Source organism: Undibacterium sp. (assembly GCF_030683615.1).
In the GTDB taxonomy this organism is placed as follows: Bacteria; Pseudomonadota; Gammaproteobacteria; order Burkholderiales; family Burkholderiaceae_D; genus Undibacterium; species Undibacterium umbellatum.
Genome location: NZ_JAUXQE010000037.1, coordinates 1 through 57,671, shown reverse-complemented (window position 1 = coordinate 57,671; position 57,671 = coordinate 1). Strand labels below are relative to the sequence as shown.

General features: G+C 51.4%; 52 protein-coding genes and 1 tRNA gene (1 of these 53 running past the window's edge). 32 read left to right on the top strand and 21 right to left on the bottom strand.

The features are described from left to right. Positions 1–693: the 3' portion of a twin-arginine translocase subunit TatC gene (gene tatC, locus Q8K39_RS19825; RefSeq protein ID WP_186955602.1), read on the top strand. Its footprint begins 84 nt before the window's first position; only the last 693 of its 777 coding nucleotides appear in the window; its start codon lies off the left edge, out of view; it ends in the stop codon at positions 691–693. Here the strand turns inward: tatC and Q8K39_RS19820 are convergent, their stop codons facing one another. Next, the gene (locus Q8K39_RS19820) at positions 694–1,362 is read right to left on the bottom strand and encodes a DUF2461 domain-containing protein (protein ID WP_305262874.1); all 669 of its coding nucleotides are present in this window, start codon (positions 1,360–1,362) and stop codon (positions 694–696) included. 8 nt (positions 1,363–1,370) lie between these two features. Next, the gene (locus tag Q8K39_RS19815) at positions 1,371–2,546 is read right to left on the bottom strand and encodes a Do family serine endopeptidase (RefSeq protein WP_305262872.1); all 1,176 of its coding nucleotides are present in this window, start codon (positions 2,544–2,546) and stop codon (positions 1,371–1,373) included. Between the two features lie 7 nt (positions 2,547–2,553). Between Q8K39_RS19815 and Q8K39_RS19810 the strand changes: the two genes are divergently transcribed. Further along, on the top strand, positions 2,554–3,321 hold the full coding sequence (locus tag Q8K39_RS19810; protein ID WP_305262870.1) for a Nif3-like dinuclear metal center hexameric protein: 768 nt from the start codon (positions 2,554–2,556) through the stop codon (positions 3,319–3,321). Between the two features lie 88 nt (positions 3,322–3,409). Here Q8K39_RS19810 and mscL read toward each other — a convergent pair whose 3' ends face one another. After that, complete coding sequence (gene mscL / locus Q8K39_RS19805; RefSeq protein WP_305262868.1) at positions 3,410–3,829, bottom strand: large conductance mechanosensitive channel protein MscL; 420 nt, start codon at positions 3,827–3,829, stop codon at positions 3,410–3,412. A gap of 378 nt (positions 3,830–4,207) precedes the next feature. On the opposite strand from mscL, the gene petA reads away from it, so the two are divergent. The 14 genes from petA (at position 4,208) to Q8K39_RS19735 (ending at position 19,151) form a co-directional block, all read left to right on the top strand. Continuing rightward, the gene (petA, locus tag Q8K39_RS19800) at positions 4,208–4,822 is read left to right on the top strand and encodes a ubiquinol-cytochrome c reductase iron-sulfur subunit (RefSeq protein WP_186955606.1); all 615 of its coding nucleotides are present in this window, start codon (positions 4,208–4,210) and stop codon (positions 4,820–4,822) included. Further along, positions 4,822–6,234, top strand: coding sequence for a cytochrome bc complex cytochrome b subunit (locus tag Q8K39_RS19795; protein ID WP_186955707.1), 1,413 nt, complete (start codon positions 4,822–4,824; stop codon positions 6,232–6,234). The genes petA and Q8K39_RS19795 overlap by 1 nt, the downstream gene beginning before the upstream one ends. Before the next feature lie 22 nt (positions 6,235–6,256). Continuing rightward, on the top strand, positions 6,257–7,021 hold the full coding sequence (locus Q8K39_RS19790; protein WP_186955607.1) for a cytochrome c1: 765 nt from the start codon (positions 6,257–6,259) through the stop codon (positions 7,019–7,021). Positions 7,022–7,172: 151 nt separating this feature from the next. Beyond that, complete coding sequence (locus Q8K39_RS19785; RefSeq protein WP_110256517.1) at positions 7,173–7,784, top strand: glutathione S-transferase N-terminal domain-containing protein; 612 nt, start codon at positions 7,173–7,175, stop codon at positions 7,782–7,784. Between the two features lie 175 nt (positions 7,785–7,959). Then, a complete protein-coding gene (locus tag Q8K39_RS19780) occupies positions 7,960–8,451 on the top strand; it encodes a ClpXP protease specificity-enhancing factor (RefSeq protein WP_186955608.1) in 492 nt (163 codons plus the stop codon). A 58-nt stretch (positions 8,452–8,509) separates the two neighbouring features. Next, a tRNA-Thr gene (locus Q8K39_RS19775) sits at positions 8,510–8,585 on the top strand. Positions 8,586–8,822: 237 nt separating this feature from the next. Next, positions 8,823–10,403, top strand: coding sequence for an AAA family ATPase (locus Q8K39_RS19770; protein ID WP_186955609.1), 1,581 nt, complete (start codon positions 8,823–8,825; stop codon positions 10,401–10,403). Beyond that, a complete protein-coding gene (locus Q8K39_RS19765; protein WP_305262863.1) occupies positions 10,400–11,398 on the top strand; it encodes a hypothetical protein in 999 nt (332 codons plus the stop codon). Before Q8K39_RS19770 ends, Q8K39_RS19765 begins: the two co-directional genes overlap by 4 nt. Beyond that, positions 11,398–13,191 carry a VWA domain-containing protein gene (locus Q8K39_RS19760; RefSeq protein WP_305262861.1) on the top strand — a complete coding sequence of 598 codons (1,794 nt, stop codon included), beginning with the start codon at positions 11,398–11,400 and terminating at the stop codon, positions 13,189–13,191. The genes Q8K39_RS19765 and Q8K39_RS19760 overlap by 1 nt, the downstream gene beginning before the upstream one ends. 11 nt (positions 13,192–13,202) lie before the next feature. Further along, positions 13,203–13,790: a hypothetical protein gene (locus Q8K39_RS19755; RefSeq protein WP_186955612.1), complete on the top strand. Its 588-nt coding sequence runs from the start codon at positions 13,203–13,205 to the stop codon at positions 13,788–13,790. Positions 13,791–13,800: 10 nt separating this feature from the next. Further along, positions 13,801–15,153 carry an AMP-binding protein gene (locus Q8K39_RS19750; protein WP_305262858.1) on the top strand — a complete coding sequence of 451 codons (1,353 nt, stop codon included), beginning with the start codon at positions 13,801–13,803 and terminating at the stop codon, positions 15,151–15,153. Further along, positions 15,150–15,740 (top strand): nicotinamide riboside transporter PnuC, encoded by a 591-nt coding sequence (pnuC, locus tag Q8K39_RS19745; protein WP_186955614.1) that lies wholly within the window; start codon positions 15,150–15,152, stop codon positions 15,738–15,740. The genes Q8K39_RS19750 and pnuC overlap by 4 nt, the downstream gene beginning before the upstream one ends. Beyond that, on the top strand, positions 15,737–16,792 hold the full coding sequence (locus tag Q8K39_RS19740; RefSeq protein WP_305262857.1) for an AAA family ATPase: 1,056 nt from the start codon (positions 15,737–15,739) through the stop codon (positions 16,790–16,792). The genes pnuC and Q8K39_RS19740 overlap by 4 nt, the downstream gene beginning before the upstream one ends. 178 nt (positions 16,793–16,970) lie before the next feature. Then, positions 16,971–19,151, top strand: a complete 2,181-nt coding sequence (locus tag Q8K39_RS19735) for a S9 family peptidase (protein WP_305262855.1) — start codon at positions 16,971–16,973, stop codon at positions 19,149–19,151. Positions 19,152–19,213: 62 nt separating this feature from the next. Here Q8K39_RS19735 and Q8K39_RS19730 read toward each other — a convergent pair whose 3' ends face one another. Both Q8K39_RS19730 and Q8K39_RS19725 read right to left on the bottom strand, forming a co-directional pair. Then, positions 19,214–19,876, bottom strand: coding sequence for a glutathione S-transferase family protein (locus Q8K39_RS19730; protein ID WP_186955617.1), 663 nt, complete (start codon positions 19,874–19,876; stop codon positions 19,214–19,216). Positions 19,877–19,890: 14 nt separating this feature from the next. After that, positions 19,891–20,319, bottom strand: a complete 429-nt coding sequence (locus Q8K39_RS19725) for a DoxX family protein (protein ID WP_186955618.1) — start codon at positions 20,317–20,319, stop codon at positions 19,891–19,893. Positions 20,320–20,396: 77 nt separating this feature from the next. On the opposite strand from Q8K39_RS19725, the gene Q8K39_RS19720 reads away from it, so the two are divergent. Then, positions 20,397–21,293, top strand: coding sequence for a LysR family transcriptional regulator (locus tag Q8K39_RS19720; RefSeq protein ID WP_305262853.1), 897 nt, complete (start codon positions 20,397–20,399; stop codon positions 21,291–21,293). 55 nt (positions 21,294–21,348) lie between these two features. Here Q8K39_RS19720 and Q8K39_RS19715 read toward each other — a convergent pair whose 3' ends face one another. Further along, entirely contained in the window at positions 21,349–23,418 is a 2,070-nt protein-coding gene (locus Q8K39_RS19715; protein WP_305262851.1) for an esterase-like activity of phytase family protein, read from the bottom strand. A 147-nt stretch (positions 23,419–23,565) separates the two neighbouring features. On the opposite strand from Q8K39_RS19715, the gene Q8K39_RS19710 reads away from it, so the two are divergent. Then, positions 23,566–24,420, top strand: coding sequence for a hypothetical protein (locus Q8K39_RS19710; protein WP_305262850.1), 855 nt, complete (start codon positions 23,566–23,568; stop codon positions 24,418–24,420). On the opposite strand, the gene Q8K39_RS19705 is transcribed toward Q8K39_RS19710, so the two are convergent. Then, complete coding sequence (locus Q8K39_RS19705; RefSeq protein ID WP_305262848.1) at positions 24,417–25,007, bottom strand: UbiX family flavin prenyltransferase; 591 nt, start codon at positions 25,005–25,007, stop codon at positions 24,417–24,419. The genes Q8K39_RS19710 and Q8K39_RS19705 overlap by 4 nt on opposite strands. A gap of 7 nt (positions 25,008–25,014) precedes the next feature. Next, positions 25,015–25,326 carry a Grx4 family monothiol glutaredoxin gene (gene grxD / locus Q8K39_RS19700; protein ID WP_186955623.1) on the bottom strand — a complete coding sequence of 104 codons (312 nt, stop codon included), beginning with the start codon at positions 25,324–25,326 and terminating at the stop codon, positions 25,015–25,017. Positions 25,327–25,607: 281 nt separating this feature from the next. On the opposite strand from grxD, the gene Q8K39_RS19695 reads away from it, so the two are divergent. Then, complete coding sequence (locus Q8K39_RS19695) at positions 25,608–27,455, top strand: sigma-54-dependent Fis family transcriptional regulator (RefSeq protein WP_305263157.1); 1,848 nt, start codon at positions 25,608–25,610, stop codon at positions 27,453–27,455. Here the strand turns inward: Q8K39_RS19695 and Q8K39_RS19690 are convergent, their stop codons facing one another. The 3 genes from Q8K39_RS19690 to Q8K39_RS19680 form a co-directional block, all read right to left on the bottom strand. After that, positions 27,456–27,845, bottom strand: a complete 390-nt coding sequence (locus Q8K39_RS19690; protein WP_305262846.1) for a DUF779 domain-containing protein — start codon at positions 27,843–27,845, stop codon at positions 27,456–27,458. It abuts the gene before it with no gap. 217 nt (positions 27,846–28,062) lie between these two features. Next, positions 28,063–29,583, bottom strand: coding sequence for an aldehyde dehydrogenase (gene adh, locus Q8K39_RS19685; RefSeq protein ID WP_305262845.1), 1,521 nt, complete (start codon positions 29,581–29,583; stop codon positions 28,063–28,065). A gap of 276 nt (positions 29,584–29,859) precedes the next feature. Beyond that, positions 29,860–32,208, bottom strand: a complete 2,349-nt coding sequence (locus tag Q8K39_RS19680; RefSeq protein ID WP_305262844.1) for a Tex family protein — start codon at positions 32,206–32,208, stop codon at positions 29,860–29,862. Positions 32,209–32,503: 295 nt separating this feature from the next. Between Q8K39_RS19680 and Q8K39_RS19675 the strand changes: the two genes are divergently transcribed. The 8 genes from Q8K39_RS19675 to Q8K39_RS19640 all read left to right on the top strand — a co-directional run bounded on the left by Q8K39_RS19675 (position 32,504) and on the right by Q8K39_RS19640 (position 40,333). Further along, positions 32,504–33,706, top strand: coding sequence for a toxin-antitoxin system YwqK family antitoxin (locus tag Q8K39_RS19675; protein WP_305262842.1), 1,203 nt, complete (start codon positions 32,504–32,506; stop codon positions 33,704–33,706). Positions 33,707–33,740: 34 nt separating this feature from the next. Continuing rightward, complete coding sequence (locus Q8K39_RS19670; RefSeq protein ID WP_305262840.1) at positions 33,741–34,127, top strand: hypothetical protein; 387 nt, start codon at positions 33,741–33,743, stop codon at positions 34,125–34,127. Positions 34,128–34,180: 53 nt separating this feature from the next. Then, on the top strand, positions 34,181–35,104 hold the full coding sequence (locus Q8K39_RS19665) for a S9 family peptidase (protein ID WP_305262838.1): 924 nt from the start codon (positions 34,181–34,183) through the stop codon (positions 35,102–35,104). A gap of 225 nt (positions 35,105–35,329) precedes the next feature. Beyond that, positions 35,330–36,841: a COG3014 family protein gene (locus Q8K39_RS19660; protein WP_186955631.1), complete on the top strand. Its 1,512-nt coding sequence runs from the start codon at positions 35,330–35,332 to the stop codon at positions 36,839–36,841. Positions 36,842–36,879: 38 nt separating this feature from the next. After that, entirely contained in the window at positions 36,880–37,281 is a 402-nt protein-coding gene (locus Q8K39_RS19655) for a YcfL family protein (RefSeq protein WP_186955632.1), read from the top strand. 82 nt (positions 37,282–37,363) lie between these two features. Next, positions 37,364–37,936: a penicillin-binding protein activator LpoB gene (gene lpoB, locus Q8K39_RS19650; RefSeq protein ID WP_370868657.1), complete on the top strand. Its 573-nt coding sequence runs from the start codon at positions 37,364–37,366 to the stop codon at positions 37,934–37,936. A 19-nt stretch (positions 37,937–37,955) separates the two neighbouring features. After that, the gene (locus Q8K39_RS19645; RefSeq protein ID WP_186955634.1) at positions 37,956–38,777 is read left to right on the top strand and encodes a penicillin-binding protein activator LpoB; all 822 of its coding nucleotides are present in this window, start codon (positions 37,956–37,958) and stop codon (positions 38,775–38,777) included. A 416-nt stretch (positions 38,778–39,193) separates the two neighbouring features. Beyond that, entirely contained in the window at positions 39,194–40,333 is a 1,140-nt protein-coding gene (locus tag Q8K39_RS19640; RefSeq protein ID WP_305262837.1) for an ATP-grasp domain-containing protein, read from the top strand. Here Q8K39_RS19640 and Q8K39_RS19635 read toward each other — a convergent pair whose 3' ends face one another. The 3 genes from Q8K39_RS19635 to Q8K39_RS19625 form a co-directional block, all read right to left on the bottom strand. After that, positions 40,334–41,962: an alkaline phosphatase gene (locus Q8K39_RS19635; protein WP_305262835.1), complete on the bottom strand. Its 1,629-nt coding sequence runs from the start codon at positions 41,960–41,962 to the stop codon at positions 40,334–40,336. A gap of 198 nt (positions 41,963–42,160) precedes the next feature. Continuing rightward, complete coding sequence (locus tag Q8K39_RS19630) at positions 42,161–42,430, bottom strand: hypothetical protein (RefSeq protein WP_305262833.1); 270 nt, start codon at positions 42,428–42,430, stop codon at positions 42,161–42,163. Between the two features lie 209 nt (positions 42,431–42,639). After that, positions 42,640–43,305 (bottom strand): energy transducer TonB, encoded by a 666-nt coding sequence (locus Q8K39_RS19625; RefSeq protein WP_186955638.1) that lies wholly within the window; start codon positions 43,303–43,305, stop codon positions 42,640–42,642. Positions 43,306–43,734: 429 nt separating this feature from the next. On the opposite strand from Q8K39_RS19625, the gene Q8K39_RS19620 reads away from it, so the two are divergent. The 3 genes from Q8K39_RS19620 (at position 43,735) to Q8K39_RS19610 (ending at position 46,310) form a co-directional block, all read left to right on the top strand. Next, positions 43,735–44,379 carry a response regulator transcription factor gene (locus tag Q8K39_RS19620; RefSeq protein ID WP_186955639.1) on the top strand — a complete coding sequence of 215 codons (645 nt, stop codon included), beginning with the start codon at positions 43,735–43,737 and terminating at the stop codon, positions 44,377–44,379. Positions 44,380–44,431: 52 nt separating this feature from the next. Next, positions 44,432–45,958 carry an ATP-binding protein gene (locus Q8K39_RS19615; RefSeq protein WP_305262831.1) on the top strand — a complete coding sequence of 509 codons (1,527 nt, stop codon included), beginning with the start codon at positions 44,432–44,434 and terminating at the stop codon, positions 45,956–45,958. A gap of 79 nt (positions 45,959–46,037) precedes the next feature. Beyond that, positions 46,038–46,310 carry a hypothetical protein gene (locus Q8K39_RS19610; RefSeq protein ID WP_305262829.1) on the top strand — a complete coding sequence of 91 codons (273 nt, stop codon included), beginning with the start codon at positions 46,038–46,040 and terminating at the stop codon, positions 46,308–46,310. Positions 46,311–46,412: 102 nt separating this feature from the next. On the opposite strand, the gene Q8K39_RS19605 is transcribed toward Q8K39_RS19610, so the two are convergent. Both Q8K39_RS19605 and Q8K39_RS19600 read right to left on the bottom strand, forming a co-directional pair. Further along, positions 46,413–48,158: an ATP-binding cassette domain-containing protein gene (locus tag Q8K39_RS19605; protein WP_305262826.1), complete on the bottom strand. Its 1,746-nt coding sequence runs from the start codon at positions 48,156–48,158 to the stop codon at positions 46,413–46,415. A 325-nt stretch (positions 48,159–48,483) separates the two neighbouring features. After that, a complete protein-coding gene (locus Q8K39_RS19600) occupies positions 48,484–49,350 on the bottom strand; it encodes an intradiol ring-cleavage dioxygenase (protein WP_305262824.1) in 867 nt (288 codons plus the stop codon). Positions 49,351–49,542: 192 nt separating this feature from the next. On the opposite strand from Q8K39_RS19600, the gene Q8K39_RS19595 reads away from it, so the two are divergent. Both Q8K39_RS19595 and Q8K39_RS19590 read left to right on the top strand, forming a co-directional pair. Next, positions 49,543–50,232 carry a response regulator gene (locus Q8K39_RS19595; protein ID WP_305262822.1) on the top strand — a complete coding sequence of 230 codons (690 nt, stop codon included), beginning with the start codon at positions 49,543–49,545 and terminating at the stop codon, positions 50,230–50,232. Positions 50,233–50,234: 2 nt separating this feature from the next. Then, positions 50,235–51,428, top strand: coding sequence for an ATP-binding protein (locus Q8K39_RS19590; protein WP_305262818.1), 1,194 nt, complete (start codon positions 50,235–50,237; stop codon positions 51,426–51,428). Here the strand turns inward: Q8K39_RS19590 and Q8K39_RS19585 are convergent. From Q8K39_RS19585 to Q8K39_RS19565, 5 genes are read right to left on the bottom strand one after another with little or no spacing between them, the layout of a single operon-like run. Then, positions 51,425–52,795, bottom strand: a complete 1,371-nt coding sequence (locus Q8K39_RS19585; protein ID WP_305262817.1) for a PAS domain-containing sensor histidine kinase — start codon at positions 52,793–52,795, stop codon at positions 51,425–51,427. The two genes, Q8K39_RS19590 and Q8K39_RS19585, sit on opposite strands and share 4 nt — an antisense overlap. Continuing rightward, a complete protein-coding gene (locus tag Q8K39_RS19580; RefSeq protein WP_305262815.1) occupies positions 52,792–54,126 on the bottom strand; it encodes a sigma-54 dependent transcriptional regulator in 1,335 nt (444 codons plus the stop codon). The genes Q8K39_RS19585 and Q8K39_RS19580 overlap by 4 nt, the downstream gene beginning before the upstream one ends. A 39-nt stretch (positions 54,127–54,165) precedes the next feature. After that, the gene (locus Q8K39_RS19575) at positions 54,166–55,413 is read right to left on the bottom strand and encodes an ABC transporter permease (protein ID WP_305262813.1); all 1,248 of its coding nucleotides are present in this window, start codon (positions 55,411–55,413) and stop codon (positions 54,166–54,168) included. A gap of 7 nt (positions 55,414–55,420) precedes the next feature. Further along, the gene (locus Q8K39_RS19570; protein ID WP_305262812.1) at positions 55,421–56,725 is read right to left on the bottom strand and encodes an ABC transporter permease; all 1,305 of its coding nucleotides are present in this window, start codon (positions 56,723–56,725) and stop codon (positions 55,421–55,423) included. 11 nt (positions 56,726–56,736) lie between these two features. Beyond that, a complete protein-coding gene (locus Q8K39_RS19565) occupies positions 56,737–57,492 on the bottom strand; it encodes an ABC transporter ATP-binding protein (protein ID WP_186955648.1) in 756 nt (251 codons plus the stop codon). Positions 57,493–57,671: the final 179 nt, after the last annotated feature.

Genomic DNA, 57,671 nt, shown 5'->3' with positions numbered 1-57,671 from the left:
GGGGGGCTGATTCTGGCCTGTGCCGCATTGATGATATGGCCCGGGCCGTCGGCGATTTACGACTTTCTGGCACAACCCATGCTGGCGTCTTTACCAGCGGGATCGAAAATGATCGCGACTGGTGTTATTTCGCCATTTTTGGTGCCAATGAAAGTGACTTTGCTGCTGGCTTTCATGGTGGCCCTGCCATGGATCTTGTACCAGGTCTGGGCCTTCATCGCGCCTGGCCTTTACACCCATGAAAAGCGACTGGTAGCACCGCTGGTGATTTCTTCATCCCTGCTGTTTCTTAGTGGCGTGGCATTTTGTTATTTCCTGGTGTTTGGCCGTGTTTTCAAATTCATCAATGAATTTGCGCCTACCTCGATTAGCATTGCGCCGGACATAGAAAATTACCTGGATTTCATTATCTCCATGTGCCTGGCGTTTGGCGTGACCTTTGAGGTGCCAGTAGTGGTGGTTGTGCTGGTGCGCGTGGGCCTGGTGTCGCTGGAAAAACTCAAAGCCATCCGCCCTTATGTCATCGTAGGTGCTTTCGTGATTGCCGCCATCGTGACACCACCAGATATCGTCAGCCAGTTTTCACTGGCCGTACCGATGATACTGTTATATGAATTAGGTTTGCTGATTGCCCCGCTGTTTGTCAGGGCAACCCAGGCGCCACCTGCGGCCGATGAATCCAGCGGCAGTTAATCAGGCTGAGCGCAACCAGCTTACCAGTGGCATCGCGCTGCGGTAAGCTGTCAGCAGGGTGGTTTTCAATTCATCCGTATCCATGCCCTTGAGTGGGCATTCTGTCCATACCATAAAGTTCTTCAGCTTGATCTGCTCTATATGCGGTAGGTCGGCATCGAAGCCTTTGGGCGGGCGCTGCAGCTTGCCTTCATCTTGCAGGGTGCCAAAATACTGTTTCAGCTTCTTGTCTTTCAAGACCTTGGCAAAACCATCCGGGTCAGCCACGATGTGATTGCGTATCGCTTTCAGCCGGTCTGATGGTGGCATGTATTCGCCGCAGGCATAGAACAGGCGACCCGTTCCATCCATCTGGAAATAATAGGCAGGACCACCACCTTCGCTAGGCTTCTTGCGTCCACTGGGCAGAATGGAAGAAGAGAAGGTGGTTTTATATGGTGATTTGTCATGCGCAAAGCGCACATCGCGATTGATGCGGAATAGCGCTTTCTTCGGTTCCAGACCAGTGATGGCAGGATCAAACTTGCTGATGTCGGCAATCAGCTCAGTCACCAGTTGCAAAAATTCTGCCCGCAAAATGTCATAGCGTGGCTTGTTCATGACAAACCAAGCGCGGTTATTGTTCTCGCCCAGTTCGGACAAATACGCTTGTAAATCTATTAGATGCATGAATTTCTCTATTCCCTGGCTTCTTCTTTGCGCACTGAAGGGCGTTTGCCGATCAAGACTTCCAGTGTCGGTTCCTTGGTATCACGCAGGACGGTGATCTTGGCTTTGTTGCCAGGCTTCAGTTGGGCCACCAGGTTTAGCATCTGGGTGGTGTCACCGACCGGCTTGCCTTCGATCGCGATCAGGATGTCACCGGGCTTCATCCCCGCCTTGTCAGCCGGGCCGCCACGGATCACACCTGCGATAATGGCGCCGGACTTTTGTTTCAAACCAAAGCTGTCGGCCAGTTCCGGCGTGATGTCTTGCGGCTCCACGCCTATCCAGCCGCGCACGACGTGACCATTGTTGATAATGGATTCCATCACCAGTTTGACGGTAGATACCGGGATGGCAAAACCTATGCCTACCGAACCGCCAGTTTGCGAATAAATTGCCGTATTGACACCCAACAGATTGCCATTCACATCCACCAGCGCGCCACCTGAGTTGCCAGGGTTGACCGCGGCATCAGTTTGTATGAAGTTTTCAAAGGCATTCTCGGTCAAATTATTGCGGCCCAAAGCCGAGATAATGCCCATGGTGACAGTCTGGCCTACACCAAAAGGGTTGCCGATAGCGAGGACGACATCGCCGACACTTGCCTGGTCAGCGCGCCCCAGGGTAATTGCTGGCAAATTTGGTAAATCAATCTTGATGACCGCCAGATCGGTCTCCGGGTCTGTACCGACCAGCTTGGCGCGGGCCTTGCGGCCATCTGCCAGGGCAACTTCGATATCGTCGGCAGTTTCCACGACATGGTTGTTGGTCAGGATATAGCCTTCTGAACTGACGATCACGCCCGAGCCAAGACTGGACAAGCGCTCGGCCTGTGGGTTTTGCTGATCACCAAAGAAGCGCCTGAGGAAGGGGTCGTTCAAGAGTGGGTTGCGGCGCTGGCGTACTTCTTTCGATGTGAAAATATTCACCACTGACGGCATGGCACGTTTGGCAGCAGTGCCATACGAACTTTGCGCGGGCACGCTATTGGCAGGCGCTTCCTTGATCGGGGCACCTGCATTCAGCGTCTGGGTTTGCCTGGTGTTATAAGCAGCTTTCACCCAATCGGGTTGCAAGGTGGTTACAATAAACCAGATCGCCAGACCTACAGTAACAGTTTGGGCAAACAATAACCAAAGACGACGCATAGTGAGTATGAGTATGAAATCAGTGAATCGGGAAGACTTGGCGCAATTTCTTGCAAAAGAACTGCAAGTGAATTACTTTCGTGATTATTGCCCAAACGGCGTGCAGGTGGAAGGGCGCAACACGATTAAGCATATAGTCAGCGGCGTGACCGCCAGTTTAGCATTATTGGAAAAAGCCGTGGAAATGCAGGCCGATGCCATCCTTGTGCATCATGGTTATTTCTGGCGCGGTGAAGATATGCGCGTCATCGGGCAGAAACAACGGCGCCTGAAACTCTTGCTGGAACATGATATTTCCCTGTTCGCCTACCATTTGCCGCTGGATAATCATGCCGAGCTGGGCAATAACATCGGTCTGGGCCGCCGCCTGGGCTTTACTGCTGACGGTCGCTTTGGTGAAAATGATCTGGCCTGGCTGGGTACTGTGGATGATCAGGCAGTCGCTACACTGGCTGACCTGGCCCTGCATATAGAGTTGAAACTGGAGCGCAAACCCTTACTGATCGGCGACCCTGCTGCTCCAGTTGGCCGCGTCGCCTGGTGTACTGGCGCTGCCCAGAATATGCTGGATCAGGCGATTGCTGCCGGGGCGTCGGTGTATCTGAGTGGTGAAATTTCCGAACCTACTGTTCACCTGGCACGCGAATCAGGTGTCGCTTACATCGCCTGTGGCCATCATGCAACCGAGCGTTTTGGGGTACAGAGTCTGGGGGACTTTATCGCTGCTCAGTTTGGAATCAAACACAGCTTTGTGGATATTGATAATCCGGTGTGAGTGCCAAGTCTGGTGGTCTCCTGCTGATCAGGCAGGAGCTACACTCATTATTCGTGTGTTGAAAGACTGAGAACTGCCAGCTTTCAGCTTACTTCTTCAGCGAATCCCTGATCTCACGTAACAGCAAGATATCTTCCGCAGTGACTTCAGGTGCCTGTTCCGCTGCAGGCTCAGGCTTTTTCAGTGCATTGACTAGTTTCACCATCTGGAAAATAACAAATGCCAGGATAACGAAGCCCACGCTGACAGTGATAAAATTACCATAGGCTATCACACCGCCCGCTTTTTTCGCTTCCACCAGCACCAGATGCGTGCCCTGGCCATTCAGCGGGATGTAGTAATTGGAAAAGTCCAGGCCACCGACAATGCGACCGATGACAGGCATGACGATATCACCCACCAGAGAGTCAACGATCTTGCCAAAGGCAGCGCCGATGATGACGCCGACAGCCAGGTCAACCACATTGCCGCGGCTGATAAAGGTTTTGAATTCTTGCAACATAGCCATAGAAATTCTCCTGTTGAGAGGCTGATAAAAAGCTGAAAAAGAGTGTGTTTTGGTGCAAAATAAGCTACAAAAATGCATGTCCAAAATTTAAGTTGCACGATTTTAATGTGCAAAGTACAGGAAAAGCTCGCAGATTTTTGTCAATTTTCTTTTCTCACAGATTTTAAATATTGAGTACCTCTCGTGATTTTGTGCTGAAAGCACAATTTCAACCAGCCCGAACAAGCAAATGGGGCTTGAATTGTTGAAAAATGCCAGCAAGTTGGCGTTTCGGATATCTTTTTCTTTAAAACCATATCCGGGTCATTTATAATTTAAGGTTGCTAGAAGTTGGGTTTTGCTTCATCAAGTTTTGATTATTGACAGATTGGGGTTGGTATGAGTATCGAAAAGCAGGTCGATTCCGGCCGTCGCGGTTTACTCGTCGCCACTTGCGCGGCGGGTGGTGTGGCTGGCTTGGCAACGGCAGGTGCGCTGGTAAGCACTTTCCAGCCATCCGAGCGCGCTAAGGCTGCAGGTGCGCCGGTGGAAGTGGACATTTCGTCCTTGAAACCGGGCGAAATGCAAACAACAGAATGGCGCGGTAAGCCAGTATGGATTCTGAAACGCACACCAGAAATGATGGACAGTCTGAAAAAGACTGAAGACAAGGTTGCCGATCCAAAGTCGGAAAAGCCTTACACCATGGATATGCCAGAGTATTGCGACAAGCAAAGCCGCGCCCGCAAAGAGCATAGCGACATTCTGATCGCCGTCGGTATCTGCTCACATCTGGGTTGCTCCCCAATCTCCAAATTCCAGGAAGGCATACAGCCATCCCTGCCGGATGACTGGAAAGGCGGCTTTCTTTGCCCATGCCACGGATCGACTTTCGATCTGGCGGGTCGTGTATATAAAAACAAGCCAGCTCCACAAAATCTGGATGTGCCTCGTCACATGTTTTTATCGGACACCAAAATCATCATCGGTAAAGATGAGAAAGGCGAGGCTTAATCATGGCATTTGTTGAGAAAAAACTCCCGGCAGACGCACCTGTCGTGGACAAGGCCTTGAACTGGGTCGATTCCCGTTTTCCGCTAACTAAATTGTGGAATGATCAATGGGGCAAGTATTACGCTCCAAAGAACTTCAATTTCTGGTACATCTTTGGTTCCCTGGCGATGCTGGTGCTGGTTATCCAGATCGTCACAGGTATATTCCTGGTTATGCATTACAAACCAGATGCAACGCTGGCGTTTGCGTCGGTTGAATACATTATGCGTGATGTGCCCTGGGGCTGGCTGGTGCGCTACATGCACTCTACTGGCGCGTCGGCATTCTTCATCGTCGTGTACCTGCACATGACACGTGCCTTCCTGTACGGTTCTTACCGCAAGCCACGTGAACTGATCTGGTTGTTCGGTTTCGCGATTTTCCTGTGCCTGATGGCCGAAGCTTTCTTCGGTTACCTGCTGCCATGGGGTCAGATGTCTTACTGGGGGGCTCAGGTGATTGTTAACCTGTTTGGTGCCATTCCTTTCATCGGCCCTGATCTGTCTTTGTGGATTCGTGGTGACTATGTAGTGTCTGACGCAACATTGAACCGCTTCTTCTCTTTCCACGTGATCGCGATTCCTCTGGTCTTGCTGGGCCTGGTGGCTGCTCACTTGATCGCCTTGCATGAAGTGGGTTCCAACAATCCCGACGGTATCGAAATCAAGGACAATATCGGCCCTGATGGTCATCCTGTTGATGGCATACCTTCTCACCCCTACTACACTTTCCACGATATCTTTGGCGTGACTGTGTTCCTGACTATTTTCAGTGCAGTCGTGTTCTTTGCACCGGAAATGGGTGGTTACTTCCTTGAGTACAACAACTTCATTCCAGCGGATTCTTTGAAAACGCCTCCGCATATTGCACCAACCTGGTATTTCACACCTTTCTATTCGATCCTGCGTGCAACGACTTCCGAGTTCCTGTTCGTAGTGCAAGCTGGTGCTGTTGCTTATGTCGCACTGATCTGGCTGACCACCAAGTTGCCACAAATGCTGAAGATAGCAATTGCAGCAATTGCATTGATCGCCATTGCTGGCATGATGCCAGGTGCACTGGATGCAAAATTCTGGGGTGTGGTATTGTTCGGCGGTTCTGTCATGATACTGGCACTGTTGCCATGGCTGGATGTGTCCCCGGTCAAATCGATACGTTACCGTCCTGACTGGCACAAGTATGTCTACATCGTGTTCGGTATTGCCTTCGTTACCCTGGGTTACCTCGGTGTGCAGGCGCCATCGCCGGCGGGTGAGCGTGTTTCCCAGGTTTGCGCAGTCATCTACTTCGGCTTCTTCATGCTGATGCCATGGTGGAGTGCGATGGGAACATTTAAGCCCGTGCCCAAGCGCGTTACATTTGCAGCGCACTGAGAATTAGCGAGGAAGAATAAGCATGAAATTACTTAAAAAACTGATCGCTGTGCTGGCATTTGCACCTGCAATGGTGTTGGCGGCTGGTGGCACTTTCCCTTTGGACAGCGCACCTGATCGTTCTACCGATATGGCCGCATTGCAAAACGGTGCCAAGTTGTTCGTCAACTATTGCCTGAACTGCCACTCTGCTTCTGCCATGCGTTACAACCGTTTGAAAGATATCGGTTTGACAGATGACCAGATCAAGCAAAACTTGCTGTTCACTGGCGAAAAAGTTGGCGACCTGATGAAGACCACCATGTCAGCCAAGGATGCCAAGGAATGGTTTGGCGCAGTACCGCCTGATTTGTCCGTAATTGCCCGTGCCAAAGCCTCAGGTGATGGTACTGGTGCTGACTGGATTTACACTTATCTGCGTACTTACTACAAAGATGATTCCCGCCCAAGCGGCTGGAACAATAAAGTGTTTCCTAGTGTGGGCATGCCGCACGTATTGTGGGAATTGCAAGGCGTACAAGAAGAAAAGGTAGTGGAAGAAAAAGATCCACACGATGCATCCAAAAAGGTGCACAAGTTTGTTGGCTTTGATCTGGTTAAACCAGGCACGATGAACAAGATAGAGTATGACAATGCAGTCGGTGACCTGGTTGCCTACATGCAGTGGATGGGTGAGCCAGCACAAAGCACGCGCAAGCGTCTGGGCGTCTGGGTCCTGTTGTTCCTGGCAACACTGGCGACTCTGGCTTGGCGTTTGAACGCGTCTTACTGGAAAGAAGTAAAATAAATGTAAGGTTTCCGGCTTGCGCTATTCATAGTACGAGCCAGGAATTTTTTGAGATCGTCCGTTTTTCTCCGTCGTAGACGGACGTGTAATCCCAGGGGTGAGGTGCGCAAAACTGGCTCCTCGCCCCGATCGTTTCTAAGGAACTATAAAAATGATGGTTCTCTACTCGGGTACAACCTGCCCATTTTCTCAACGTTGCCGCCTGGTGTTGTTCGAAAAAGGCATGGATTTTGAAATCCGCGATGTTGATCTGTTTAACAAGCCTGAAGATATCTCGACCATGAATCCTTATGGTCAGGTGCCTATCCTGGTTGAACGTGAATTGATATTGTATGAATCCAATATCATCAACGAGTACATAGACGAGCGCTTCCCGCATCCGCAACTGATGCCGGCAGACCCGCTGCAACGCGCCCGCGCACGTCTGATGCTGTTCAATTTTGAAAAAGAATTGTTCATCCACGTCCACACTCTGGAAAACGACAAGAACACTGCGTCTGCCAAAGTGCAGGACAAGGCACGCGCAGAAATCCGCGACCGCCTGACCCAGCTCGCACCTTTGTTCGTCAAGAACAAATACATGCTGGGCGATGAATTCTCCATGCTTGACGTGGCGGTTGCCCCATTGTTGTGGCGCCTCGATCACTACGGTATAGAATTGTCGAAGACAGCAGCACCTTTGATGAAATATGCAGAACGTATTTTCTCTCGTCCTGCCTACATCGAAGCACTGACGCCATCTGAAAAAGTTATGCGCAGATAAGCACGACTTTTCAGGATAAGATAACAAGGCTGATGCATATCAGCCTTGTTGTTTTTGGGCACTACGCCTATGCTTAAAGTAGCCCTGAAAGCATCTTTTACGGCATTTTCTTGTTGCACACTTAGTTGTAAACTTAACGCAGCTCTTAAAGTACATTTTCACCGATTGTATAAACATGCAAGAAATATCCACCAAACCTTATTTTATGCGTGCCATCTATGAATGGTGCACCGACAATGGCTTTACCCCTTATATGGCCGTCAAGGTCAACCATGCTGCCCGTGTCCCCATGGAATTCGTCCGGAACGGTGAAATCGTACTCAATATCAGTTTCGGCGCGACAAGTGGCCTGAAGATGGACAATGATGCCGTGGTCTTCAAAGCCCGCTTCGGTGGCGTATCCCGCGAAATCTATGTACCCGTGGAAAATGTCCTGGCAGTCTATGCAAGTGAAAATGGCCAGGGCATGGCTTTTGAAGTCGACCTCAGCGGAGCTGAAGAAGAAAATGAAGTTGCCGCCGCAGAAGTTGAAGAAACGGCTAAGCCTGTACTGGGCCTTGCATCGGTGAAAAGCGCACCTTCCCCAGTGGAAAACCAGGTTTCTACAGATGAAATAAAAAAATCTGAAAAAAAATCAGAAAAGCCCTCGCTAAAAATAATAAAGTAGCCTATAATCTTGGTCTTCGGGAATGTAACGGCAACGAAGCAAAAACGAATAAAGTTTCGCCGACTTAGCTCATTTGGTAGAGCAGTTGACTTGTAATCATCAGGTGGCCAGTTCGATTCCGGCAGTCGGCACCAAATTAAGAACCCATCGTTAGAAATAACGGTGGGTTTTTCTTTATATCTTCAAATTTCTCATCCTTTTTGTCGTGCCGCCGTGGCTCATGCAGGGTATTGAGTACTCGTCACGCTTCCATCGACTTTCCTAGTGTGCCATCGCCGCATGCTTCTCGCCATATTCTTTTCCAGTGTTTGTCTTTATATGGAAAAATACAAAATATTAATCCATGTTAAATACCAGTCTGGAAACATCCGATGTCACCATTTAATATCTTCAACCGTATTTCGCAAGCGCCTACCAATCCCAGGCCTGTGGTCAAGCCACGGCAGTTTGATGTGGCGGCCCTGTACCAGGGGCCGGTGCAAAGCGGGGCGGCAGCGGTGGCAGGTGAGCAGGCGCTGGATGAAAAATTGCGCCAGGCGTATTTCTGGATAGTGAATAATGCCATCATCAGCCCGCACTACGATATTGAATATAATGAAGGTCCCAGCCAGACTTACGCGGTAGGCGACAGCAAGCGCACTTTGACACTGCCATCGGCGCAAAGTTATTCCAGCTTCATCCTGCTGCCACTGCTGACTTTTGTTACCCGCAAAAAATGCCTGTTTGTTGGTGGGCCAGGACGTGGCAAGACGGCCAGTGCTATTTTGATGGGCGTACTCTCCGGCGCTCCTGTGCGCGATGTACGTCGTGCCATGCAGCATGGCCATCCTCAGATGACGATTGCCGATCTGCTCGGCAACCCGCTGCCATCTGATTTGATGGCGGCGCAGAATATGGACGATATCCGCATCGCCTGGCGCAAATGGCTGGGTATGCGGGTCAAGATCGTCGATGAATATAACCGTATCCCCACTCGCACCCAAAGTGCCTTGCTGACAGTGATGGGTGACAATTATGCTGAGGTGCTGGGGCAGATTTTTGAATGTCCTGAATCGGCCTGGTACCTGACTGCGAATGATGACCAGGGTGGCGGCACTTATCAGGTGATTGATGCCTTGCGCGACCGCATAGACGTCACTGTGCAGGCACTGGCATTCAATCCACGCTTTTTGAATGACTTGCTGGTACGCATAGAAGAAAATATACGGCCAGAAGAGTTGATGCCGCGTGAATTGATTTTCACTGAGGAGGAGGTTGATCGCGCAGGAGAAGAAATCCGCCAGATTGAAGTGCCGCCAGAAGTGCGGCACAGGCTGGAATTTTTTTGCAGTCAGTTTGAATTGTTTGAAACTGCTGGTGCCCAGTTTGAATACATGACCAAAGACACGGCGCGACTATCCGGCATGGACTGGGGGCAGCTCGTAGCAGCAGATAATGGCCGCGACCGCCTAAAGGACCTGGGTTGCCAGACCATGAACGGGGTATCGGTCCGCAATCTCATGACCTTGTTGATTTTTGCCAAATCACTGGCTTATTTTCGCGGTAATAAAAGTGTGGAACTGGACGACCTGCGCCAGGTTCTGCCCTTTGTCTTGCTGGATAAACTGCATCCTGACATCGATGCCCCATTTTTCTCGCGTCCAGAAAACGCAGCCTACAAGACTGACCGCCTGGGCTGGTTGCGCCGCTTGTTTGATCTCTCGAATGATGAATTCAACCGTCTTGACCTGGACAGGGATGATCCTGTAGGAGAACTGGCTGCCGAATTCGCCCAGGGCTTGAACGATGTCAGTGAACGCGATACCAGAGCGAGGCTAATGAGAATAGAACGCCTGATCGGTGACCGTGTCAAAGGCCGCAAATTATATGGTCATTTATATGATGATTTGCTCAAGCTGAAATACCTGCACCAGCGCTATACCAATTATCTCAAGTGGCTGCGCTCGCAATGATATCCGGACCCTTTGCTCAGGTACTGGCGGCTGGGCGCAGCCAGTTTAATGCCAGGGTAGTAGAAGCCAGGCGGCGCTACCCTGCTTTTGATGTGCAGGCTCTTGCCGATTTTTTACAAGACGGTGTAGCCCCGGTCGTGCAAGCTGTATCAGCGCGCATGCCAGATAGACTTGCCGTGATTGCTCTTACTGCCTACGATATCGCGCTTGATCTGGTTGGCCAGGCTTTTACCGGTACCGGTGCACGCAGCAAGATTGTTGACAGAGTATGGCAGGATTTATTGCCAGTCTATACCCACATACTGGTCAATGCGCCGACGGAGGTGTTTGCCCTGCTCACAAATGCCGCACTGAATATAGAAAAGACGCCTGGCGCAAGAGTAGATCAATGGCTGAGTGAAATGAAAAACATCGCGCCACTGATCACCAGTTTGTCTGCCTTGCAGGCAACCGGGCAGGTATTGGCATGGCGTGCAGGCATGACGCATTTCAGGGAGGGGGGCATGGCCATTGCGGATACCTTGCCACCGGCTTTGTCATTGCAGATGCTGGGTGCAGAAGCAGGTAGTGACTGGCAACTGATAAAAAAACAAATGCAGCAAGACCCCTGGTGGTGCCCCGACATAAAGCAAATGAATGTGAACGAGCATGGCATTTCTATAGGTCATTTCACAGGCTTGGGCGGTGCTTTCCCAGCGCCGCCAGAGTTGCGTGCCTGTGAATATGGTTTTTGGGTAAAAAGTGCTGATCGCTATTTTTTGCTGATGGCAGATGTCTATGGGGCAGTCCTGCATGGGGCGAGCCAGGAGGAATTTGAGCATGGCCCTGTGCTTACTGGTCCCCTTGCGGCCACCGTACAGGGAAGTAGCTTGCTGACCAGACGAGGCAAACATAGCTTGAACTTGCCTGCAAAAGAATTGGTTTTGACTTGCAATCTGCATACGGTCGCGGTCAGCTCACCGTATACATATGGCATCAGCCTGTATCCACTGTAATGAATACGCAATCCACAGCTCAGCAAGTGCTGCTCGCAGCATGGCAGGCGGCGTGGCCACAGGCGCTGGCTGCATGGAGCAGGTTTACGCGCCTGCAAGAACCCCTATTGTGTGTAAGCCGCCTGGCTGCCTCGCAAGAAGGCTTGAGTGGCAGCTTTGCCATGATACGTCTGTCCGATCAAAGTGTTGTAGTGGACCTGGAAGGCATACAGCAACTAGGTTTGCAAGATTATGCCCTTGAAATTCTGGCGCATGAAGTTGGCCATCATGTGTTTGCGCCCGGCAGTGTGACTGAACAATTCCGCCTGCTGGCCAGGATACGCCGCGCCTTGCCCACGCTGGAAAAATTTGCGCCCACGGTCGCCAACTTGTACACAGACCTTTACATCAATGACAGGTTGCACAGGCAGGCCAGTTTGCGCATGGCAGACATTTATCTGCGTCTTGCGCAACATGGCAAAGGTCAGAGCGAAAACGCTGCGACTGCCAGCAGCCAGATCTGGACGCTTTACATGCGCATTTATGAGCAATTATGGAAGCTGGAAAAAGGCAGCCTGATTGCCAGTAATGCCGTCAGCCCAGAAATGGATACGGATGCCTGGCTGGGCGCACGTTTGATACGTGTATATGCAGGCGACTGGATGCATGGCGCAGGCAAGTTTGCCACGCTGCTGCTACCCTATCTGATTGCCGATAATGAAGCCAGCGCCAGCCAGCAAGCCCTCGCACATTGGCATGACACCAAAGATGCCGCAGCCGGTTGTGAACCCATAGGCGCGCAGGAGATAGAGGCGGATGAAATCGATGGTGCTGTCCACCCGGCCAATGACCCTCTGGTATCAGGTGTGGATGAGGTCATGACATCCCCAGATGAAAATACCGCATCGTCATCATCAGGACAAACCCGCGAGCCTTATGAATATGGTGAAATCCTCAGGGCCGCAGGCATACAGATGTCGGATCATGAAATTGCCATACGCTATTACCGTGAACGTGCCTTGCCACACCTGGTGCCTTTCCCCAAACGACCCAGGCCGCTATCACCAGAACCACAGCTAGAGGGGCTGGAACAATGGGATACAGGCGAACCCTTTGATGAAATAGACTGGCTGCAGACTTTGCTGCAGTCGCCGCACCCCATCCCTGGCCTGACCACGGTAAAACGTGCTTACGGCAACGAGCAGGGCAAAGACCCCGGACATATACCCATAGACCTGGATATGTATGTAGACAGTTCAGGTTCCATGCCCAATCCGCAGACGCATACATCCTACTTGACGCTGGCGGGGGCCATTATCGCCATGTCAGCTTTGCGCGCGGGCTCGCGTGTGCAGGTGACTTTGTGGAGCGGCAAGAACCAAACCCTGCAAACCAATGGCTTTGTGCGTGATGATGCGGAAATACTCAGTGTGCTGACCGGCTTTTTTGGTGGTGCAACCTGTTTCCCCATACCACGAATGCGCGACACATTTGCCAACAGAAAACCAGCGGACCGCGCCGTGCATATCCTGATGATTTCCGACGATGGCATTACCACTATGTTCGATAAAGACGAGCTTGGCAACGACGGCTGGGATATCTCCGCCATGGCCCTGGAAAAAGGACGTGCCGGTGGCAGCATGGCCTTGAATTTGCCATCGGACTGGGAAAAAGAATCCAGATACTATGCGCAGGTGCCACAGGACCTGAAGCGTGCTCGCGATGAGCAGGGATGGCATATCCATGCCATCACCGGGTTCGAGCATTTGATGGAATTCGCCCGCGTTTTCAGTCAGCAACATTATCTGAGATAAGCAAAAAAAGCATGGATAACATTGGCCCTATACTGGAAACCCTGACGCACAGGCTGGCAAACATACCGCCAGATTTCCTCGATGAACCGCGCATGGCAAAAAACAATAAAGGCGTCGCCGTGGCAGCACTTGTCAACGATGTATTGCGCATGCTGGGTAATGTATCGCCGCTCGATGGCCTGGAAAAATTTGATGGTATGGATGCGGGCAAAGACAGAAACCGTCTGGCCCTGACCATGATCGCTACTTGGTTGCTGGCAGATGAGTGGTTTATCAAAGCCGCGCTACCAGCGGCGCAGTTCATGACGATACTTGACCAGACTGTTGCTGAGTTGGCTGCTGCCACTGCCGCACACAAATTTGCCAGTGACCCTGACAGACGCGAAGAACTGGCCAGGGTAGTGCTGGCGCGTTTGAATTACCGACCCTATGGCGAAAGCCTGGCGCAAGCGACAGACAGATTATCCAGCATCAGCGGTATAGAGCGTCGCCGACTTGTCGAAGCCAGCCGCGCAGCAGAGCAGCGTGCACGCGCCATACGTGAAGCGCTGGCAAAGAAAGCGGCAGAAGAATCTGCCGATAAGTGGACGCGTGAATGAGGACACATGAATGAGCCTGGCTACATCACAAGAGATCAGCAATTTTCCGACCTTGTCTGAACACGGCAGGGCCATGCTGGATTTCATGACTGAACATCCATCTGCTCCCACCTTTCGCAATCAAAGTGGTAACCGCCTGCTTGAGAATGAAGTGGAAGAGCTGCGTGATTTTGAAAAAAAACATATAGGCCAGCCCATTACATGGGCCCCTGGCCTGGAACCTGACTGGCTCAGGCAATTCATTGCGCATGTCTTTACCCATGTCCCACATTACCGGGCCCTGGGTTCTGCTCCACAAAAATTTGCAGACATACCTACAATCAACCGCGCTGACCTGGCAGCAGATATTGCTGCCTTTGTGCCAGACACTGTGCCCCTGGAAAGGCTCATCAATTTTCGTACCACAGGTACGACTGGCCACCCCATGCTCATTGCTTCCCATCCTGTCGTGGCGGCACGTTACCTGACTTTCCACAAACGGGCTTTACTGCTGAATGGCATTCGACTGCGGCACGGACGCGGGCAAGTCGGCGTGGTGCTGGTGGGTTTCCAGCAGCGCTGTTTTACCTATACTTCGGTGACGCCCACCATGGATGATTCTGGCCTGGCCAAGATCAATTTGCATGTGGATGACTGGCGTGAACCAGAAGACCGCGCGCGCTATCTGGATGCGCTGGCACCAGAAGTCATGACGGGTGACCCGCTTTCATTTGCAGAGCTGACAAAACTGGAATTGACAAAATTGCCGCGCGCTCTGATCTCGGTTTCCATGGCCCTTTCAGCCGGTATGCGGCAGATGCTGGAAGCACGTTTTCACTGCCCTGTGCTGGATATTTATTCCCTCAATGAAGTCGGGCCTGTGGCTGTGTATGATGCCGCTGTTGGCGGCCATCTGCTGTTGCAGCCAGAATTATATGTAGAGATACTCGACAGTAAAGGCCAGCCAGTAGCAACTGGCCAGCGTGGTGAAATTTGTCTGTCTGGCGGCTTCAATTTTTGCATGCCGCTGCTGCGTTACCGCACAGGTGATTTTGCCTCAATGGCGATCAGTGCCAAAGGCCCCATGCTGGTCGGTCTGGCTGGTCGTTCCCCAGTCAGGTTTCAAACCAGGACTGGTGCCTGGGTCAACAATATCGACATCACCCATGCATTACAGGCCTTGCCGCTGCCACAATATGGTTTTCATCAACGTGCAGATGGCCGCAGCGTCATACGACTGGCCCCATCTGTCATGCACTTGGCGGACGAAGCAAAGCAGGCACTGGCAAGCTTATTCAATATCCGGCAGCTGATAGTAGAGACGATAACGACTGATAATAAAATACTGCAATACACATCCGACCTGGAAGGCGCTCACCCTTGATTTCAGCATTAGAATTGTCTGCCAATGCAGTCACCACAGCCTCCATTATTTTGGCAGGACGCAATAGCGTACACACCTGGTGGACAGGCATCATAGGCAGCATCTTGTTTGCCCTGGTGTTTGGCCAGGCCCTGCTGTATGCCGATGTATTGCTGCAGTTATTTTTTATCGTTACCAGCATGACAGGCTGGTGGCAATGGTTGAGAGGGCGTAATGGTAGGCCGCTACCAATTTCCAGGGCAGGCCATGCCAGCTATCTATGGTCCATACCTGTGGGTTTGCTGGCAACGCTGGGCTATGGGATGCTCTTGTACTACTGGACCAAGGCTTATGCCCCTTTTGTCGATTCAGCGGTACTGGTATTCAGTATCATCGCGCAGATACTATTGATGCAAAGGCGCATGGAAACCTGGGTATTCTGGCTGCTGGTGAATACCATCGCCGTACCACTGTATGCCAGCCGCGAATTGTATCTGACAGCTTTCCTGTATGCGTTTTACTGGATCAATGCCATTGTGTCCTGGCTGGCATGGCGGAAAAACCTGAACAGTGACCAGGCTATTTCTTTTGTGGTTGCGGCAAAATGAGCAAGACATTTCAGCGTGGTTTGATCGTCGGCAAATTCTGCCCCTTGCATAAGGGGCATGAATACCTGATAGAGCAGGCAATCGCGGCATGTGAAGATTTGCTGGTGATCAGTTATACCAAGCCAGAATTCCCTTTATGTGGCCCGCTAGTGCGTGAGCGCTGGCTGGAGCTGTCATTCCCGTATATCCAGCGGCTGGTCATCGATGATGCGATCCTGCAGCGCTTGTGTAGCGAACGCGGCATACAGGACATCCCTGAAGTTCCCCATAACGATGCCGCTGAGGATATACACCGGCAGTTCGTCGCCTGGCTATGCCTGGCGCTACTGGATAGCACGGCTGATGCTGTTTTCACCAGTGAAGATTATGGTGATGGTTTTGCAGCGGTGCTGACGCAGCGCTTTCAGCAGCATGATCCTGGCTTGCCTGTCGTGGCCCATATCAAGCTGGACAAGCAGCGTCTTACCGTGCCTGTGTCCGGGACCAAAGTGCGCCTGGATCCCCATGCAAATAAAGCGTATCTGTCCAGCCATGTGTATGCCAGCTTCGTCAAAAAGATTTGCCTGCTGGGTGCTGAGTCCAGCGGCAAGACCACCCTGGCCGAGGCACTTGCACGGCATTTGCATACCCTGTGGGTGCCGGAATATGGGCGTCATCTGTGGGTAGAAAAAGATGGGCAACTGGTGTTTGAAGATATGCAGGCCATCGCCGTGAAGCAACTGGCACATGAAGAGCAGTTGCGTCCCCAGGCAAACCAGTGGCTGGTCTGCGATACTTCGCCAATGACGACCTTGCTGTATAGCCTGGCGATGTTTCAACAAGCTTCAGATGCCTTACAAGACATGGCAAATACGCCCTATGACTTCATCATCCTGTGCGATATAGATATCCCCCTGATACAGGATGGTACGCGTCAGGACCAGGCTTTCCGGCTGCATCAGCAAGAATGGTATAAACAGCAACTGGCGCAGCGTACCTTGCCTTATTTGCGCGTTTGCGGCAGCCTTGAGCAGCGGCTGTCCCAGGTCATGAAATATCTGGGTGGCAAATAAAAATCATCATAATGCAGACTTGCCTTTAGATATGTAAAGCTGGCAGGCATTTTTCTGTGCTTTGTCTTGTTCAATGGGCTGCTGTGAACTGTGTGGCAGCCAAATAGTCTTAGTCAGGACATGGCATCCTGTTTAAACTCCGGTTGCCATATTCATTATAAAAATATTGAGGGAATTCATGAAAATCCGTTTCACATCCTGCGTCTTGCCGTTTTTGCTGATAGCTACGGCAGCCCAAGCCCAGGAGGGCATGCTCAGTCTTGAGATGATGTATCACCCCACAAAAAAAGAAAAATTCGATACCAAGCCCCTGACTCGTCTTGCCTGGGATGCGCAAAACCGATTGATAGAAACGCAAAGCAAGGATGGCATAGTCCAGCAATTTGTTGTTAATCCCGTCAACTGGGAAAAACAGGCCCTGGCTGCCGATGGCAATATCCTGGCCCTGATGACAGCCGCAGGCATCCCAGAGAAAGAAGCCAAGGCCCAGGTCGATAAGCTGACACCGCAGTTCAAACCAGATTTGAAATCGTATCTGTTCACTTATAAAAATGACTTATGGCTATTGGATATGCAGCAGGGCAGGGTCAGGGAACTGACCCATACGCCGGATCAGGCTGAAGATGAAGCTATCCTGTCACCTGACCTGCAATCGGTCGCCTATCTGAAGGGTAATGACATGTACCTGACAGACCTGCTCACAGCGACAGAAAAACGACTGACCACAGGCGGCAGCGAAACCATCTTCAATGGCCGCCTGGACTGGGTTTACATGGAAGAGATTTATGGGCGTGGTCACTTGCGTGCATTCTGGTGGGCACCAGATTCCAAAAACATCGCTTACCTGAGTTTTGATGAAAGCAAGGTGCCAGTTTACACTCTCAGCGGCGACCATCTGCAACCCATCAAGAGTGAGCGCACCCGCTACCCAAAAGCTGGCGATCCTAACCCTGAGGTCAAACTGGGTGTCGTTGACATGAACGGCAAAACCAGCTGGACCGAGAACCCTTATGCAGGCAAGGAAACCCTGATCGTACAGGTGGGCTGGACTCCAGATGGCAAGTTGCTGGCATCCTGGCAAGACCGTGTGCAAACCTGGCTGGACTTGCGCATCTATGATACGCAATACCGCAGCAAACAATTGCTGCGCGAAAGCAGCCCGGCCTGGGTGGAGCGTTTGCCGCTGCCACAGTTCTTGAAAGATGGTAGCTTTGTCTGGGCCTCTGACCGCACAGGTCACCATCACCTGTATCACTATGACCAGCAATACCAGTTCAAAGGGGCGATTACCAAAGGCGACTGGGATATACGCACTGTCTATGGCGTTGACGAAGCAAAAGGCAAAGTCTTTTTTTCGGCCAATGAACGCAATCCCATCGGTAACGATGTATATGCAATCAATCTGGATGGTAGCAAGCTGCAAAGGCTGACGACAGAATCCGGCACCCACAATGCACGCTGGAATAGTGCATATACGCATTTCATCGATAGCTGGAGCAGCCTCAAGCAAGCACCAAAACAGGCCGTATTCAATGCAGAAGGAAGGTCATTGAAGCTGGTCGATGATGCAGGCGTGCCAGAAAAAATGCAGAGCCTGAAACTGGGCAAAGTCACGCAACAGCAAATCAAATCGCGTGATGGCTTCCTGATGGAAAGCCTGCTTTTCTTGCCACCGGATTTTGATCCGAAAAAGAAATACCCAGTCTACCAGCATCTGTATTCAGGCCCCATGGCACCACAAGTGGTGGATCGCTGGAACAACAATCTCTGGCACCACTTCCTGGCGCAGCAGGGCTATATCGTCTGGGTACTGGATAATCGCAGTGCCAGCAACAAAGGTCTTGCCAGCGCCTGGCCCATACACAAAAAACTGGGCCAACTTGAACTGCAAGACCAGCTTGATGGACTTGACTGGTTACGCAAGCAGGGCTGGGCAGACATGGACAGGATAGCCCTGAATGGCTGGAGCTATGGCGGCTATATGACTGCGTATGCGATGACGCATAGCAAGGCATGGAAAATAGGTTTCGTTGGTGCGCCAGTCACGGATTACCGCTTGTATGACAGCGTCTATACAGAGCGTTATATGGGCCTGCCGCAAGACAATGCAGAAGGCTATGATAAGGGTAGTGTGCTGAAAGCCACCAAGGACCTGAGTGGTAAGATCATGCTCATGCATGGCACCATGGATGATAATGTTCATCCGCAAAACACCATCATGTTCATCGATGAACTGATCAAGAATGGCAAGGACTATAGCCTGCAATTGTATCCCGGTGTAGGACACAGCCCCCGCGGTGACTGGATTAACTGGTCTTTGCAAAAAGCCAAATGGGAGTTTTTGAAAAACAATCTGTGATCCTTTTCTGATGATTTGAAATGGGACAACGAAAACGGTGTAGAGGAATCTGCACCGTTTTTTTATTGCATCAAAGCTGATAAGGCAGATTGACGGGCTCGTAAGAATGCACTTAATAAAGCAGGGTAATCTTCACTGACCGCAGTCTGCACGGAAGTACGTTCCTGTAGGGATAGCCGCCATACCTGGATCTTGGGGTGGCAATTTAAAAATCCAAAATCTGCTATCCGTTCAAACACATCAACATAGCGAAAGACTGGTGCAAACGCGGCATCCACCAGGCTAAAATTTTTACCGGAAAAATAAGGCCCATCGCCTAACTGCTTTTCCAATTGTGCAAACTTGGCTTTTAATTCTGCTGCTTTGGCATCCAATATCTGCGCATCTGCGGCATTGTAAAAACCGCCTATGCTATTCAAGGTGGCTGAGGAAAATTCTATCCAGGCACGGTGTTGCGCCCTTTCCAGTGCGGCTTCTGGATGCAGGCAGGATGGCGTGGTTTCATCCAGGTATTCGCAAATCACAGCCGACTCGAAAATGGCTTGCCCATTGACAAGCAGTACCGGTGTCTTGCCCAGTGGTGAAACTTGCAAGAACCAGTCGGGCTTGTTCGCCAGGTCTATATCTATTCGTTCAAAGTCTAAACCTTTCTCTGCGAGGGTAATTGCCGCGCGCTGCACATAAGGGCAAAGCTTGTGGCTGATCAGGGTATATTGATTGCTCATGATTTGTCCCTTCCTTATGTCAATGAAAAGCGTGAGCTACGGCGGAGGGCAAACGCACCATCACCGAGCAACCAGAGCGCAATTGAAGTGACGATCAGAAACACTGGATATTCCCAGCCACCGTTAGGGCTGGTGTGCACCCAGCCATTACCGAAATGCACAGTAGCGGCAACCACCATGATAGGCACCAGTGCCAGCGCAATCTGGCGGCTGTAGATACCAAGAACCAAGGCCACACCACCAAGTAATTCAAGCGCAAACACGGGGTAAGCGAGAAAACCCGGATAACCTATGCTGGCAAAAAACTGCGCCGTACCAGGCAGGGTAAACACAAACAGTTTCAGCAGGGCGTGGGCTATCCACATGATGCCCAGGCTGATGCGTAATAAGGTGATACCGTAGGCATTGCTGCCTTGGTTTGCAGAGGGAATTGAGTGAGTCATTTTATTCTCCAAAAAGTGGTTGATGGAGCTACTATATAATTTCGGATTTGCAATGAAAATAGGCGAGAGTGCATACTGTGAATGCAAAAACGCAATACAAACTAAATTTCAAATTAACTGCGGTTGACCTTGAAGTGGTGCTGGCACTAGTACGCACCGGTAAGCTGGCCGAGGCAGGTGAGCGCCTGTCACTTGATGCATCCACCGTATTCCGCAGCATACAAAAGCTGGAAAAAGGCTTGGGGCAACGTCTGTTTGAGCGCTCGCGCACAGGTTATCAAGCCAATGAACTGGCGCAGGAGTTGGCGGTGCATGCAGAACAGATGGAGGCGCAACTAGAAGCGGCCCGTTCGGCCATGCAAGTACAGCCAGACCAGGTAGCTGGTGCAGTACGCATCACTACCACTGACACCATACTGCACGGCTTGCTGGCACCGGTCTTGAAGCCCTTACAACTGCTTCATCCCTTATTGAGTTTTGACCTGCATGCAGGCAATGAACTGGCCAGCCTGACCAGGCGCGATGCCGACATTGCCATACGTGCCAGCAAGCGGCCACCGCAGCATTTGATAGGCAAGCACCTGGGGCCGATACGGGTAGCCTTGTACGCGGGCAAGACCAGCAAGATCAGACATTTTGATGCTGATGTCGCCCAGCGTCATCACTGGATAGCACCTGACGATGCCTTGCCAGAACATCCATCTGTGGTATGGCGCAAGAAGCACTTCCCCAGGCTGCAAGCAACTTACAAGGTCAATAGCATACTCACTGTGGCTGAACTGGTGGGGAAGGGTCTGGGGCTGGGCATCTTGCCGCTATTCCTTGCCCAGGGCCGTAAGGATTTAGTACAGCTTACCAATGTGCTGGACGAATGCCAGACTGAGTTGTGGCTGCTCTCGCATACTGAGGCCAGGCATTTGCGCAGAGTTTCTGCAGTGTATTCGTATCTGTCGCAAGAGATAATGTTGAATTGAAAAAAGCCGCTGCGAGTTCTATCACTCACCGCGGCTTTCTATCGGTAATACAAGATCAGGAAGGAATATTGAAGTCAGTCAGTTTTTTGTTGAACTTGAACAGCCAGATACGGTTAGGGCGTTCTGTATCCGCACCACGGGACACGCGCATGGTATTACCTGCAGTACAGCCCAGGGCACCTGCTGTCGTCGTCAAGGCACCATTGGCATCTACCGTACACTTGGTGACGTCAGCACCAGCTACGATAGCACCACTGGGATCGACGATGACAGTTTTCATGCCAAAGTCGTCATCATTCGTCAGTGCCAGGGTGTTCTCATCAACTAGCGCCAGGCCTTCAGCTTTTTCTGCCAGCCAGCCTGCATTATTTAAATCAAACAACTGTGTTTTCTTGAGCAAGACCACATCCGCATAATTGACACCATTGACTGCCGCGCCTGTCATGCTGCTTTTTTCCAGGTCGGTACCCATGTTGGCGATGTCAGTGGCATTGCTTGGTACCTGTACCAGCATCAGCTTGTTGAATACCTTGCCATCCGGGCCGGAACCTTGTTCCAGTACAATGAACTTGCCATTACCCAGCGACACCATGTCACCCAGTTTGGCATTGCCGGTTTTGCCAGCAGTGTATTGCTTGCTGTCGATAGGGTAGGCATACAGCCTGGTTTTTTCTGTCGCAGGATCAAACTCTACCCAGCGGTTGAATTTGGCATAATCCTTGATGCTTTCACTGGTCGCTGCAGTGGCACCCGGCACGATGTAACTGGCCTTGCCATCATCCAGCGGGCTTTGGACAAAGCCATGCAGCTTGCCACTGGCGACTTCCAGCGTCAGGCCTTCCATGCCGCGATTGGCGCGGCGTTTCAGCAAGACAGCAGGCAGGTCGGCTGCGCCGGTGCCTGGCTGGTATTTTTTCAGGATGACGCCGGTGGCAACATCAATCTTCAAAATGAAAGGACCGTATTCATCCGATACCCAGACAGCGCCGCGTGCTGCATCATAGACGATGGATTCGGTATCGAGGCCATAGTCGCTGAATTTGGTTTTGCTGCTGGCATCAAATTTGGCAGCGTCATTCAAAGGCACTTCAGCAGAAGAACCCACTTTACCGGAAGCAATCGATAGACCGGAAGCATTGATGGTCGTGCTGAACTTGATAGCTGTACTGGATTTCAGGATGGCACCATCCTTGCCTATACTGATCAGGCCAAATGATGGTGTGAAGCTCGGGGATGGGAAGAATTTGGCATCGCTGGTGCCGGTGGCACCACTCGTCACCACGGAATTGGGTACTTTGGGGCCATCGCCGTTAGGGCCACGGTCGGTAATGCCATAAAATTCCAGTGAGCCATCAGCAGCCTTGCCTTTGAAGGACAGGCCAGAACCGTAGGAGGGCAAAAAGCCTTTCGGGAATTCTGCCTTGACTGCTGCATTCGTACCTTCATACGGCACGAAGAAACTGTCAGCAGCCTGCACCTGATAACGCGTGACGCTGGCGCTGATCGTGCCCAGGGCATTGGTCTGGCTGACAGTATCAACGACAGGAGTGTTCAGTCTGGAAGCCATGGTGTCTTCAAAATGTTCACGCACCAGCATGCGGCGATCTGCATCCACGGTGAGCTTTTGGTAATTCGCCGGCAGTTTGGCTAGGGTTGCCGTCATTGCCGTATTGAAGTTGGCAGCAGTGGCATTGAAATCCAGCGACTGGCCAGCGAGCGCAGTCTTTACTGTAGCAGGAATCTTGATGCCAGTTGCAACATCATTGTCTTCATCCAGCAATTGCAGGAACAGCAGGCGGTTAACCACGCTGTCATCCTTGACATTGCTGGAGTTTGCCAGTGTCAACGGTGTTGCGGTAGCTGCGCAAGGTGCAGAGCCCAGGGCGATGTTGCCGACAGTAAACGCCAGTGTGTCACCGGCGTTACAGCTAAAACCGCCTGTGGCAGATGTGCTGAGCTTGCTGCCGCCAGCGACGGAGTAATCCATGCCCTCCACTGCTGCATCCAGGAAGACGCCATTTACGGGAGTCGGTGTAGCTGGGGTAACTGCGGTATTGCTGTTACCGCCACAGGCAGCTAACAACAAGGACGCGCTCAGGCTGCTCAATAACAGGCTTCGATTCATTTGGTTTAACCTCGTAGTGATTTGCGTGAAAATTGTTTGCCGCGAATTTACTACTGGCATGTGACGCAGCTATGACACTACGGTCGTAATGCAAGGGTCATAATTGGCTTTTATAGTGTGCTCACCAAAATCCATGGAGTGCATATCATGATCAAGTCTGTTGTTCGTACCAGCATAGCCAGCATATTCAGTATCGCTTTGAGTTTGCTGCTGCCACTCAGTAATGCAGTCGCGGCCAGCAATATGGTGCCTGACTATGAGGTGAAGTTGCTGATGAACCCGAATGTTGTTCTGGATGCCGATCACAAACTCAAGAGCACAGTGCTTAGCACCTTTAGTATGCCGAGTTCGGTGACCAAGATGAATATCTTGTTCATGGACACCAATGCCAAGGACATTTACGGTAATACCTGGATAGCCAGAATACGCAAGACCGAAGGCGAAAGTGATTTTGAGCTGACCTACAAGAAGCGCTATGCCATAGACAACGGCAATATCACTGAGGCCCTGTATGAAGCCAATGCCGAAGGTTTTGACTCTACAGAAAAAAATTATGAAGCACAGGTTGAATGGGGCTATCAAAAGAAAACCCTGAGTATTTCCAACAGCAAGAAAGACAGCAAATCTGGTTACAGTGGGATGGACTTGCCATCGACCAGTGACTCCCGCAGCCTGCTCAAAAAGAATATTCCCGGCAAGATGGACAACTGGCTATATAGCGGCTGGGGCAAGTCCATGCTGGATAATTCGCGCAAGTACGGCCCGATACTGGCCAAGCGCTCAGTCGGTACATGGAGTGGTATAACCCTGTACATCGAAGTCTGGCCCATCCTGAACCAGGCTGGTACAGGCACTGACTATATCGTCGAAGCCTCGTTCAAGACCAAGAGTGCAGCTACAGCCTCCGTCAAGCATGATGAATTGCAGGCTTATCTGATTTCGCGTGGATGGTTTGTGGCAGAAGATTCGCTGAAGACCCAGCTCATCATGGATCGGTATTAAGACTCTTTAAGGCCTTGCCAGCGGGGCGTCAGTTGATGCGGCAAGGCAAACATATCGAGCACGCGTCCGACAGTGTGATCAACCATCTCTGCTATGCTTTGCGGACGGTGGTAAAAACCAGGCAGTGGCGGGAAGATGATGCCGCCCATTTCCGTGACGGCTGTCATATTGCGCAAGTGCGCCAGGTTGAAGGGTGTTTCTCGCACCATCAAGACGAGGCGGCGGCGCTCTTTCAAGACTACATCGGCAGCGCGGGTGATGAGGTTGTCGGACAAACCATGTGCGACCGCTGCCAGGGTTTTCATCGAGCAGGGCGCGATGACCATGCCGTCAGACAAGAATGAACCACTGGCAATGCTGGCACCGACATCGCGCACATTGTGGACGACATCTGCCATGGCTTCGACATCCTTGCGCTTCAAGTCCATTTCCTGATACAGGTTCAGCACGCCTGCTTCCGAAATCAGCAAATGGCTTTCAACGCCGGGGATATTACGCAAGACTTGTAGCAGCCGCACACCATAGATAGCACCTGTTGCACCGGTAATAGCAACAATCAGGCGCTTGCGGGCGGCGACTTCAGTCATGTCTTGCTTAGTCTTTCAACAAAGTCTGCAATTCGCCGCTGTCAAACATTTCATTCATGATGTCAGAGCCGCCAATGAATTCACCTTTGACATATAACTGCGGTACGGTAGGCCAGTTGGAAAAATCCTTAATACCCTGGCGCACTTCCGGGTCTTCCAGCACATTCACCGTGACCATGTTTTGCACGCCGCAGGTCTTCAACAGTTGAATTGCACGACCAGAAAAGCCGCATTGCGGGAATTGGGCAGTGCCCTTCATAAATAAAACGACAGGGTTTGCAGTAACAGTTTCTTTGATCCAGCTTTGTACGTCGCTCATGGCTATCTTCCTTGAATACTTGAATTACGAATACCTGCATTATAGTAGAAAGCCAAATACAGTGCCGCAGCACCGTATTTGGTTGTTGGAAACTTAATGCAAATCAATTTGCAGTTTCTGGCACCGTCAGCTAATAGTGTTACATTAAGCGCTTAATGTCCTAACTAGAGCCAAAAATGGCCATGTTGCTGGAGACCCGTATGCAAATGCGTGACACTGGAATTTCCTCTGGGCAAATATTGTCTGGCCCTGGCATAAGTTCTGCTTCATCTGCCCACATGATGATAGAACAGGCACATGAACGCTCCGCCGCCTATGGCTTGCCGCGCACGGCTGCGCCAGACTATGGCTCTTTGGGCAAGACTGATCTCAAGACCCTGCTGGAACAAAACCGGGTCTTGCATCAGCATGCTCTGCCCGTCATGGAAAACCTGTATGAGCAAATAATCAACACCCACAATATGGTCATCCTGACCGATGTGAACGGGCTCATCATTCACACCCTCGGCGATGCTGATTTCCTGGAAAAGGCGGATAGGGTGGCACTCAGCCCCGGTGTCGCCTGGTCAGAGCGTAGCAAGGGCACCAACGCCATAGGCACGGCCATTGCCGAAAAAACACCCACCATCGTCCATGCAGACCAGCATTATCTTGAAGCAAACAATTTTCTGACTTGCTCAGCCGCCCCTATCTTTGATGTCATGGGCAACGTCATTGGCGTGCTGGATGTGACGGGCGACCAGCATAATTTTCACAAGCACACCATGGCCCTGGTGCGCATGTCGGCGCAGATGATAGAAAACCAGTTGTTTGCCTCTTCTTTTCAGGATGCCATCAAACTCAGTTTTCATAGCCGCCCGGAGTTTTTGGGCACCCTGATGGAGGGCATCGCCTGCTTTGACAATGATGGCCGTTTTTTATCGGCCAGCCGCAGTGGATTGTTCCAGCTGGGTTTGCCACTATCTGCTTTGCAAACGCACACTTTCAGTTCCCTGTTTGGTTTGCCTGTATCAGCTTTGCATGAACACTACCGCACCGCGACACCGGGTTTGCTGACGCTGTGCCTGCACAATGGTGTGCGTGTGTATGCCAAAAGCCAGAGCCTCAAGCGTCCTTCAGCCGCTGCCAGGCATGTGCTGGACAATGCACGTGAACCGCAGTCGGTAGAAGTCAAATCCAAGCTATCGAGCCTGCATTATCTGGATACCGGTGATGAGCAACTTGCCCGTGCCATCGATAAACTCAAGCGTGTCATAGGGCGTGATATCTCGATACTGGTAACGGGTGAAACTGGCACTGGCAAGGAATTACTGGCCCAGGCTGTGCATAATGATTCACCGCGTAAATCCGGCCCCTTTGTCGCAGTGAATTGTGCATCCATACCAGAAACCCTGATTGAATCAGAACTGTTCGGCTATGAAGATGGCGCTTTCACTGGTGCACGCAAGAAAGGCAATGTCGGCAAGATCTTGCAGGCCAATGGTGGCACGCTATTTCTCGATGAAATCGGTGACATGCCACTGAATCTGCAAGCCCGTTTGCTGCGGGTCTTGCAGGAACGCATGGTGACACCACTGGGCAGCAGTAAGTCAATTCCCGTCAACCTGGCCCTGATCTGCGCCACCAACCGCAATTTACGCGAGATGATAGGCAAAGGCGAATTCCGTGATGACCTGTATTACCGTTTGAATGGTCTGGTAGTACGTCTGCCACCCTTGCGTGAACGCACAGACCTCGATGTCGTGATAGCCAAAGTCCTGGCGACAGAAAGCGAAGGAAGGCAATACAGGATAGCGCCTGCAGTCATGCAGTTATTTCATGCCCATGGCTGGCCAGGCAACTTCCGCCAGTTGACGAATCTCTTGCGTACGGCTATCGTCATGACGGATGCCGATATGGAAATCCGTCTCGACCATTTACCCGAGGATTTTCTGGAAGACACGGAAGTGGCATTTGCGCCAAAGGCCATCTCCAATGCTCAAACCACAGCGAGTCTCGATGCGCTGGAAATCGATGCAATACAACGAGCTCTGCAACTGCATCAGGGTAATGTATCTGCAGTGTCTAAGGCACTGGGCATATCGCGCAATACAATTTACCGCAAGCTGGCAGCTTTGAAGAGTGAATAGTTAAGATTGCGGGCCGTGCAAAACGGTCGTTCCCAGCAAATCATTTTCTTCATCCGTGAACAGCCGCGAGCGTGTCAGGAAACGCTTGCCCGTACCATTGTCGAGTGAAAACATGCCACCCATTCCCGCTACCACATCTATGATCAACTGCGTGTGCCGCCAGTATTCAAACTGATCACTGCCCATGTAAAACGGCGTGCCATCCAGGTCACCCAGATACACATCGGCATCGCCTATGCCATACTCATTCCTGGCATAACACAGCGGTGAACTGCCATCACAGCAACCGCCAGACTGGAAAAATAATAGCGGACCGTATTTAGTTTGCAGCGCGCTGATAAATTCCAGCGCTGTGGGAGTGGCGGTGACGCGGGCGGGGGTAGTGGTCATTTTTTTTCGGTTGTTTTACGTAAAGACCAAAAAGCTCAACACAGAGGCACAGAGACACAGAGAATAGCAAGAGAAGGCCAAAAAAATTATTGTATTCTAACTCTGTGTCTCTATAAAAGTAGAGACACAGAGACAAGTCTAAAAATCATCATTACAGGTTTTCTCTTGCCTTTCTCTGTGTCTCTGTGCCTCTGTGTTGAGTGGTCTTAAATGTCAATCAAAAGAACCCCATCGCATTCGGGTTATAGCTCACCAGCAGGTTTTTAGTCTGTTGATAATGATCCAGCATCATCTTGTGATTCTCGCGTCCTATGCCAGATTGTTTATAACCACCAAATGCAGCATGCGCTGGGTAGAGGTGGTAGCAATTGGTCCATACGCGGCCAGCTTCGATGGCACGGCCAACGCGGAAGGCGCGGGAGCCGTCGCGTGTCCACAAGCCAGCACCCAGGCCATACAGGGTATCGTTGGCGATAGAGATCGCTTCTTCTTCATCCTTGAAGGTGGTGACAGAAACAACTGGGCCAAAGATTTCTTCCTGGAAGATGCGCATTTTATTGTGACCCTGGAAGATGGTTGGCTTGACGTAATAGCCCTTGGCCAGATCGCCATCCAGCACATTTCTTTCTCCACCTATCAAGAGTTGCGCGCCTTCCTGTTTGCCTATGTCCAGATAGGACAGGATTTTTTCCAGTTGTTCCTGCGATGCCTGCGCACCTATCATGGTGGTGCTGTCGAGCGGGTTGCCCTGCTTGATGGCGGCTACGCGCTTGATGGCCCTGGCCATGAACTGGTCGTAGATGGATTCCTGTATCAGCACGCGTGAAGGGCAGGTGCAGACTTCACCCTGATTCAGGGCAAACATGGCAAAACCTTCCAGGCATTTGTCGAAGAAGGCATCGTCTTGCTCCAACACATCGGCAAAGAAAATATTCGGTGATTTGCCACCTAGTTCCAGCGTGACAGGGATGATGTTTTGCGAAGCATATTGCATGATCAGGCGGCCAGTACCAGTTTCGCCCGTGAAGGCAATCTTGGCGATGCGCTTGCTGGATGCCAGTGGCTTGCCTGCTTCCAGACCAAAGCCATTGACGATATTCAAGACACCAGGTGGCAACAGGTCCTTGATAAGATCAATCAAGACCATGATGGATGCAGGGGTTTGCTCAGCTGGTTTCAGGACGATGCAATTGCCCGCGGCCAGTGCTGGTGCCATCTTCCACACAGCCATCAGGATAGGGAAGTTCCATGGAATAATCTGGCCAACCACGCCCAGCGGTTCATGGAAATGATATGCATAAGTCTGGTCATCAATTTGTGCGACTGAACCTTCCTGCGCCCGTATGCAACCAGCAAAATAACGGAAGTGATCGATGGCAAGAGGAATATCCGCCGCCATGGTCTCGCGTATGGGTTTGCCATTGTCTATGGTCTCTGCGGTGGCCAGCAGGCTCAGATTGGCTTCCATGCGGTCAGCAATTTTATTCAGGATGTTCGAACGTTCAGCCAGTGAGGTTTTCCCCCAGGCTTTCTTGGCTGCATGGGCTGCATCCAGAGCCAGTTCCACGTCTTCTGCGGTTGAACGTGCCACTTCGCAAAATGCCTGGCCGATGACGGGGCTGATGTTTTCGAAATATTCACCTTTGACCGGGGCCACAAATTTGCCGCCTATGAAATTGTCGTAGCGTTTGGCGAAAGGATTGCTGATACCGAGTTTGCTGATGTCTGCCATGTTCATGATGGTGGTCTCCGTTGTTTATTAGATGGTGTGCATGTGATGCAACACAGGGATAACAACGCAAACGGCGTGCCATGTTGAAAATTTTTTCCTGACGGGAAAATACAGTGGATGCTGGCTAGAGAGGGGGAGGCGCAGGGGGGACTAATGCTGCTGGTGGTGGATTGGCTGACAGGGAGGATGTCAACAATCCGGGTGTCACATTATTTCGCAACATTGGTCAGACTGTCACAATTTGGGACAGTCTGATCACTAGGCTTATTGCTTACTTTTTACTTAGCCACGCAATTTCGCAAACGCCGCAGCCATGGCATTACCAGCAGGTGCTGGTGCCTGAGCTTGTGAGCGATGTTGATTGAGGCGTTTGGCATCGTTGCGGTCACCACGTTGTTCAGGTTTGCTGCCTGCTACAGGTGCTGCATCTGTCAGGCGCATGGTCAGGGCGATACGCTGGCGTTTGACATCGACTTCCAGCACTTTCACTTTGACGACCTGACCAGCCTTGACCACGGTATGCGGGTCTTTGACGAAGGTGTTGGACAAGGCAGAGATATGTACCAGACCATCCTGATGTACGCCGATATCAACGAAAGCGCCAAAGGCGGCGACGTTGGTGACTACGCCTTCCAAAATCATGTCAGGGCGCAAGTCCTTGATTTCTTCAACGCCGTCCTTGAAGGTGGCTGTGGTGAATTCTGGGCGTGGGTCACGGCCTGGTTTTTCCAGTTCGCCGATGATGTCGGTGATGGTAGGTACGCCGAATTTTTCATCGGCATATTTGGCTGGGTTCAAGGACTTCAGCAAGCCAGCGTCGCCGATTACACCTTTTATATCCTTCTTGATATCAGCCAGGATTTTTTCTACCAGCGGATACGATTCAGGGTGGACTGCAGACGCATCCAGCGGGTTGCTGCCGTTCATGATGCGCAAGAAACCGGCTGCCTGTTCGAAGGTCTTATCACCCAGGCGAGGTACTGCGCGCAGGTCAGAGCGTGAACTGAACATGCCCTTGGCATCGCGGAAATTGACGATGCTTTGCGCCACGCTCGATGACAAACCAGAGACACGTGCCAGCAAGGGGGCAGAGGCAGTATTCACATCGACACCCACCGCATTCACACAATCCTCGACGACTGCATCGAGTGAACGTGCCAGTTGTGACTGGCTGACATCATGCTGGTATTGACCGACGCCTATGGATTTAGGATCAATCTTCACCAGTTCTGCCAATGGATCTTGCAGGCGACGTGCAATCGATACCGCACCACGGATAGAGACATCCAGGTCAGGCAATTCTTTGGAAGCAAATTCAGAGGCAGAATACACTGACGCCCCTGCTTCAGAGACCACGATCTTGGTCAGCTTGAGTTCAGGCTTGAGCTTGATCAAATCGCCTGCCAGCTTGTCGGTTTCACGCGAAGCTGTACCATTACCGATGGAGATCAGCGAGACATTATGCTTGGCCGCCAGTTGCGCCAGGACATGCAGCGAACCATCCCAGTCATTGCGTGGCTGATGCGGGTAGATCGTCGCATATTCAACCACCTTGCCGGTCGCATCTACGATCGCTACCTTGACACCGGTACGCAGGCCAGGATCAAGACCCATTGTGGCGCGTGGGCCGGCAGGTGCTGCCAGCAACAGGGCTTTCAGGTTGCGGGCAAATACATTGATGGCTTCGATTTCTGCTGTTTCGCGCAGCTTGCCCATCAATTCTGTATCCAGATGCATGAAGACTTTCACGCGCCAGGCCCAGCGTACAGTATCCACCAGCCATTTGTCGGCAGGGCGGTCTTTTTGGCTCACGCCAAAGCGGGCAGCGATGCGGCTTTCGCATGGGTTGAGTGGCGCATCCCATTTTGGTTTTTCTTCTTCGCTGTCCAGACGCAGGGTCACGGTCAGCATTTCTTCGCGACGGCCACGGAACAGGGCCAGGGCGCGGTGGGAAGGGATGGTGCCCAGGGTTTCTGAATAGTCGAAGTAGTCGGCGAATTTTTCACCGGCTTCTTCTTTGCCGGCAACGACCTTGGATTCGACGATGCCGTGGTCATTCAGGTATTCGCGCAGGGCTTGCAACAGCGTCGCATCTTCGGCAAAGCGTTCCATCAAAATCTGACGCGCACCATCGAGGGCGGCTTTGACATCTGCTACACCAGGGTTGTCGCCGTTGTCGGTAGTAAACGCGGGCTTCAGGTAATTTGCTGCCTCCGTGTCCGGGTTCAGCATGGGGTCAGCCAACAAGGCATCGGCCAGTGGTAACAGGCCAGCCTCAACAGCAATTTGGGCTTTGGTGCGACGCTTGGGTTTGTACGGCAGGTACAGATCTTCCAGGCGGGTTTTGTCTTCTGCATGGGTAATGGCATCCAGCAATGCTGGTGTCATCTTGCCCTGTTCTTCTATGGACGCGATGATGGCAGTGCGGCGGTCCTCCAGCTCGCGCAGGTAACGCAGGCGCTCTTCCAGCAGGCGCAACTGGATATCATCCAGGCCACCAGTCACTTCTTTACGGTAACGGGCGATAAACGGAACGGTTGCACCTTCGTCCAGCAAGGCAACAGCAGCGGCAACCTGAACCGGCTTGGCAGCCAGCTCTACGGCAAGTCTTTGTTCAATCGAAGGCAACATAAATCCAGAATCCAGACATAAAAAAAGCAATCAAGGCGCAGATGATACGCAATTTGTGACTTTGCGCCAGTCTTGACAGGGTAGGCGACTAAGGTTAAAAGATAAAAATTGCTAAAAATGCATATAAAATTGGCTCGATGGCGGTATTGATTATGCTATTAAGCGTTTATTTATCAACTACTTATCGCTGTCTTCAGATTTCTGGCTTCACTTACCAAGTTTTACAGGAAGATAGTTTTGCTAATGCTAAAGTTAGGAATATTGCCGTTTGTTTTGTTATTTCTCTCAAAAAACCATGAAAAATCAGTTTCCTTTTTCCATACTGCCCTGTTCTCGCCTGGTAATCGCCGCCACTTTGTTTTCTTCAGCTTCAGTCGTATTTGCGGTGGAAGATTGTGAAATTAATAAAGAGTCAGTTAATCCTGCCAATGGCAGCACCACTGCAGGCAAGACCGGTATCATGAAATGTGTGGACCGGGATACCGGCAAACTGGTACGCGAGCAGGAATTGCGCGCAGGCGTAAACATCGGCTTGGTGCGTTTTTACCGTGATGGCGTATTACTGAAGGAATATAGCGTCAATGAACGCGGCAATAGCCATGGAAAATTGCGTGAATTTGCACCGAACGGGCAAGTGCTGCGTGAAGAGAATAATGAGAATGGCAGTGTGCGGGGCTTGCTGCGTGAATGGTATCCCAATGGTGTGCTCAAGCGAGTTGCTTTTATCGGTGACAATCCCAAAGAAAAAGCCGCCGTCAGGTACACCCCGGACAAGCAGTTAAGTGAAATTGAATGTGGTGAAAAGGCTATGCTGGCACCGCATGCAAATGATGCGGTACTGTGCGGTTTTCAGGGCAAGCCATCGCAGGTGCAGTTGTTTTCCGACAGTGGCCGTTTGCGCAGTCAGTTCACTTTGTTGGCTGGTGTCAGCCAGCAAGCAAGTTATTTCCACGAGAATGGCAAGCCTGAAACAGTGGAGGTGTTTGGTGCCAAACAAAAGACACGCAAGCAATATTCCGACAAAGGTGTACTGCGCAAAGAGACAGTCTGGAATACGGCAGAAAAACCTGTCGTCATCGAGCGAGAAGTTGAATATCATGAGAGCGGTTCAAAAGTGCGGGAGCAGCTTTTCGCCATGACAGACAAGGATGGCCGCAGACAAAACAAGCTGGTATCTGATGCCAGTTTTTATCTGAATGGCCAGGCCAAACGCAGTGAGAAATTTACGACAGAAGGCAAGGACGACATCAAGGAAGTGCGCAATTATTTCGATGACGGGAAAATGGCTAGCCTCGAGCGTTATGTGTACGAGGGACGTTATCGTGAACGTCCGCTAGGAGTGCATCAAAGTTTTGCGCAAAATGGCAAACTGGTACGCGAATCCCATTACGATGAGCGTGGCCGCATACAGCGCGAACGGACCTGGGATGAGAGTGGCAAACAATTGACTGATGATATGCTCTATGAAGACGGTTCTCGCAAGGCATACACAAAGTGAGTCAGGCGACTTTCTTACCTGAAATGAGGCTCTAATGGAATTGTTATTCGTCAGCATTGCCGCTGGTATTTTGTTGTTGATTGTGATTCTGTTTCAACTGGCTCTGGCGTGCGGTGCACCCTGGGGCAGCATTGCCATGGGCGGAAAATACCCCGGTAGATTTCCAAATCACATGCGGATTGCTGCCCTGCTGCAGTCGTTATTGCTGGTATTGATCGGTGTGATTATTTTTACCCGTGCCGGCATTATTCTTTCCGCTTATCTGGATTGGTCGCGCATGGCGATTTGGGGTGTCGTTGCTTACTCGCTGGTTGGCAGCATTTTGAATTTGATCACACCCAGCAAGTGGGAGCGCAGAATCTGGGCCCCTGTTGTTCTGGCATTGCTGGTATGTAGTTCTGTCGTCGCATTGTCAGCATGAAATTGCATTTGCAGTTCTGTCATTGCAGATATCTGCGATGCATGCTGGCTTTAATGCAGTGTTTTTGTTGGCCTGGTATCAGTGCGGCTGACTCAGGAAAATTTCAGCAAACACCTGTTTATTTGCATGAGTTCCGGTTTGGAGATGGTGGTAAGGCCATTTACTACCATCTCGAGAAAAAGCCCTGGCAACATGAGTCTGGTAGCAAGAATCTGGCGAACCTGATCTTTGTGATTTCAGGATCAGATTGCATCAGCATGGGGCAGTTCCTGCCGCAATATTTTTCTGGTTTTGAGGGCGAGTCTGGGCCTACGCAGATTTTCATCCTGCACAAGCGCCATATTCTGCCTGCATCCAATGGCAAGGCATGTGGTGATGCCTATGTTCGTGCTGATCATCCTTCGCGCTGGCAGGCAGACCACATGGAATTCATGCGTGCGCAACTGGCTGCATTGAAAGAAGCTGGCAAGAAACCAAAACGTGTCGTTATTTTTGGTATTTCCGAGGGCGCAGAAATGGCGCCCATACTGGCAAGGCAATTGTCCGCCACACATCTGGTATTGCTATCGCACGCAGGGATGAATGCGCTGGATGTGTATGCCGCGTTGGCCCGTCAGCACGCCTATATGCAAGTCGCCTGGCAGCAGTTGCAAACGGGTTTGCAGCGAAAACCAGATGATCCCGACGCGGGCTTGTTGCATGGTCGCAGTTGGCGATATTGGTCAGAGATAGGTCGTATCTCGCAAACAGACAATCTGTTGGAGCTGGACAAGCCGATACTGTTAGGACTAGGGGAAGCTGATCCGGTTATTCCGGGCAAGGCTATTGCTCATTTGCAACAGCAGTTTCAGGCGGCAGGAAAAACTATCGATATACGTCGTTTCCCCGGGGCAGGTCATAGTCTTGTGAGTGATGATAAAAACTATTTGCCTGATTTTATGCATCAGATAGATAATTGGTTATTGGACGCCAAGTGATGGTGACTTTTGCAAAATAAGTGCTGTAGAACACATACATATCCAAACAGTATTATTTTTCCGCGATTCCATTACAACTAGTTACAAGAACTTTGATTTTGTAGCAGTTAATTCCATGACAAAAATGCAAAGCCTTACTATACTTGTTGGCTGTGCTTATGTATGGATAATTCCCTGCCTTCGTTTTGCATTTCCTTTTACTGTTGTTCACCCATAATGATAACCATGCGCCTCTCGACTCTCTCTTATACGCCTATTGTAGCTGCACTGCTGCTGACAGGCTGCGTGACTACGCAAACACACGACAGCAAGGTTGCGGCCTCGCTCTCGGTTGCAAAATCCGGACAGATTGATGAAGCGATCAGACAGGTTGAAGCGCAAACGCAAGGCAACAATAAAACAGATTTGCTGTTGAATCTGGAAAAAGGCGAATTGATGCGCATAGGCAAGCGTTACAAGGACAGTCTCGATGCCTTTGAAGTGGCAGATACCAAGGTGAAAATTTGGGAAGAGACGGCCAAATCTTCTCCGCAAAAATTGATGGGGCAGATCGGTGCCACCATCATGGGTGATGCCAGTCGTGATTATGAAGGTCAGGATTATGAAAAAGTCATGCTGACTACACGCATGGCAATGGATCGCCTGAACCTGGGTGACCTCGACACGGCGCGTGTCGATATCAAACGTACCCATGAACGCGAAGCCGTCATCGCAGAGTTCCGCTCCAAAGAAACAGCGGAAGCCGAAAAAGAGGCCAAAGACAAGGGCGTGGCTTCGACAGGCAAGGAATTGAATGGTTATCCTGTGGAAACACTGAACGACCCCGAAGTCCTGAAACTGAAAAACGGCTATCAGAATGCCCTCAGTCATTATCTCGCCGGATTTGTTTATGAAGCACTGAATGAACCTGGCCTGGCAGCGCCTGGATATCGCAAGGCGATTGAATTGCGCCCGGACTTACCAGTGCTGGAAGATGGCTTGAAAGGCCTGGATCAACGTACTAGTTTCCGCCGCAAAAAAGGCGTGACAGATGTCCTGTTCGTGATTGAGGCTGGTAATTCACCTGCACGTCAATCCAAGAAAATTGCTTTTCCCGTGCCAACGGGCCGTGGTCTGGTGACGATTTCTTTTGCCTTCCCAGTGATATATCCAGATCCGAATGCACCAGTGATCAATAGTATTCGTGTCGGTAATCAGGTATTGCCTACGGCACTGGTGACAGACTTCAATGTCATGGCGCGTAAAGCCCTGAAGGATGAACTGCCTGGTATTTACACACGTGCAGCGATACGTGCTGTGACCAAAGGCCTGGTCCAGGATCAGGTGAATAAGAATTTTGGTCCGCTGGCTGGTCTGGCTGCCAATCTGGCAGTTGCTGCGACAGAAAGCCCGGCAGATGATCGTATGTGGCGTACTCTGCCAGATCGCGTATTTGTGGCCCGCGCATTCTTGCCACCAGGCGACTATGACTTGAATTTTGGTAATCGTGGTGATGTCAGTAAAATCACCGTGGATGGCCGCTACATGGTTGTGCCTGTGCGTGTTTATCAGGATAAAACCTATCTGGGTGACCTGGCAAAATTCGGTAGTGTGACGCCTGTGGCACAATTGGAGGCTGAGCCGGAAGTCAAAGCGGTAGCACCTAAGTCAACTGGCAAGTCCAAACCAGTGGCCAAAGCAAAAACAGTGACAAAAACGACTGCTACTGGTACGACCACGACAACAAGCACCAAATAGGTTTGTCAGCACCAAATCCAACTGATATTAGAGGGTATATGAAACAGATTTCCAAACAATTTGCCGCATGCGCTGCCCTGGTCGCCGCCTGTATCGCAGCTCCAGTCATGGCTGATACCATACCAAATGCATCTTCTCCTGGTATCGCCTCGAAATTGATCGTGCGTGGCACACTGGAAGGTGTGCAAGTGACGGATCTGCGTTCGCAGCGCAAAAATGATGTCATGGTAGTGCAGGCAGAGACCGTCAATCTGACCAACTACGATGTCCGTATCTATTATCGTTTTCGCTGGACCGATGCTGCCGGCATGCAAGTCGGCGATGGTGAAGTCTGGAAGCCATTGATGATACTGGGTCAACAAAGCCAGTTCATCAAAGGCACAGCCTATGGCCCGCAAGCGACGGATTTCAAGATCGAAATGAGTGCAGAGCCACGCTAATCGACAATAACAGTAACAAGATTATTTTTACGGAGTACATATGAAACGCATTTCCTCATTATCCAAAAGCTGCGCCCTGGTGGTGTTGCTCGGCCTGACACTTACTGCCTGCCAGACCAGGCTGTCCCAACCTACGGTCAGCCTGGCTCGCCAGACTACGTATGGTGATAACAAGGCAGTAGAAACTGTCACCAATGAGTTTGGTTCCACCGACTTGCAAATGATCGCCGAAAAAATGGTTGGTTCCCTGCTGGAAGATCCGGTGCTGGCAAATCGCCCGACCATGACTTTGGCTGGTGTACGCAACAAGACCAGCGAATACATCGATACCAAATCCATCATGAACAGTATTCAGACTGCATTGGTGAAAAGCCGCAAGGTGAAATTCACCCGTAGTGCAGATGAAATGCAACAAGGTGTCGATGAATTGCAACGCCAGAATCAAAGCGGTTTGTATAAAGCCCAGGGTAAGGCAAAGATTGGCAACATGGCGGCAGCCAAATATTCTCTGGAAGGTGAAATTGTTTCCATCGTTAAGCAAAATGCCAACACCAAAGACGTGTTCTACAAAATGACCTTGAAACTGTATGACGTTGAAGAAGGCTCCATCGAATGGCAAGACGAAAAAGAAATTCGTAAAACTTCCAAGCGCTAATCCTTAAAAGGGAAATACGATGTTGAATCTTAAAAAACTGATGGCAGGTTTGTTCTGCTCTGCAGCGGCATTCAGTGCCTATGCATCAGAACCAAAAATTGCCGTGACCGATCTGACTTATGAAGAAAAAGTCAGCGAATATTTCCGCGTGGTGTCTGCTTCCAGCAAGAGTAGCGTCAAGGGAAGTTATAGCGAGCGTGAAACCGACCGCAGCTACTCGCAGCGTGGCAATATCAACGCCAAGAGCGAAAGCAATTACTACGAGGCAGAAGGTTTTTATACCTATATTGACCGTGGCGAATTGAAAACCTATACGGCTGACCTGAAGGGTGCCTTGATCAAGGGCGGCGGTGTTCGCCTGGTGCAAGCGCGTCCTTACGTCGGCAAGCCCATGGAAAAAATTTACGACATCATCGGTCGTATCAAACAGGGCATGTATCCAGGTGCTGACTACGTCTTGTTTGGCACAGTCAGTAATATCCAGTTCCGCCAGGAAAGCAATCAACTACAATACGGCAATTCAATGACAGCCAGTTTGTCGCTGGACCTGGTTGCTGATTTCAGTCTCATCAACACCAAGACTTATGAAATCAAGGCAGCTTTCAGTGCCAGTGGTTCTGGCGTTGATACCAAGATCATCAGCCGTGCTGGTGACCGTGTTGTCTTCAATCGTGGCAAAGTGATGCAAGAAACATCTCGTAGTCTGGCTGATGCGGCCTACGATGAAATTCTTGTGCAGTTTGGTGCACCGCGTGGTGCCAACCGTGGCCAGAATGTCCGTATCCAGGGACAGCCAGTCGTTCCAGTGCAAAACACCGAGCCTGTGACCGTGTACAGATAGTTTTACAGGCTTCATAAAATGGCTGACACCTCGTGTCAGCCATTTTTTTTGTCCACTGTTCTGTGCTACATGCGTCCTGTCGGCCATGCATCAGGCATGGAAAGGTGAATTAATGTTGAAGTCTGGATTATTGCCGTCAACTTGCATTAAGATTTAATAACGTTAAATTTTTGCTATGTATGGTGGCACATGAGTGCAAACTACTTACCCATCTTTTCCAGGAATTTCCACTTGGAGCCAGTGGGCTATAACAGTGGAATCGAGAGTGAAGGAGAGGGTGCCGTCGAATCAGGGCAAGGAAAGCGTAATTGCCATGCTAACGATAGCGCAGCCAATGAGAGCATTTGCAAGACTGCCATGATTGTCACGCATATGGCAGGCAAGCCGATTTTCCACCGTTACTTTGTACTAGTGCCATGTCTAAGCCCGCACAGCGCGTGTTGATCGTATGCCACGCATTTTGGGAGGGGCTATCCCGTCTGCCCTATGTCCTGCATCAGACTGGTTGTGAAATCAGCGTATTTGGGCCACCCAAAAACTATGTGTCACGATCAAAATTTATCCGGCATCGTTTCTATTCCTCCAAGGAAATTGAGACGGCAATGGATCAGTTGCAGCAACACTTAAATCAGGTGGCAGAACCCTATGATTTCGTGTTGATTGGCGATGATCCCGTTTTGTATGCACTTGAGCGTCGGCGTGAAGAAACCTGGGTAAAGGAGATTTTCCCCAGTCGCGCAGGTTTGGCAGGAATGGATTTCATTACCTCAAAGGCGAGTTTCATACAGCGCTGCCAACAGGAGCAAATTGCCGTACCGGATTTCGAGATATGCCAGGACAAACCGTCTTTGCGCGCGGCGGCGACCCATTTGGGGTATCCGTTAGTGATCAAGGAGGCGCAGGGATATGCTGGGTTGACAGTGAGCATCGTTGCCGATCAGCAAAACCTTGACCTATACCCGCTGGATATGCCGGTCATCGCGCAGCGTTTTGTCGCGGGCCGCCTGGGGAGTGCGACAGTCTTCTACAAGAATGGACAATTACTTGCCTGGTTTTCTTATTACCGAGTCCGAACATGGGGCGCTTTGGGACCATCGGCCGCGATAGAATTCTGCCATTTTCCTGAGCTGCAACAAATCCTGGAGAAACTGGGGCGCTTATCTGGGTTTCATGGTGCATGCGGCGCTGACTTTATTCAAGACGACAAGTCGGGCAGGCTGGTGTTGCTGGAGCAAAATTTTCGCCCTACACTGACGGTGGGACTAGGTCTGCACGCAGGTGTGGACAGTGTGGCTGCGTTGGCCGGCATACTGGGAATTGCGGGCTCGTCGCAAACAGATTTCCGCCAGGATGCCTCGGTGAGCAAGTTGCTCCCACTATTTCCGCAAGATGTATTCAGAGCGATAGAAGCAAGGGACTGGCGAGGACTATTGGCGTGGTGTACGCATGTTAGCTGGTGGCGGGAAATGAACTGGCGCGAATCCAAACTTTTTCTGTTTAATTGGCGCCAGATCATACGTCGTCTTCTTTCCAGTCAGGCTCGTCCGCTTCGGTGATCAAGCTTCAGGCGCAATATCGACTTTATACAAATTCTTGCCATCGATATCGTGCAAGGAAACGGTCATCGCCTTGGTCCTGGCATCGATTTTTGCGATACCAAAAAATTGCAGCAGTTCTGTAGGCGGCCGGTTTTGCTTCATGCCCTTCGGTACGCTGACATATTTCACATCTGGGCCAAAGGTCCGGTCAATTTCGTTAGGGCCAAAAGTGCCTGCATTCAACGGGCCACCGACAAATTCCCAAAAGGGCTTGAAGTCGGTGAAGCTGGCTTTGTCTGGTGAGTAAAAAGTCGCAGCCGCATAGTGAACGTCTGCGGTCACCCAGACGACATTCTTGATATTGTGCCGCTTGATGAACCTCAGTATCTCGGCAATTTCCAGTTCCCGTCCCAGTGGTTTGCCATGCTCGCCATTGGCCCAGGCTTCAGAATTGCCTTTGGGCACATCAGGGTTGAGGTCAGGCACGATGATGGAAATAGGCATATCACTGGCGATGACTTTCCAGGTTGAGCGTGAGCGCAACAATGCCTGCTTTAGCCATTGCAATTGAGGCTTGCCCAGGAAGCTTGCATCCTCATTCAAACTGCTTTGCAGATTCGGCGTATTCTTGCCGCGATAGCTGCGCTCATCCAGCATGAACACTTCCAGTAAGGGGCCGTAACTGAACATGCGGTAGATGCGGTCGGGATCATGCTGGTCTATGCGATAAGGATTGTATTCAAACATGGCGCGACGCGCGTTCGCCGCCAGGGTATTCAAGTCGCGTTGCTGGTAACGTTTTTCTGCTTCGCCTATCTGTTGGCCGGGATACCAGTTATTGCGCACTTCATGATCATCCCATTGCACCAGGAAAGGCACTTCCGCAGCAAAGCGGCGCTTGTTGGCATCCAGGAAGTTATAGGCAAAGTTGCCGCGATACTCGTCCAGGGTTTCTGCCACTTTGGCCTTGGCTGGCGTGACGATATTATTCCAGAGGCTGCCATCCTCCAGTTTGACTTGTGCCTGTATTGGGCCGTCGGCATAAATCTGGTCGCCGGAGTGGATAAAGAAATCAGGCTGGAAACGTCGCATGCTTTCATAAATGCGGTAGCCGCCAAAGGCTTCATTGATACCCCAGCCCTGGCCAGCTTCGTCACCAGAAAACGCAAATGTGATGTCACGCTCTGTGCCGCCGGGTAACAACAAACTGCCTTGCACTACTTCACTGCTGGCCGAAGGGTTTTGCAAATCCTGGAAACGTACGCGGTAAAAGGTACGCTGACCGGCAGGCAAGTCGCTGAGATCTACGCGCGCAGTGTAATCGCTGCTGGGAAGTGCCAGCGGACCACTGATGCTGTGGGAATTCTTGAATGACTCATTATTGGCATATTCGACCAGCATGCGGGCTGGTCTGTCGGTGCGGCTCCAGATGATGGCCTTGTCTTTATTAATGTCACCACTCATGACGCCACAAGGTATTTGCGGCCGCGACTTGTCGGCGGTGATGATGGCAGGAGCGCTGTTTTGAGCGCGTACAAACCTGGGCAGGGCCGCTCCGGCAATCAGTGCACCAGCGCCAGTGGTGGCATGACACAGAAAGCGGCGACGTTGCTGATGGCTCTTGTTTGATTCATGATCGTTTGACATGGCTATCCCGAACAATGGCTTTAGAAGTGACGTATTCTAAAGTGCCAGTATGACCAAGCTATGTCAATCCATTCAGCTAGCCAGCGCTATCAATGTCGCAGTCTCGTCATCACTTCTGTTTTTGCGGAAATCGATGACAGTGATCACTGTTGTCACCAGCATACCCAAGGGGAGCAGGCAGGCGCAAAGCATGATGATTCAGTTCAGATAAGGGGTGCGGGCCAGTATTCCTTGGTAGGGTGTGAATGGATGCTCGTTGGTGCTGCCTGCGTGGCTGGACTGATCATGAATATTGACCATTAACACTGTCAAGTCGTTCACCAGATGGGGGTGACTGCTGTTGTTATTCTCTGCGGGTGATGCGGTTGTTGCTGGCGGTAGCATTGCAAAGGCATGCGAGGCCAGAAACAAGTTCGTGACCAGACAGAGTAGTTGAAAGCAAGTGCGGATATGTCGATTGATGTCCATGGCATTTTTTGTGTATGGATACTAAATAGGACTTACGAAAAACCGCCCCAGCAGCGTTGCAGCTCCTAGCCGTGCTAAAGCGCTGTCTTCGTTGCTGACGCCTTGCTGGGACAATTTTGCGTAAGTCTATTAAAAAAACTGCCTGCCACTCGCAAGGCGAAAAGGCTGGCAGCAAAAGGGTGGGATATTCTGGCCGTGGCGGAAACTGATCAGTCGATTTTCCAGACGTATTGCACCTTGGTCCAGCTTTGTTGCGCCACGCCGTCTATCGTGCCTGGTGTGAAACGGCATAGCGACAAGGCCTGGCTGGCAGCTCTGTCGAGTGCGCGATAGCCACTGCTTTCAAGGGTTTTGGTTTCGATAACCTTGCCATCGGTGCCTATCAGCATCGATAAAGTCACGGTGCCGGTTTCGCCAGTGCGTATGGAACTGCCCGGGTAGGCCGGTTTGTCGCAGGCATTCAGGTTGATGACTGCAGCGACATGGATGGGATTTTTTGGAACCGCTACAGCGGCCACTACTGTACCGTCCAAGGTGCCGCCCACTGTGCTTTTTCCGGTATCTTTTATACCAGTCTCGGTACTTGTAAGACCACTTTCATCTAGATTTTTCGGAAAACCTGAGGGGGGCTCCGGGACTATCAGCGGAGGATTTATCGGATTTTCCAGTTTGGTATCAAATTCAGGTGGTGGAATCTTTTCTTTTTCCACGGGCTTTTCGATCTGACTTATTTGGATTGGGCCTTCTGTTTTTGAGGTGATCTTAATCTTCATGCTACTCAGCAATACAGCAAGCAAAGCCACATGCAGCAAGGCGACGACACCCAAACGTGACATGCGCTGCAGGGGGTGTTGTTGGTTTTGTGTGAATTCCATATTGTTCTCCAGGTTTGGGGTCAGGCCAGTTACGGTCTTTCCGTAACTGGGACTAGCTGGGATAAGCAACATGCATTTCCATCCTTTTATAGTTTCAGGAAGTTGAAAATGATATTTGCGTGCAATCCATGTGCTTTAAGATAGCAATAAATATGTCACTTGAAAAGTATTATTAATTATTTTTCTTGGAAATTTGACTTCTTGTACATGGCAGGCATGGCTTTTTTCGGATAAGTTCAGGAAGATAAATAGTTTTGGCATGAAGATCATGCTGCCAAATATCAGTCTTAGGGAGAATGGGCGCCGTGCTTGCTGGCAATTTATAGCCCCAAAGTTGGCAGAATCAATGACAATGATGTGATTGCTAGTAAAAAGTATTATCATTGCACCTAAAAGGTAAATTGATTTGCTAATCTATAGGGTGTTGTAATGATGCAAAATGGCATAAGGGTATTGCTGGCGGATGATCATCCCATCGTGATGACAGGTTTTGCCATGTCTCTCAATAATCTGGGTATCAAGGTGCTGGGGCAGGCCAAAACGCCGCAAGAGGCATTTGAGCAATATGCTGCCTTGCAGCCAGACGTGGTAATACTGGACATACGCTTTGGAGCAGACTTGACGGGCCTGGATGTCGCCCGCGATATTCTGGCGCAATATGCCGATGCCAGGATTATTTTCCTCAGTCAGTTTGATCAGGATGCATTGATCAAGGAGGCTTACCGCCTGGGAGCAAAGGCCTTTGTGACCAAGGATTGTGATCCAGCAGATCTGGCGACCGCGGTGCAGCGTGCCCACCAGGGTGAATTGTATTTCTTGCCGCAGATCGCTGAGCGGCTGGCAAATTTATCAGTGCGCGGTGATGAGTCGCCACAATCGCTGCTCAATGAGCGTGATCTGGAAATTTTCAAGCTCATGGCAGAAGGTCTGACCAATGCCGAGATCGCCGAAAGACTGGATTTGTCCTTGAAGACCATCAGCAATGTCAGTCAAACCATCAAGGAAAAACTGGGCGTACACCGTCCTGCCTATATTACCAAGCTGGCAGTCAAACATGGCCTGATTGCGCCATGATGCAGTTGAAGGTACAGGCAAGCTTGCAGACTAACGCGCAGGCAGAGGCGCAATGAACTTGTCTGCGCTACTCTGGCGCAACTGGAATTTGCGCTCGCGCCTCTTGCTGATCATCTTGCTGCCAGTGATTTATATGTTTTGTTCCATGGTCTGGTACACCTACCATTCCAGACTGGAAGAAGGCAAAGGCGAGTTGGCAGAGCGCGCCTATGTGGTATCGACTGCACTGGCAGAAAGTGTGGAATACAATCTGCTGACCAGGAACCTGGCCGGGCTGAAAAGCACCATGACCGATGTCATGCTGTCAGATCGCAGCATCTACAGAATTGATGTGCTTGATGCTGACAGGACTCATGTTTTGCATGTTATTTCTTCTGAAAAAGCCCTCAGCACGGAACGCTTTGTCGAAGTTCCGGTCAGACGTCAACTGGTGTGGGTTAATTTGCTTAACGATGCACAAAATGTCAGGGCAGATGGTTTGGCGCTGGATGCAGGCAAGGCCGATGGAAAAAATGCCGCAAAAAATGCCAGTTTACTGGGCTATGTCAGAGTCACCATGACGGCTACGCGCATGCTGGCCAGGCATAGTCAGCGTTTCATGTTTGAGCTGGCCATCAGTGCGCTGGCCTTGTTTGTAAGTGCCGTGCTGGCCGTCTACTTGTCGCTGAGTTTGACGCATCCCTTGCAGATGGCGATAGAAACCCTGCGCGAAATACGGGAGGGTGATTATTCCAGTACACTGGAAGTGACTACCGGTGGAGAGATAGGTGATTTGCAGACTTCCATCAATGCCATGTCGGTCAGCCTGCAGCAAGCCAAGCAAGACCTGGAAAACAAGGTACAGGAAAGAACGCAGGACTTGATGGCATCACGCAACGAAGCCTTGAAAGCCAATGCAGAAAAACGCAAGCTGATACAAAAAGTGCATAGCATAGTGGAAGATGAACGCAAAAGCATTGCCATAGAAATTCATGATGAACTGAATGCTTCACTGATTGCCGCCAGACTAGAGGCACAGCGCATACAACACCTGGCCGCACAGATAGAAACGAGCGAAGTCAATGGTGAAGCCGCAGGCGAAATTCAGGAGCGCGCCAAAGCCATCACCAGGATGACTCTGGATTTATATGCAAATGGCCGTAATCTGGTCAGGCGCCTGCGCCCTGAAGTGCTGGACATGCTGGGTTTGCAGGGAGCTGTGGAAGATATGCTCAGGCATTACAACAGCAATGCACAAGGCTGCCAGTTTCATTTTGATAGCGAAGGTGATTTTTCAGGGCTCGATAGCGGCCTGGCGATTTCAGTCTACCGCATCATACAAGAGGCTTTGTCCAACGTCATGAAGCATGCGCAAGCGACGCAGGTAGAAGTGGCTTTGACCATGCTGGAAGCGCAGCACAGTTTGCAGATAGAAGTCAGTGACAATGGCCAGGGTTTTGATATTCACCATAGTTCAGCAGGGATAGGTATTACAGGCATGCGTGAGCGCGTGGCTGCCTTTCATGGTGAGATTGATTTGCAATCGTCGGCAGAAGAGGGTACGCAGCTCATCATACGTTTCCCTGTGGCTACAACTTGAGTGCAGGGGATGATAAATATGACTAAAGCAAGCAAGCCTGTTTTTTTGTCGTGAGTGAATTTTTAAACGGATAAGCAAGATGAAGCGCTTGTTGAAAATTTTTCTGGCCATCATGCTGCTAACAGCATGTGTCGGCATTGCGATACTGCAGAACTGGATTTCTGATCCTGCCGATGCCTACCTGGTTTTCTTTGCCGTGTTTGCCGTTTTCACTATCTGGGTAATCTTCAAGGTACTTACTACCGTTTCCCGCCATAATGAAAGCCTGATTGCATGTCCGAAATGCAAAATGCGTACAGATAGCCTGAGAGAAGAATGTATGTGGTGTGATCAGGGGCTGCCCGAAAGTTAAGAAATCGAAGCACAACATCCTGAGATGTTGTGCTTCGTGCCGATCTATGCGAATCAAAAAGAGTATGCAGGAAGCCGTGTCAACAGGCTGTCTTTAGCAAACTTAATCCAGCCCCAGCAAGCTATTCAAGCCAGACATTTCTTCACGCCACAGGACTTGCTGTTGCACTTTTTGGTGCCTGGGTTTGCGTGCAAGATCTGCTTGCAGCAATTCCTCCAGTTCACACAATCTTTGCAAAGCCAGTTCGGTGTCATTGATAACAGGCTCCGCAACTTTGACAGTTCCTGCAACATGCCCTTGCAGTTCTGAACCTGGAGAGGGTTTATTGCGCAAACACTGGTAAGCGCTTTCTGCATCCAGCCATCTTTCCAGATGGCCATCCTGGACCACCCAGAATTCCTGGCAACTTTGCTCTATCAAATCCCGGTCGTGTGATACCAGTAAAAAGGCGCCAGCAAATCCCGCCAGCGCGGCTGTCAATTCCTGCTTGCCCTGCATGTCCAGATGATTGGTAGGTTCATCCAGAAACAGTAGATGATAGCTGGCCATCGACAGTGCCAGGAATAACAGGCGTGCTCTTTCACCACCACTCAGCGATGCCACTTTTTGCTGATGCCGGTGATACGGGAAGCCTGCCGAAATCAGGGCCTGCTTGCGCGCAAGCTCTGTTCTGGCCGCCTCCGAGCTGGCGACAAAGGGATAGAGCGCTTCTGGCAGGCTGGCATCACTGTTGAGCTGCTGCAAAGACTGGTCGTAATAACCTATTTGCGCTGCCGCATGCCAGCGTATTTGTGAAGAAATTTCTCCTGCCAGTATCGCTTGCCAGCATTGCCTGAGCAGGGAAGATTTGCCTGTGCCGTTTGCGCCCAGCAAAGCGATTTTGTCGCCCGGTCGTATGCTGAATAGCTCCAGCATGAATAAACCAGCCAAGTCCGGCATGGCCCTGACGGTCAGGTTTTCCAGTTGCAGCAAATGATTGGCCGCTGACGCCTTGCCATGCAATTGCAAAGTCCAGGGCTGGCCTTCTGTGACCGTGGTTTGTTCTTCCTTTAGCCGGTCAGCGCGTTTTTGCATGGTCTTGGCTTTGCGTGCCAGTTTTTCATTGTCGTAGACACTGCCCCAGATAGCCAGACGCTTGCTACTGGCAGTCACACGGTCTATCTCTGATTGCTCGGCGGCACGCCTGGCCTGTGCTGCTTCATCTGCCAGAGCCAGAGACTTCAGGGCTTCTGAGCATGGCTGGTCGAAACAAGTGATTTGCCTGTCACGCAAGATCCAGCTTTGCCGTGTCACACGGTTCAACAGGCGCTGATCATGTGACACCAGCACGAAAGCGCCTTTCCAATTCAGCAAGAATTCTTCCAGCCATAACAAAGATGGCAAGTCGAGGTGATTGCTGGGTTCATCCAGCAGCAAAAGATTAGGGTCGCGCAGCAAGGCACGCCCCAGTAGCAAGCGGGTATGCTGACCACCGGATAGTGATTGTACTGGGACTTCAGCAGTGGCAGCATCAATGCCCAGCTCGTGCAAGAGGCTGTCAACGCGCCAGTGCAATTCCGGCATGTCGTCTATGGCATCTAGCATGGCATTGTAGAGGCTGAGCGCATGCAGGGCAGGTGGTAAATGTTGCTCCACATATTGCAGTCGACACAGGCGTGCCATTTGTATGCTGCCGCTATTGGCGCTGCGTTGTCCGGCCAGCAGGGAGAGCAGGGTGGACTTGCCACTGCCATTGTGGCCTATCAAGCCTATGCGCTGGCCAACTTGCAGGGTGAAGTTAAGATCCTGGAATAAAACGCCCTGGGTGGTTTCCAGTTGTAATGCTTGTGAAGATAATAAGGTAGTCATGCTCTTGTCTTTGATTTGGGATGCAAGCATCCACGTCAACAGGAGCGCTAACGATATGAGCCGAGAACAGGCCCGGAGGGTAAGTGGGATAAATGTGCTCTCGTCTGATTATCGCAGCGCGATGGAACCGGGACAAGAGTGGGCAAATATACCAAAGTTAGATACGCACCAGACGGCGTATTTAATTACTTCCATGTTTCCTCCTTTCTGTAAAAAGAAGTTGATCGAAACTCGATTTTATTGAAGTTTTCTGTGCGGGGCAAGTTCGCCCCGCTTACTTTCTCACTTGTTGGCTCACTTACCTGCACGCGCACTTGCCGCATAATTATGCTGAAATACCAACCGTCAGTGTGACGACGTAGCCCATACTGGCATTGCCAGTGACACTCACCATTTGCAGGCCTGTGCCATCGCTGAAGACATTGTCAGTTGCATAGCTGATACGCGAGAGATTGCGCACGCTGTTGGTGTAGCCAGTAGCCTGGTAGGCTTCATTTAAAGTTGCCATGGGGAAAGTGAATTGTGAAGTCCTGACCTTGTTAATGGCACTGCTAGTCTTGGTCAGACTGGGATAAACCTCGAAATGCACATGGGGCATGCGTCCGTCGTAGCAGCCAGGGAAAATCGTGGTAAAACTAACATTGCCGTTGCTATCGGTTTCTTGCACGCCGCGTAGATAGTTTTCTGCAGTGACACCGGCAGAATACATGGAATAATTGCCATCACGGTCACAATGCCAGAGATAAATCGCGTATCCAGCCAGCGAAGCACAACTGCTTTTGGTATTCACCAGTTGCAGTTTGATTGTCAAGGGCACGCCTGCTGCCACACCACTTGCTCCCGCGATGCTGGAGCGTATATCGCTGCGTACGATGCCAGACAATGTCAGGACGTTGGCGATGCCGCCTGCATTGCTATTGCTGCCATCACCAGGGTAAGGGCCAGCAGTTTCTTCAGGGATGATGTTGCAAGAGGCGCTGCTGGCACCAGTCGTTGTACCGGTTGTCGTACTGGTCGTAGTACCGCTGCTGGTCGCTGCGCTTGTGGATGCCGTGCTGGCATCACTGCCGCCACAGCCCAGCAGGGTAATGGCACCACCGGCTGATAGCCAGCGCAGCATTTTCCTGCGTGATGCTGCTGTTTGCATGAGAGTCTTGAGGTCGTTTTCCAGTTGGTTGCTATGCATATCCATGATGTCTTTTCCTGATGGGGGTGGGCTTGCTGCATTGTGTCGTGGCGGCTTGTTAAGCGCAGTAAAGCAAAGGTAAAGTTAGGTAAGGATTTTGTGTCATGTGCGAAAGGGGGTGTAAAAGCAGGTAAATTTGTCCAGGTGCAGTGGCGGCTTTGCTATCATCAAGACATAAAATTTACTGTCCTTCAAAACATGACCAAGGTATTGCTCGCAGACGATGATGTCGAACTGGTAGGGATGCTCAAGGAGTACCTTGAGCGTGAAGGCTTTGTCATTACGACAGCGTACGATGGTGAGCAGGCTGTGAAAGAAGCGCTGTCTGGCCAGCATGCGATTGTCGTGCTGGATGTCATGATGCCGCGCATGAATGGGATTGATGCCCTGCGCCAGATACGTGAACACAGCCGCATGCCAGTGCTGATGCTGACCGCCCGGGGGGATGATGTAGACCGCATTATCGGACTGGAACTGGGAGCCGACGACTATGTCCCCAAGCCTTGTACGCCGCGTGAATTACTGGCCAGACTCAGGGCAATCTTGCGACGCACAGAAATGGGCATGGCGGCTGACCAGGACAGGCAATGTCTGGTCGTAGGCGCACTGCAATTATGGCCGGGCCAGCGTCGGGCAGAATGGAATAACAAATTGCTGGACCTGACCAGCACGGAATTCAGCTTGCTGGAACTGCTGGCCAGAAATGCCGGGCAAACCGTCAGCAAGAATGACTTGTCTGAACAAGGGCTAGGTCGCCCTCTCGCCAGATTTGACAGGAATATCGATGTCCACCTGAGCAGCATACGCCAGAAAATCAGTGCCTTTGCCGATGGCCGCACCATCATACAGACAGTGTACCGCCAGGGTTACATGCTGACACGAGAGTGACCATGCTAAAACTGGGACGACTATTCTGGAAATTCTTTTTCTTCATCTGGCTGGCGCAGTTGACCGCAATCGCCGGTATCAGTATCACTTTCTGGATCAAACACAGCAACGAAGAACTTGCCAGATCAGCCGCCACGAGCATGAATGCCAGCAAACTCGTGGAAGAGGGGCGCTATGGACCAGGCCCAGGGCGAGTTTTCCATCACGGTGAAGGCCCTGGGAAACCACCTGGCGATTTTGCGCCGCCAGCAATGGGGAAACGCAAACCGCCACCTGATAACGGCGGGATGCGCACTCTGATCCCCATGACATGTGCTTTGCTAGCCAGCTTGCTGTTTGCAGCTTTGATGGCCTGGTATATGTCCAAACCCATACGCAGGCTGAGTGAAGCATTTCAGGCGCTGGCGGGTGGCAAGCTGCATGCGCGCATAGGAGACAGCATGGGACAGCGCAAGGACGAGCTGACTGAACTTGGCCGCGACTTTGACCGCATGGCCGAGCAATTGACAGGCGCCTTGCAAAATCAGCGCCGTCTTTTGCACGATGTCTCGCACGAACTGCGTTCACCACTAGCACGTTTGCAGGCTGCTATCGGACTGGCCCGCCAGCAGCCCGACAAGGCTGAAGAGTACATGGTACGTATGGACAGGGAAGCCGTGCGCATGGACAAACTGGTGGGCGAAATCCTGACCCTGTCGCGCCTGGAAGCAGGCGCGCAAGCCGGGCAAGACTTGATCTATATGGATGAGTTATTTGCCGAGCTGACCGACAATGCACAGTTTGAAGCCAGCAATGCAGGCAAAGTTTTCAAGGTTGCATTTTCTGCTGATGAAATCAGCAAGACTTGTGTGCGGGGCAGTTATGAACTGCTACATCGAGCGCTGGAAAATGTCTTGCGCAATGCCATCCGGCATACCGCGCCAGATACAGCCGTGAGTTTGCAGGCACACGTCAAGCAGGGGCAACTGCATATTCAGGTACTGGATGAAGGAAGTGGTGTGCCGGAAGCTGAATTGCAGAGCATCTTCCAGCCTTTTTATCGCAGTGTGCTGGCAGAACATACCGGTGATGGTTATGGCCTGGGTCTGGCGATTACCCAGCGGGTGATACTGGCACACGCTGGCAGCATTACTGCCAGCAATCGCCAGCCTGCTGGACTCTGCATGCAGATGACACTGCCAGTTGCCTTTGCTTAGGTTGGCAAAGGCAAGAACAGGCTGACTGTCAAACCGCCCCCTTCACGGTTTTGCAGGCTGATCCTGCCACCATGGGCTTCGATGATTTCACGCACCAGAGCCAGCCCCAGACCTGTGCCGCTGCGCTTGGTGGAATAGAAGGGGATCAGGGCATTCGACATCACTGTATCTGTCATACCGCTGCCCCTGTCCATGACTTCTATGCGCGTTACGCCTTGCAATGCCCTGATGCTGAGGCTGACATCATCGGCCCGGGAGCCAGATTCATGGGCATTCTTCAAGAGGTTCAGCAAGGCATGTTCCATCTGCGCACGGTCCATGCTGACGACTTCATCCGGCAGGCTGTCAACGACGGTGAAAATGACTTGCGACTTCAAGCCTGCAATGAAGCTGTGCCAGTGCGTGCTTTCCAGCCTGGGTGTCGGCAATTTGGCGAAGCGTGCATAACCATCGATAAAACTTTCCAGATGGCGGGTACGTTCCTCTATGGTCTGCAAGATGCCGGGCAGGCGTTCAGTCTGCCCACGCCCTACCAGCACGGCAGCAGAATTTGCCAGCGAGGCAATGGGTGCGAGCGAATTATTCAATTCATGGCTGATCACACGTATGACTTTTTTCCAGGTCTGCACTTCCTGGCGACGCAACTCCACCGTCAAATGGCGAAGCAGGAATAATTCATGGTGACGGCCATTCAGGCTGAAGTGGCGGCGTGCCAGATGATAAACTTCTTCCTCCTCTTCCGGATCTTTGGCTGCGACAGTGAACAGGCCATCGCCACCGCGCAGTATGGCTTCTCGCAATGAGGCCGAAACTTGCATCATCACTTCATTGAAGCTGAAACCTTCCAGCTTGCGTCCCTGGTTCAGTAATTGTCTGGCAGCGATATTGGCAAACACGATGGGCCCGTGGTCAGCTACCAGCATCATTGCTACCGGGGTATTCTGCACCATGGTATCAAGCAGTAATTCGCGCTGGACCAGATCCAGTCTTTGCTTGCGCAAGACATCACCCAATGCATTGTGGGCATCCACCAACTCACCCAGTTCATCTTTCAAGGGCCAGTGCACACCGATGGAAAAGTCATTGTCCTGATAACTGATGACCGTGCCAGCCAGGGTATGGAACAAACGTATCATGGCGAGCAACTGGCTGCGCATCATGCCTACCCCCAGCGGCAAGATGATCAGCAGGCTGAGGCCAGCAGCCAGCCAGATTTGATCTGGCAGCAAATGCAGCATCAGCATGCTGATGGCGACTGCCAGCAACAATATTGCCACGATCAACAAACTAAGACGCGTCAATATGGAAAACAGCGGGCGTTTTCCAGGCACGCTGCCGCTGGCTGGTGGAGGTGTCTGGAAAGTCATGCGCTGCGGCTGATGCCCAGTCTGTCCATGCGGCGATACAGAGCCTGGCGGCTCAGGCCCAGTTCGGCAGCAGCCTGCGCTACCACGCCGCGAGCTTTTTGCAATGCGCGTTCTATCGCATCCTTGTCTGGCTCTTGCTCGTTGACCCAGCTATTCGCCAATGGCAGGCCCAGATCCGTGGGCATGATTTCAGTTTTGGCGGCCAGCAGGCAGGCGCGTTGCATGACATTTTTAAGTTCCCTGACATTGCCCGGCCAGGCATATTGCACCAGTGCCGATGCCGTGCTGGGATGCAGGGTCTTGCCATTGCTGAGGAAGTATTCAGCCAGCGGCAAGATGTCGCCCGTGCGTTCTGCCAGCGTGGGCAAATGCAGTTCTATGACGTTTAATCGGTACAGCAAATCCTGGCGGAAACTGCCAGCTTTGATCATGGCGGCCAGATCGGCATTGGTGGCGCTTAAGACACGTACCTTGACCTGCCTTTCCTTATTCGAGCCCAGCCTTTCAAAACGCCCGGTTTCCAGCACGCGTAGTAATTTCATTTGCCCGGCCAGTGGCAGGTTACCGATTTCATCAAGGAACAGGGTGCCCCCGTCTGCGGCTTCAAACTTGCCTTCGCGCGCCTTGCTGGCACCGGTATAGGCACCAGCTTCGGCACCAAACAGTTCTGCTTCTATCAGCTCGGCTGGCAGAGCACCGCAATTGAGTACCACAAAAGGGCCATCCTTGACACTGGAATTGGCCTGTATGATTTCAGCAATTCTTTCCTTGCCCGCGCCATTCGGGCCGGTGATCAGCACTGGCACATCAGCGCGCGCTACCTGACACGCCATGCCAAGCACGCGTTCGGTAGCTGCATCATTCCAGACCAGATTACAGAGATTGAATTTTTGCTCCAGCTCGCGCTTTTGCTTGCGTTCGCGTTGCAGTCTTTGTTGCAGGGCGCGGTTGCTTTGTCCCAGTTCGATCAAATTCCTGACTGTGGTCAGCAGTTTCTGGTCATTCCAGGGTTTACCGAGATAGTCAGCCGCGCCTGACCTGATCAATTCCACCGCCGCATCCAGATGCGTCCAGGCTGTCAGCAAGATGACAGGCAGATCAGGGTAGCGTTTGCGTATTTCTGTGAACAGGGCACGGCCTTCATCACCAGAGGTGGTGTCGGCCGTGAAGTTCATGTCCTGTATCACCAGGTCGACAGCCTGGTGCTCCAGCATCGCCAGCCCTTGTTCTGGCGATGTGGCGCAGACTGCATCAATATCATGCAGGGAAAACAGCACTTCCAGTGCCACCGCGACGGTGGCGTTATCATCGATAATTAATACGGTAGGCATTGTCAGTGTTCAGGTTTTCAGGGCATCAGGCTCAAGGTTTCAGGTACTGCGGGTGGCAGTCGCGGGTGAAATCGAAGCAGCACGGGCTGCTGGCCCCACCACCGCGATAATACCAAGTATCCAGAAAATTACACTGCCTCCCAGCAAATAAGGGGTAGGCAATTTCGTCAATTCCAGTTTGCTGACCAATAATTGATTCAGAGCGATTGCCAGTGCCAGGCCGCAGCCTATGCCAAAGCTGGTGATCATCAGGTTTTCCGTGACGAAATAACGCAAGATATCGATACGGCGCGCACCCAGGGCGCGGCGTACCCCTATATGTTTGCGGCGCTGGGTCACCCACAAGCTGGAGATGCCGACGATGCCACTGGCGGTGACCAGCAAGAGCAAGACGCAGACGGCGATCAGCATCCATGCCAGGCCATTGTCGGCGCGATAGCGTTTGCTGCGGTCTTCTTCCATGCTGCGGGTTTTGACGATGATGGGCGCTGCTGAGGCTGCGCGCAAAGCGACATCCACGTCTTTCATGACTTTGTCCCTTTGCCCGGCCTCAGTGCGTACTGAAAAGATCGCATAGGGATTGTTGGACATGCGTATCGGCAAAATGACAGATTCTTCACCTTTGCTGCCTTTATTCGCTCCATGAGTTTGCAGACGTTCAACCACGCCAATAACCCGCGTTGCTTCAGCGTCATCACCAAGACCAAAATAAATGGTTTTTCCTATGGCGCTGGCATCACCAGGAAAGAGTTTTTGCGACAGTGCCTTGGTGATGATGACGACATCGACAAATTCCTTACTGGAACTTTGGTCAATTTCTAAATATTCACCGGGGTTAAAATCGCGACCTTCGACCAGCTTCAAGCCCCAGTGTTTGATCGCAGAGTCACCCGTCATGTAATAGGAAACATGGGCACTGGCACTGGTTTGCTTTCTTTCCAGAGCAATACTGGTGGTACTGCCTGATCGCGACAAGGGCGACTGGCTGGAGCGGATAACAGAAGCCACGCCAGGTACTGCACGCATGGTTGCCTCATCCTGTTTTTGCATGGCGATTTGTGTGGCATGATCATCCAGTTTGCGGTTGTCGATGCCAACAGAAAATACCTCGTTTTCTGCAGCGACACCACTAGGGCGGGCCACCACGGCCAGACGCTGATTGACTATGTATACAGCATTGACCAGGATGGCCAGACTGATGGCAACCTGAATGGCCACCAGGATGGCACCTGTTTTGCTGCGCAATAATGCAGACAAAATTGGCCGGATTTCCAAGTTCATTTTCATGTTGTTCTCATTGTGATTTAAGTTGTATGGCAGGGGTTACCTGGCAGGCACGCCAGGTCGGGAACAAGCCTGCAAGAATGGCAGCGCAAATCGACATGACAAAGGTAAGTGCCAGCATTTCCCAATCCATGTGGGCAACCACTGTCAATTCTTTTGACTGCATGGCAATCAGCGCCAGTGCGCCAAAGGCCAGCAGCAGGCCTAGCACGCCACCCACCAGGCCGATGACACTGCTTTCAATCAGGAACTGGGTAAAAATCTCGCGGCGTGAAGCACCCAGGGCGCGACGTACGCCCACTTCTGAAGCCCGCACGGAAAACTTGGCCAGTAACAGACCAACTGTATTCACCAGGCAAAGCAGCAAGAAACCGAAGGCCAGCCAGGCCGACAAGCGGTTGTCGTTACCCACAACCTTGGCTTCTTCCAGCCATTCCATGACATTGAATAACTGATTTTTTGCCTGACGCTGGAAACGGCCAAGTTTGTATTGTTCTTTGGCATAATTATCGAGATAAGCTTGCAAATCCTGTCTTTGTGATGGCGACTTCAGTTCAAACCAGAAGCTCAGCCAGGTACATTCAGAGTCCAGGCGTCCTTGCCAGCCAGGCTTGGAACCACTAGAACAGCTCATGCCGCCATCGTGGGTAATTTCATGACGTATTGCGGTACTGAAGGGAATGAAAAACTGGTCATAGACACCGAAAGCGTCAGAATTGCGGTAAAAGCGCGGGCTGGGTTCCCAGGTATCAAGCACGCCAACGATCTTGAACTGATGCCCTATCATGACCAGGGATTGACCAACCGGATTGCTGTTGCCAAATAGCTTTTCTGACAGACTGCGGCCAAGCACGACGACATTTTCTGCCTTGGTGTCACTGTCTGCATTCCAGGCCTGACCGTACAAAAACGGTGTGTCAAGCATGGCAAAGAAGTCGCTGCCGGCTGCTGATCCTGCTGACGACATGGCTCCCAGGTCCTTGCGGGCTGGTTCTATCGCCATTTCCACGCCATACAAGGCAGCGCGTCTCTCACCTTGTTTGCTGGCCAATAAATTCATGGCATCGGTATAACTCAATTGCGTATCACCAGGCTTGGCTCCGGGCACATATCCTTTGGTAGGGCCATTGTCGAGCACAGGTGTGAACAAGCGATTGCTCTTGTGGGGAATGGGGTCCCCCGACATCACATGCAGGATGGTCAGGGTAGAGACGCTGGCCGCAACGCCGACTGCCAGGGTCAGTATCATCAAGGCGGTCAGGGCGGGGTTGCGGCGCAGGCTGCGCAAGCCCAATAAGAAATAATACTTCAACATGCTCTTGCTCCTCAGGCCACAGCTGAACGATCGACTTCATTGGCAGAGTCGGTTTCTACATGCCCGTCTGCTTTGGCGTCATACAGCGAAGGCATTTTGCGCACCAGATCGCTGACCTGGCCGTCAATGATGTGCACATTGCGCTGCGCTCTTACGGCCAGCTCAGGGTCATGCGTTACCATCAGAATGGTGGTGCCCTTGGCGTTGATATCTTCCAGCAATTCCATGACACTGCGCGCCATCTGGGTATCGAGGTTGCCAGTCGGTTCATCGGCAAGCAAGAGTTTGGGGGAGCCAGCCAGTGCGCGGGCAATGGCTACTCGCTGTTGCTGACCACCCGACAATTCAGCCGGGTAATGCTTCATGCGCGAAGCCAGTCCTACCTGCACCAGCGCCGCTTCTATGCGGTCCTTGCGCTCGGTCGCATTCAGACCGCGGTAGCGAAGAGGTACATCGACATTGTCGAACAGGTTGAGGTCAGGAATCAGGTTAAAACCCTGGAAGATGAAACCCAGTTTTTCATTGCGCAAGCGTGTGCGGGCATTGTCATTCATGCCTTTCACATTGATGCCATCGAGCAGGTAATCACCATCATTGAAATCTTCCAATAAACCGGCGATGTTCAAGAAAGTCGTCTTGCCGGAGCCAGAAGGCCCGGTAACAGTGACAAATTCACCTTCCTTGACATGAATATCAAAGCCGCGCAGAGCATGGGTTTCTATCAAATGGGTGCGATATACTTTGCTCAAATTTTTCATACGTAACATGGGATATTCCTTCTTGAATTAATGATGGATGTTAGGGCGTGTTGACATATCTTTTAGTCAAGCGAATGGGTGAGAAACCTTGTCTGGCTAGGCGTGCGGAGCGCTGCTTGGCGAGCCAAGTGAGCGACGCACAACAACGCCAGGCGAGGTTTCTGGCCCATTCCCTCCGGGTTCACTCC

What these genes read in the sequence shown, in the direction of transcription:
- Q8K39_RS19610 (WP_305262829.1), top strand. Translation starts at nt 46,038, where the DNA reads ATGAAGCGCTTGTTGAAAATTTTTCTGGCCATCATGCTGCTAACAGCA.
- Q8K39_RS19595 (WP_305262822.1), top strand. Translation starts at nt 49,543, where the DNA reads ATGACCAAGGTATTGCTCGCAGACGATGATGTCGAACTGGTAGGGATG.
- Q8K39_RS19715 (WP_305262851.1), bottom strand. Translation starts at nt 23,418, where the DNA reads ATGAATCGAAGCCTGTTATTGAGCAGCCTGAGCGCGTCCTTGTTGTTA.
- Q8K39_RS19645 (WP_186955634.1), top strand. Translation starts at nt 37,956, where the DNA reads ATGTTGAATCTTAAAAAACTGATGGCAGGTTTGTTCTGCTCTGCAGCG.
- Q8K39_RS19670 (WP_305262840.1), top strand. Translation starts at nt 33,741, where the DNA reads ATGGAATTGTTATTCGTCAGCATTGCCGCTGGTATTTTGTTGTTGATT.
- Q8K39_RS19765 (WP_305262863.1), top strand. Translation starts at nt 10,400, where the DNA reads ATGATATCCGGACCCTTTGCTCAGGTACTGGCGGCTGGGCGCAGCCAG.
- Q8K39_RS19575 (WP_305262813.1), bottom strand. Translation starts at nt 55,413, where the DNA reads ATGAAAATGAACTTGGAAATCCGGCCAATTTTGTCTGCATTATTGCGC.
- Q8K39_RS19740 (WP_305262857.1), top strand. Translation starts at nt 15,737, where the DNA reads ATGAGCAAGACATTTCAGCGTGGTTTGATCGTCGGCAAATTCTGCCCC.
- Q8K39_RS19570 (WP_305262812.1), bottom strand. Translation starts at nt 56,725, where the DNA reads ATGTTGAAGTATTATTTCTTATTGGGCTTGCGCAGCCTGCGCCGCAAC.
- Q8K39_RS19760 (WP_305262861.1), top strand. Translation starts at nt 11,398, where the DNA reads ATGAATACGCAATCCACAGCTCAGCAAGTGCTGCTCGCAGCATGGCAG.
- Q8K39_RS19750 (WP_305262858.1), top strand. Translation starts at nt 13,801, where the DNA reads ATGAGCCTGGCTACATCACAAGAGATCAGCAATTTTCCGACCTTGTCT.
- Q8K39_RS19735 (WP_305262855.1), top strand. Translation starts at nt 16,971, where the DNA reads ATGAAAATCCGTTTCACATCCTGCGTCTTGCCGTTTTTGCTGATAGCT.
- Q8K39_RS19600 (WP_305262824.1), bottom strand. Translation starts at nt 49,350, where the DNA reads ATGGATATGCATAGCAACCAACTGGAAAACGACCTCAAGACTCTCATG.
- mscL (WP_305262868.1), bottom strand. Translation starts at nt 3,829, where the DNA reads ATGGCTATGTTGCAAGAATTCAAAACCTTTATCAGCCGCGGCAATGTG.
- Q8K39_RS19565 (WP_186955648.1), bottom strand. Translation starts at nt 57,492, where the DNA reads ATGTTACGTATGAAAAATTTGAGCAAAGTATATCGCACCCATTTGATA.
- petA (WP_186955606.1), top strand. Translation starts at nt 4,208, where the DNA reads ATGAGTATCGAAAAGCAGGTCGATTCCGGCCGTCGCGGTTTACTCGTC.
- Q8K39_RS19660 (WP_186955631.1), top strand. Translation starts at nt 35,330, where the DNA reads ATGCGCCTCTCGACTCTCTCTTATACGCCTATTGTAGCTGCACTGCTG.
- Q8K39_RS19815 (WP_305262872.1), bottom strand. Translation starts at nt 2,546, where the DNA reads ATGCGTCGTCTTTGGTTATTGTTTGCCCAAACTGTTACTGTAGGTCTG.
- Q8K39_RS19615 (WP_305262831.1), top strand. Translation starts at nt 44,432, where the DNA reads ATGAACTTGTCTGCGCTACTCTGGCGCAACTGGAATTTGCGCTCGCGC.
- Q8K39_RS19665 (WP_305262838.1), top strand. Translation starts at nt 34,181, where the DNA reads ATGCAGTGTTTTTGTTGGCCTGGTATCAGTGCGGCTGACTCAGGAAAA.
- grxD (WP_186955623.1), bottom strand. Translation starts at nt 25,326, where the DNA reads ATGAGCGACGTACAAAGCTGGATCAAAGAAACTGTTACTGCAAACCCT.
- Q8K39_RS19620 (WP_186955639.1), top strand. Translation starts at nt 43,735, where the DNA reads ATGATGCAAAATGGCATAAGGGTATTGCTGGCGGATGATCATCCCATC.
- Q8K39_RS19605 (WP_305262826.1), bottom strand. Translation starts at nt 48,158, where the DNA reads ATGACTACCTTATTATCTTCACAAGCATTACAACTGGAAACCACCCAG.
- Q8K39_RS19630 (WP_305262833.1), bottom strand. Translation starts at nt 42,430, where the DNA reads ATGGACATCAATCGACATATCCGCACTTGCTTTCAACTACTCTGTCTG.
- Q8K39_RS19580 (WP_305262815.1), bottom strand. Translation starts at nt 54,126, where the DNA reads ATGCCTACCGTATTAATTATCGATGATAACGCCACCGTCGCGGTGGCA.
- Q8K39_RS19770 (WP_186955609.1), top strand. Translation starts at nt 8,823, where the DNA reads ATGTCACCATTTAATATCTTCAACCGTATTTCGCAAGCGCCTACCAAT.
- Q8K39_RS19655 (WP_186955632.1), top strand. Translation starts at nt 36,880, where the DNA reads ATGAAACAGATTTCCAAACAATTTGCCGCATGCGCTGCCCTGGTCGCC.
- Q8K39_RS19640 (WP_305262837.1), top strand. Translation starts at nt 39,194, where the DNA reads ATGTCTAAGCCCGCACAGCGCGTGTTGATCGTATGCCACGCATTTTGG.
- Q8K39_RS19755 (WP_186955612.1), top strand. Translation starts at nt 13,203, where the DNA reads ATGGATAACATTGGCCCTATACTGGAAACCCTGACGCACAGGCTGGCA.
- Q8K39_RS19705 (WP_305262848.1), bottom strand. Translation starts at nt 25,007, where the DNA reads ATGACTGAAGTCGCCGCCCGCAAGCGCCTGATTGTTGCTATTACCGGT.
- Q8K39_RS19695 (WP_305263157.1), top strand. Translation starts at nt 25,608, where the DNA reads ATGATAGAACAGGCACATGAACGCTCCGCCGCCTATGGCTTGCCGCGC.
- adh (WP_305262845.1), bottom strand. Translation starts at nt 29,583, where the DNA reads ATGAACATGGCAGACATCAGCAAACTCGGTATCAGCAATCCTTTCGCC.
- Q8K39_RS19590 (WP_305262818.1), top strand. Translation starts at nt 50,235, where the DNA reads ATGCTAAAACTGGGACGACTATTCTGGAAATTCTTTTTCTTCATCTGG.
- Q8K39_RS19710 (WP_305262850.1), top strand. Translation starts at nt 23,566, where the DNA reads ATGATCAAGTCTGTTGTTCGTACCAGCATAGCCAGCATATTCAGTATC.
- Q8K39_RS19730 (WP_186955617.1), bottom strand. Translation starts at nt 19,876, where the DNA reads ATGAGCAATCAATATACCCTGATCAGCCACAAGCTTTGCCCTTATGTG.
- Q8K39_RS19635 (WP_305262835.1), bottom strand. Translation starts at nt 41,962, where the DNA reads ATGTCAAACGATCATGAATCAAACAAGAGCCATCAGCAACGTCGCCGC.
- Q8K39_RS19625 (WP_186955638.1), bottom strand. Translation starts at nt 43,305, where the DNA reads ATGGAATTCACACAAAACCAACAACACCCCCTGCAGCGCATGTCACGT.
- Q8K39_RS19790 (WP_186955607.1), top strand. Translation starts at nt 6,257, where the DNA reads ATGAAATTACTTAAAAAACTGATCGCTGTGCTGGCATTTGCACCTGCA.
- Q8K39_RS19780 (WP_186955608.1), top strand. Translation starts at nt 7,960, where the DNA reads ATGCAAGAAATATCCACCAAACCTTATTTTATGCGTGCCATCTATGAA.
- Q8K39_RS19680 (WP_305262844.1), bottom strand. Translation starts at nt 32,208, where the DNA reads ATGTTGCCTTCGATTGAACAAAGACTTGCCGTAGAGCTGGCTGCCAAG.
- Q8K39_RS19810 (WP_305262870.1), top strand. Translation starts at nt 2,554, where the DNA reads ATGAGTATGAAATCAGTGAATCGGGAAGACTTGGCGCAATTTCTTGCA.
- Q8K39_RS19820 (WP_305262874.1), bottom strand. Translation starts at nt 1,362, where the DNA reads ATGCATCTAATAGATTTACAAGCGTATTTGTCCGAACTGGGCGAGAAC.
- Q8K39_RS19585 (WP_305262817.1), bottom strand. Translation starts at nt 52,795, where the DNA reads ATGACTTTCCAGACACCTCCACCAGCCAGCGGCAGCGTGCCTGGAAAA.
- Q8K39_RS19785 (WP_110256517.1), top strand. Translation starts at nt 7,173, where the DNA reads ATGATGGTTCTCTACTCGGGTACAACCTGCCCATTTTCTCAACGTTGC.
- Q8K39_RS19725 (WP_186955618.1), bottom strand. Translation starts at nt 20,319, where the DNA reads ATGACTCACTCAATTCCCTCTGCAAACCAAGGCAGCAATGCCTACGGT.
- Q8K39_RS19690 (WP_305262846.1), bottom strand. Translation starts at nt 27,845, where the DNA reads ATGACCACTACCCCCGCCCGCGTCACCGCCACTCCCACAGCGCTGGAA.
- Q8K39_RS19675 (WP_305262842.1), top strand. Translation starts at nt 32,504, where the DNA reads ATGAAAAATCAGTTTCCTTTTTCCATACTGCCCTGTTCTCGCCTGGTA.